The organism is Flavobacterium selenitireducens (assembly GCF_014748335.1).
GTDB lineage: Bacteria > Bacteroidota > Bacteroidia > Flavobacteriales > Flavobacteriaceae > Flavobacterium > Flavobacterium selenitireducens.
The window spans coordinates 1-57,671 of the sequence record NZ_JAAVIY010000005.1 but is presented as its reverse complement, the minus strand read 5'-3'; the positions used below and the strand labels follow the sequence as shown (position 1 = coordinate 57,671).

At 50.7% G+C, this 57,671-nt stretch carries 24 protein-coding genes (1 of these 24 running past the window's edge); 8 read left to right on the top strand and 16 right to left on the bottom strand.

Annotated elements, in window-relative coordinates:
* Positions 1-875 carry the 3' portion of a glyceraldehyde-3-phosphate dehydrogenase gene (locus tag HC229_RS09385; protein WP_191020228.1) on the top strand. The gene continues 574 nt to the left of window position 1, outside the view, so the window shows 875 of its 1,449 coding nt (coding positions 575-1,449); the start codon falls outside the window, past its left edge; the stop codon is at positions 873-875.
* A gap of 143 nt (positions 876-1,018) precedes the next feature.
* Positions 1,019-1,462 (top strand): DinB family protein, encoded by a 444-nt coding sequence (locus tag HC229_RS09380; RefSeq protein ID WP_191020227.1) that lies wholly within the window; start codon positions 1,019-1,021, stop codon positions 1,460-1,462.
* 23 nt (positions 1,463-1,485) lie between these two features.
* Here HC229_RS09380 and HC229_RS09375 read toward each other — a convergent pair whose 3' ends face one another.
* Positions 1,486-1,977, bottom strand: coding sequence for a hypothetical protein (locus HC229_RS09375; RefSeq protein WP_191020226.1), 492 nt, complete (start codon positions 1,975-1,977; stop codon positions 1,486-1,488).
* 9 nt (positions 1,978-1,986) lie between these two features.
* Positions 1,987-3,399, bottom strand: coding sequence for an APC family permease (locus HC229_RS09370; protein WP_191020225.1), 1,413 nt, complete (start codon positions 3,397-3,399; stop codon positions 1,987-1,989).
* 151 nt (positions 3,400-3,550) lie between these two features.
* Here HC229_RS09370 and HC229_RS09365 point away from each other — a divergent pair, with 151 nt between their 5' ends.
* The 3 genes from HC229_RS09365 to HC229_RS09355 are packed head-to-tail and all read left to right on the top strand — an operon-like array spanning position 3,551 to position 5,690.
* Positions 3,551-4,312 (top strand): DUF72 domain-containing protein, encoded by a 762-nt coding sequence (locus HC229_RS09365; protein WP_223845573.1) that lies wholly within the window; start codon positions 3,551-3,553, stop codon positions 4,310-4,312.
* Positions 4,313-4,317: 5 nt separating this feature from the next.
* Positions 4,318-5,037, top strand: coding sequence for a metallophosphoesterase family protein (locus tag HC229_RS09360; RefSeq protein WP_191020224.1), 720 nt, complete (start codon positions 4,318-4,320; stop codon positions 5,035-5,037).
* The gene (locus tag HC229_RS09355) at positions 5,034-5,690 is read left to right on the top strand and encodes a class I SAM-dependent methyltransferase (RefSeq protein WP_191020223.1); all 657 of its coding nucleotides are present in this window, start codon (positions 5,034-5,036) and stop codon (positions 5,688-5,690) included. Before HC229_RS09360 ends, HC229_RS09355 begins: the two co-directional genes overlap by 4 nt.
* Positions 5,691-5,883: 193 nt before the next feature.
* Here HC229_RS09355 and HC229_RS09350 read toward each other — a convergent pair whose 3' ends face one another.
* Together HC229_RS09350 and HC229_RS09345 are read right to left on the bottom strand one after the other, a co-directional pair.
* Positions 5,884-8,145, bottom strand: a complete 2,262-nt coding sequence (locus tag HC229_RS09350) for an aconitate hydratase (RefSeq protein ID WP_191020222.1) — start codon at positions 8,143-8,145, stop codon at positions 5,884-5,886.
* 247 nt (positions 8,146-8,392) lie between these two features.
* Positions 8,393-9,526, bottom strand: coding sequence for an acyltransferase family protein (locus tag HC229_RS09345; protein ID WP_191020221.1), 1,134 nt, complete (start codon positions 9,524-9,526; stop codon positions 8,393-8,395).
* Positions 9,527-9,546: 20 nt separating this feature from the next.
* Between HC229_RS09345 and HC229_RS09340 the strand changes: the two genes are divergently transcribed.
* Positions 9,547-10,689: a hypothetical protein gene (locus tag HC229_RS09340; RefSeq protein WP_191020220.1), complete on the top strand. Its 1,143-nt coding sequence runs from the start codon at positions 9,547-9,549 to the stop codon at positions 10,687-10,689.
* On the opposite strand, the gene HC229_RS09335 is transcribed toward HC229_RS09340, so the two are convergent.
* From HC229_RS09335 to HC229_RS09320, 4 genes are all read right to left on the bottom strand, one after another.
* The gene (locus HC229_RS09335; protein ID WP_191020219.1) at positions 10,670-11,623 is read right to left on the bottom strand and encodes an AAA family ATPase; all 954 of its coding nucleotides are present in this window, start codon (positions 11,621-11,623) and stop codon (positions 10,670-10,672) included. The two genes, HC229_RS09340 and HC229_RS09335, sit on opposite strands and share 20 nt — an antisense overlap.
* An 87-nt stretch (positions 11,624-11,710) precedes the next feature.
* Positions 11,711-13,105 carry a peptidylprolyl isomerase gene (locus tag HC229_RS09330; RefSeq protein ID WP_223845572.1) on the bottom strand — a complete coding sequence of 465 codons (1,395 nt, stop codon included), beginning with the start codon at positions 13,103-13,105 and terminating at the stop codon, positions 11,711-11,713.
* Positions 13,089-13,931 (bottom strand): hypothetical protein, encoded by an 843-nt coding sequence (locus HC229_RS09325; protein ID WP_191020217.1) that lies wholly within the window; start codon positions 13,929-13,931, stop codon positions 13,089-13,091. Before HC229_RS09325 ends, HC229_RS09330 begins: the two co-directional genes overlap by 17 nt.
* Positions 13,932-15,896, bottom strand: coding sequence for a peptidylprolyl isomerase (locus HC229_RS09320; RefSeq protein ID WP_191020216.1), 1,965 nt, complete (start codon positions 15,894-15,896; stop codon positions 13,932-13,934).
* A 343-nt stretch (positions 15,897-16,239) separates the two neighbouring features.
* Here HC229_RS09320 and HC229_RS09315 point away from each other — a divergent pair, with 343 nt between their 5' ends.
* Entirely contained in the window at positions 16,240-17,829 is a 1,590-nt protein-coding gene (locus HC229_RS09315) for a peptide chain release factor 3 (RefSeq protein ID WP_191020215.1), read from the top strand.
* A gap of 147 nt (positions 17,830-17,976) precedes the next feature.
* Positions 17,977-18,195 carry a hypothetical protein gene (locus HC229_RS09310; protein ID WP_191020214.1) on the top strand — a complete coding sequence of 73 codons (219 nt, stop codon included), beginning with the start codon at positions 17,977-17,979 and terminating at the stop codon, positions 18,193-18,195.
* Between the two features lie 71 nt (positions 18,196-18,266).
* On the opposite strand, the gene HC229_RS09305 is transcribed toward HC229_RS09310, so the two are convergent.
* The 8 genes from HC229_RS09305 to HC229_RS09270 all read right to left on the bottom strand — a co-directional run.
* A complete protein-coding gene (locus HC229_RS09305; protein WP_191020213.1) occupies positions 18,267-23,042 on the bottom strand; it encodes a T9SS type A sorting domain-containing protein in 4,776 nt (1,591 codons plus the stop codon).
* Between the two features lie 644 nt (positions 23,043-23,686).
* The gene (locus tag HC229_RS09300) at positions 23,687-33,589 is read right to left on the bottom strand and encodes a fibronectin type III domain-containing protein (RefSeq protein ID WP_191020212.1); all 9,903 of its coding nucleotides are present in this window, start codon (positions 33,587-33,589) and stop codon (positions 23,687-23,689) included.
* A 175-nt stretch (positions 33,590-33,764) separates the two neighbouring features.
* On the bottom strand, positions 33,765-39,104 hold the full coding sequence (locus HC229_RS09295; protein WP_191020211.1) for a GEVED domain-containing protein: 5,340 nt from the start codon (positions 39,102-39,104) through the stop codon (positions 33,765-33,767).
* A 466-nt stretch (positions 39,105-39,570) separates the two neighbouring features.
* Positions 39,571-39,978, bottom strand: coding sequence for a hypothetical protein (locus HC229_RS09290; protein ID WP_191020210.1), 408 nt, complete (start codon positions 39,976-39,978; stop codon positions 39,571-39,573).
* A gap of 238 nt (positions 39,979-40,216) precedes the next feature.
* Positions 40,217-43,948: a hypothetical protein gene (locus HC229_RS09285; RefSeq protein WP_191020209.1), complete on the bottom strand. Its 3,732-nt coding sequence runs from the start codon at positions 43,946-43,948 to the stop codon at positions 40,217-40,219.
* 171 nt (positions 43,949-44,119) lie between these two features.
* Positions 44,120-51,058: a hypothetical protein gene (locus tag HC229_RS09280; RefSeq protein WP_191020208.1), complete on the bottom strand. Its 6,939-nt coding sequence runs from the start codon at positions 51,056-51,058 to the stop codon at positions 44,120-44,122.
* 181 nt (positions 51,059-51,239) lie between these two features.
* Positions 51,240-55,544, bottom strand: a complete 4,305-nt coding sequence (locus HC229_RS09275) for a hypothetical protein (protein ID WP_191020207.1) — start codon at positions 55,542-55,544, stop codon at positions 51,240-51,242.
* 181 nt (positions 55,545-55,725) lie between these two features.
* Positions 55,726-57,671, bottom strand: a 1,946-nt coding sequence (locus HC229_RS09270; protein WP_191020206.1) for a T9SS type A sorting domain-containing protein, incomplete at its 5' end; no start/stop codon positions are given.

The following is a 57,671-nucleotide window of genomic DNA, read 5'->3' as shown; positions in this document are numbered from 1 at the left end:
GTTCGGTCATAGCCGATCCGGACCACAAGGCGCTCATCATCAACGGAACGACGGTACATATCATCACAGCAAATTCTCCCGAAGAGATCGATTATACCGAATATGGTTTTTCTGATGCGTTGGTCATCGACAATACTGGCGCATTCACGACACAGGAAGCACTTTCTCGCCATCTTACATCGAAAGGCGTCGACAAGGTTTTGCTGACCGCTCCCGGAAAAGGTGTCCCGAATATCGTTCACGGCGTGAACCATCTTGAATACGATCCTGCGGAAGTCGATATTTTTTCAGCTGCCTCTTGCACGACAAATGCCATCACGCCTATCCTGAAAGCCGTCGAGGATACGCTTGGCGTCGTAAAAGGACACCTGGAAACGATCCACGCCTATACGAACGACCAAAACCTCGTAGACAACATGCACAAAAAATACCGTCGTGGTCGTGCGGCCGCGCTAAACATGGTCATAACCGAGACCGGAGCCGGTAGCGCCGTGGCGAAAGCCCTGCCTTCCCTGACCGGAAAATTGACTTCAAATGCGATTCGGGTGCCGGTTCCGAACGGCTCGCTCGTGGTCTTGAACCTCGAAGTGGAGCGAGAAACTTCGGTAGACGAGATCAATTCCATCATGAAACAATATGCGCTCGAAGGCGAATTGGTCGAACAGATCAAATATTCGCTCAACAACGAGCTTGTTTCTTCGGACATCGTCGGAACTTCCGCTCCTTCCATTTACGACAGCAACGCCACGATTGTGTCCCCTGACGGAAAAAGCATCGTGCTCTACGTCTGGTATGACAACGAATACGGTTACAGCCATCAAGTAATACGACTGGCCAAATACGTTTCTAAAGTGAGACGCTACACGTATTATTAAGATTTTACGCTTACCTAACTGGAAAAATCCGTCACGAATAGGGCGGATTTTTTTTGTAATTTAGTTATCGTCTCTATACAAAAAGCCAGGTTCCGAACATCGATTATTTCGAAACACATGTAGTTATGAGTGAAAATCAAAGAATGATCAAACTGTTCCGCGACTTGTTCGACGGCGATCCATGGCTCGACTCGGCGTTGATGCCGACACTGCGCGGCATTTCCGCGGAAAAAGCGGCCGAAAAACCGAGTTCCGTCGTCAACTCGATTTGGGAAGTGGTGTATCACGTCAGGATGTGGCGCGATGTGGTTCTGAATCGCGTTAACGGCGAATTCGACCCTACGCCGGAACACAATTATTTTCTGGAAATATCCGACACATCAGCCGAAGCCTGGAAAAAACTGCTCTCGGAACTCGAACAAACACAAGTGGACTGGCTGAATTTTCTCGAAAAAGTGAGCCCTGAAAAATTGTCCGAAAAATACCTCGATTCCGGCTACACGGTTTACGATTTTATTTTCGGCATCATGCAACACGACGCTTACCACTTGGGGCAATTGGCGTTGCTCGTCAAATACCGATTGTAAGATTGGTGCTGCATCTCTTCCGGTCAGCGCGGATGACGTTTCCGTTTATCGAGGCTGTTTTTCAGGATGGGAACGATTTTTTGGATGGCAAAAGCGATCGCGACACCCGTCAGGAATCCGCTGACCAAACCGATCAGAAGACCCGTTCCTGCGGCGATGGCGTCCGTCCACCATTTCATTAAGCGGTTGAGCGTCCATAAAACGATCGCGCCAGCAAAACCTGAAGCCGATGTCGTAAAAATGACGGCAAATGCCTTGAAACCTTTCGTAACCGATTTTTGGTGGATGCCTACGAGCAACGAAGCCGAGAGTGCACCCATTGAGATCAGGCCGAAAATGACCAGCAGCCCAAGCACTGTAAGAACGATCCCGATGGCTACGCAAACTCCAATCGCGATGATTCCGATGACCAACAGGGAAAACAGAAACAGGTTGAATTCATCGTCAGGGACGTGTTCGGCAGGCATCGTGCCCGTCAAGCCGAAAATATCCAGGATCGGCATTATCGGCTCCATTTCCATCGTTTAAGCCGTTTTGGGTTTGGTCAGGTAATAGACCGGAATTCCGATAAGCATGATCAACACGCCCCAACCGCATGTATCGGTCCTGAACCATAATAACGAAAGCGAAATCGCGGTGGCCACGACGATGTACAAGGCAGGAAGTACCGGATAACCGAAGGCTTTGTACGGACGATCGACATCCGGCATCGACCGGCGCAATTTAAAAATCCCGTAAATGGTCAGGATGTAGAAAATCAAGACGATGATGACCACAAAGTCGAGTAAATCACCATATTTTCCGGTGAGGCAAAGCGCCGACGCCCAAATGCATTGCACCCAAAGCGCCCAGGCAGGAACGCTGTGTGCGTTGAGATGTGCCGCTTTCCTGAGGAACAATCCGTCCTTGGCCATTGTATAATAAACACGGGCTCCCGCCATGATGAGGCCATTATTGCAGGCAAAAGTAGAAATCATGATCATGACCGCGATGATGTATGTGCCGATGTCACCGAAGATATATTCCGAGGCCACGACCGCGACACGATCGGAAGGAGCTGTGGCGATTTGCTGCAACGGAACCACCGCGAGATACATCACGTTGGCCAGAAAATAAATCACACTGACGGTCAGGGTTCCCAGGAAAAGGCTTAACCCGACATTGCGCTGGGGATTTTTGATCTCAGCGGCGATGAAAGTGACGCCGTTCCAGGCATCGCTCGAAAAAAGCGAACCCACCATCGCGGCTGAAATCGCGCCCATCAGGGCCGTTCCGCTCACGGGTGACCAAATTCCACTATCGGCGTCAAGCGATTGGGTAAACCATCCGCCGGAAAAGTTCGCATCCCATGTTTCGGCTTTGGCGGCCAGCAACAATCCGAAGATGATGAGCCCGGCGAGTGAGAGAATCTTGATGATCGTCAGCACCGTTTGCAATATTTTGCCATTCTTGACGCCCCGGCTGTTGATGTAGCTCAAAAGCACAATGGTGATGATCGATACGATCTGTGCGGCGCTGAGCCGGAAGGATCCGGCCTCCAACAAAATGTTGTTCTCGCTGAACGGTTCGAAAATATAGGCGGCGAACTTGGAAAATGCGACACCTACCGCGGCGATCGTCCCGGTTTGTATTACGGCGAAAAAACTCCATCCGTATAAAAATGCCGTAAGCTTGCCATACGCTTCTTTTAAATAAACATATTGCCCGCCTGCTTTCGGAAACATGGCGCTAAGTTCGCCATAACTGACGGCGGCAACCACGGTTATCAGTCCCGTCAGCGCCCAAATCAGCAGCAGCCACGGAGCCGATCCCACCTGGCGCACCATATCTGAGCTTACGATAAAAATTCCGGACCCGATCATCGATCCTACCACGAGCATCGTCCCGTCCAGCAGTCCGAGTTCGCGTTTGAAATGTTCCTGTTCTTGTTCTTGCATTGGTTGGTTGGTTTATCGGCCGCGCGCACCGTTGATTTGGCCGGGCGAGTTCGGATAAAGATAGCAAACTAATCCAGAAAACATACACGGCAAAAATTTGGGACATCGGCATAAAAAACTACAACATCGCGCCAAAAACCTGCAAGCCAGAATGCGCCACCTTGATTACTTTTACGACATGGACAAGCTGCTAATCGGAACTTCGGCATTTTACAACGGCAAATGGAAAGGCATCTTCTACCCTGAAACCTTGGCCTCAAAAGAATGGTTCGCCTTCTATTGCGCGCACTTCAACACTTTTGAGATCAACGCCACATTTTACAAATTCCCGACGTTGAAAACGATGCAAGGCTGGAATTCCAAAAGTCCGGAAGGTTTCACATATGCGGTAAAAGCACCTAAATTGATCACACACATCAAGCGTTTCGAAAATTGCAGCGAGGAAATCCGACAATTTTATGAGGTTTGCCAGGCCGGGCTTCAGGAGAAACTGGGAGCGCTGCTGTTCCAATTGCCGCCTTCGTTTTCGTATTCCGAACAGCGACTGGAACTTATCCTTTCCAATCTCGATCCCGCCTTGCCTAACGTCGTCGAGTTCCGTCATAAGAGTTGGTGGCGGGACGACGTGAGCGACGCCCTGGAAAAAAACAATACCGCATTCTGCACACCAAGTTATCCCGGGTTGCCGGATGACGTAATCATTACCCGCGACATTGCCTACATCCGGCTTCACGGAACACCCAAATTGTTCTATTCGAGTTACGCAAAAGACGATTTGATGCGATTCCTGGCACAGGCGGCAACGGCGAAAACAGTGTTTATTTATTTCAACAATACTGCCAGCGCGGCGGGAATCGAAAATGCATTGCTGGTGAAATCCTTGTCGCCAAATGCGTTATCTTTAGGAAAATGATCCGTATGAAAAAAACGATTGCTTTTATTACCGACACCCATCTCTCTGAAAAACTTCCCGTGACAACCGATCAGGAAAAGCACTGGAATATCATACTTGAAGACGTCCGCTCGCGCCAACTGGACGCCATCGTCATAGGAGGTGACATTGGCGAGCCCGGCTCGTATCCTGAATTTTTCGAGTCGTTGAGACGTTTCGACGGAGACGTTTCGATTATTCCTGGAAATCACGATCTCACTTCGGCATTACTGCCTCACTTTGCCAACCCTGAACATCCTGATTCAGCGGAATTGTATTACAGTTCTTCTGACGGGAATTTCCTGTACCTGTTCCTCGATTCGTCGACCGACGCGATCAGCGAACCGCAACTGCACTGGCTCGGCGAGAAATTGGAAGGCAACCAGTCGAAAATCCTGTTGTTTATCCATCATCCGATTTACGAAGTCGACAGTTACGTCGACAGGAAATATCCGTTGCAGAACCGTGACGCCGTGCGTTCGCTGCTCGAGAATCAGCAACACGAGGTATTTATTTTTTGCGGACATTACCATTGCCAGGACGAAACGGGATCAGGGGCGATATCGCAATACACGACTCCGGCCGTTTCGTATCAGGTCAGGAAGGGAACCCAGGAACTTGACGCCCATTCGGACTATTTCGGATACCGGCTCATCACGCTTGAAAACGGAAATGTGAAAAACGAAACCATCGAATTCAGCTCATGAATCAGGACGAATTACGGCATCTTGCCACACAACTGAGCCATCCCGAGGGCGAATTCGGCATTTACCTGGCTGAAAACATGAACGAGACCAATATTGGGATGACGCGAAATTCGATTGCCAATCTCAACCTTTCCGCAAACGACTCGGTTATGGAATTGGGCCACGGCAATTGCGGACATCTGAACGAACTGCTTTCTATTGCCGAGGGAATTTGGTACGAAGGTTTTGAGATTTCCGAAACCATGCATTCGGAAGCGAAACGGCTTAACCCAGATCGGGCCGACAATGTGCATTTTTCGCTTTACGACGGCGTTGCAATCCCGGCTGTCGACGATCACTTCGACAAAGCTTTTAGTGCAAATACCCTGTATTTCTGGCCCGACGTCGTGAAAATGCTCAACGAAATAAACCGAGTCCTCAAGCCCGGAGGAATTTTTTGCCTGACGTTTGCAGAAAAGGATTCGATGGAACAATTGGCGTTTACCGGATTCGTGTTCCGGCTCTACATGCCTGATGACATTGAAAAGCTGTTGGGCCAAACCAACTTTACGCTCTCGCGCATCGACCGTCAATACGAGGATGTGATGAGCAAGATGGGCCATCACATCAAACGGCATTTCGTGACGATGGTGCTTTCCAAAACCAAAAAGTGATTTCCCTTCGGTATATGTTCCACACAACGATCCGGCGCTGGCTGTAACATTGTTCTCCCAGAAAAGAATTTTACGAATAGTGTTACATTTTTTACAATCTCAAAAAAATTGTAACAAGGTTTCCGAAGACAAATTGCGGCATAAAAAAAGCCTCCCATGGTGAGAGACTTTTGTATTGGAATTCAATTTTCGATCAGGCTTCGGCCGCGATCAAATTCAACGCTGAACCCGCGACGAACCAGCCGATCTGGCCTTCGTTGTACGTGTGGTTGGTCATGATGATGTCCTTTGAACCGTCCTTGTGGACGAATTCCAAAGTCAGTTGTTTGCCAGGAGCGAACTCGGTCAAATCAAGGAAGTTGATCGTATCGCCTTCCTGGATCAGATCGTAATCGGCTTCGTTGGCAAACGTGAGCGCGAGCATTCCCTGTTTTTTCAGGTTGGTCTCGTGGATACGCGCGAACGATTTCACCAAAACGGCTTTCACGCCAAGGAAACGGGGCTCCATTGCAGCGTGTTCACGAGATGAACCTTCGCCATAGTTATGGTCGCCTACGACAATCGACGGAATTCCGTGCGCCTTGTAATCGCGCTGAACGGCCGGAACGGCGTCGTATTGCCCGCTGATTTCATTCTTGACCGAATTGGCCTTCATGTTATAGGCGTTGATCGCCCCAATCAGCATGTTGTTGGAAATGTTGTCCAAATGTCCGCGGAAGCGCAACCATGGCCCGGCCATCGAAATATGGTCAGTAGTACATTTTCCAAACGCTTTGATCAGCAATCGGGCACCGGTAATGTTTTTTCCGTCCCAAGCCTCGAAAGGCGCGAGAAGCTGCAAACGCTCAGATGTCGGGCTAACCGCGACTTTCACGCCGGAACCGTCCTCGGCCGGAGCCTGATAACCGGCGTCTTCAACGGCAAAACCACTCGGTGGCAATTCATCTCCGGATGGCTCGTCCAAACGGACTTCCATCCCGTCTTCGTTGATCAAAGTGTCGGTCAATGGGTTAAAGCTCAAATCCCCTGCGATGGCCAAAGCCGTTACCAATTCCGGAGAACCTACGAACGCCAAAGTGTTCGGGTTACCGTCGGCACGCTTGGAGAAGTTACGGTTGAATGAGTGCACGATCGTGTTGCGCTCTTCCTTTTCTGCACCTTCGCGGTCCCACATCCCGATACACGGGCCACAGGCGTTGGCGAAAACAGTCGCACCAATCTTGTCGAAAGTGTCGATGAAACCGTCGCGCTCAATCGTATAACGCACTTGTTCGGAACCCGGCGTGATGGTAAATTGTGCTTTGGTCTTCAACTTTTTATCGGCGACTTGTTTGGCGAGTGAAGCGGAACGTGCGATGTCTTCGTAAGATGAATTCGTACACGATCCTATAAGCCCAACCTGGATTTGAAGGGGCCAATCGTTCTTGAGCGCCTCTTCTTTCATTTTGGAAATAGGCGTGGCAAGATCCGGTGTAAACGGCCCGTTCAGGTGAGGCTCGAGTTCGGAAAGGTTGATCTCGATTACCTGGTCGAAATACTGCTCCGGGTTTGCATAAACTTCAGCATCGGCCGTAAGGTAGTCGGCGATTTCGTTTGCGGCATCGGCTACATCGGCGCGACCGGTAGAACGCAGGTAGCGATCCATCGATTCGTCATATCCGAAAGTAGACGTCGTGGCGCCGATTTCAGCACCCATATTACAGATCGTTCCCTTTCCGGTACACGACATGGCTTTCGCACCTTCGCCGAAATATTCGACGATGGCGCCGGTTCCTCCCTTAACCGTAAGGATTCCGGCCACTTTAAGGATGACGTCTTTCGGAGCGGTCCATCCGGAAAGTTTTCCCGTCAAATGAACACCGATAAGTTTCGGGAACTTCAATTCCCAAGCCATCCCGGACATTACGTCGACAGCATCGGCGCCTCCTACTCCAATGGCGACCATTCCGAGACCACCGGCGTTGACCGTGTGGGAATCCGTCCCGATCATCATACCGCCAGGGAATGCGTAATTCTCAAGCACCACTTGGTGGATGATACCTGCTCCGGGCTTCCAGAACCCGATGCCATATTTGTTGGAAATGGAAGACAGAAAGTCAAACACTTCGTTCGACTGTTGCTTGGCGCGTGCCAAATCTGTCTTCGCATCAACTTTTGCCTGTATAAGGTGGTCGCAGTGAACCGTAGTTGGAACCGCAACCTTGTTTTTGCCGGCATGCATGAACTGCAAAAGTGCCATCTGGGCCGTAGCATCCTGGCACGCGACGCGATCCGGTGCGAAGTCTACGTAATCCTTTCCTCTGGTAAACGCCTTCGAAGGCATTCCTTCCCAAAGATGGTTGTATAAAATCTTTTCGGAAAGGGTAAGCGGGCGACCCACGATCTCTCTAGCCTTGTCGACGCGGCCGGGCATATTGGCATACACCTTTCTGATCATTTCAATATCAAAAGCCATATTGTTGGTTTGTTAATTTGTGTGCTGCAAATTTACGCAATTCGCCTCATAGCTGAAATATTTTTAATAAAATGAACAAATCGGGATATTATTATTTCCAATAATCACGAAACACTGAATTTAATTACACAAAAACGGAATCACTCTAAAAATTTTACCGATTTGTTAATTTAAAATGAATTTATTGCCGATTCGGAAAAACGGCCTGCTCGAGGGCATTGGCCAATACACTTGGAATGATTCTAAATTAACTCCTGAAATCGATTTCGCTGCGGATATCGCGCAAATCCATGATGGGTTTTTCGAACAATCGATAGAGCGCAAAACTAATCAGGACCGTAAGGGTAAAATATACAGCGGCTGTCGCTGTCCATCCCCAATCACTCAAGAAAAAGTGGTGCAAAAGCTGCATGACGACGCCATAGTGAACGAGATACATCGCATACGAAATCTTGCTGATTCCCGTGATCGCTCGCCCAACTCCGTAAGGCCGTTTGCGCCAAGAGGATAACAGCGGCAACATTCCGCCTATAGAAAAAGAAAGCAGCGGCAAAAAAAGGACATTCCAGAAAAAAGGGTGTTCGCCCACGCCAATTCCTAAAATCGAGGCGCCGAAAAGCAAAAACATGGCACTGAACACCGCGATGAATGCGGCGAGCCATTGTGTCTTTCGCCAAATACGGGATTTGTTGATGGCGATCCAGCTTGCGATAACGCCGGTCAGGATAGCGTCTATGCGGTAAATTACGACACCTTTGAGATAAAGGCTCCATTCAGTGAGGGTTGTATGGTTCGTATTGATGGCGTACACCATTTTCGTTCCGATAAAAACAACGTACAAAACCAGGACGGTCGCCAGAAAAACGCTGCTCCTGTTCAGGCGTTTGAAAAAAGCGACGGACGCAAGCAAAGCAAACGGCAATATTACGTAAGCGAATTCCTCAATCGAAAGGCTCCACGATTCCGGGAAAAACACCGGCATGCGATTACCGAAGTTCTGGAGAAAGAAAAAATACTCCCAGATGCCGTCGATCTCGTAGCCGACGATTCCCAAGGCTATGACGATATTGACGCAAAGAATCAGGAAATAATTCGGGAGCGTGCGATACCAGCGCCTTTTTAAAAATCGGCGTACCGAGACGAAGTTGAAATCCGGATCTTCAAACGAGCGGAACATGATCCTGCCGATGAGAAATCCGCTGAGCACGAAAAAAACCTCGACACCGACAAAGCCGAGCAGCGAAAACAGCATGTTGACGGTATCGAAACTCTTTGGAAGGATCCAGGTCAGGTGGCCCAACAACACCATGGAAATGGCAGTCGCCCGCATAAAGTCAAGCCCGAAAATCCTATCGCTCAATTGCGGATGTGTCCGACCCATAAATTCGTAAGTTTGCAATCATGGCAAAATCAAAGGTATACAAAATAATCGGCGGTGCATTTGTCCTTGCTTGCATGGCCGCCGCGATCGGCTATTCCACGTTGAGCAACCGCCACAAAGCCATAGTCAAAACGGAATTCCTGCATCGCACCGGGCTCGTCGACAATCAATGGAAAATCGGCGACGACCGGAAAACTTTCAAAATGCTTTCCCCGACATTGCTCATCGACGGGATCTACAAGTCGATGGAAGGCCCGAAAGCCTCAAATTACGTACAGCTTTCGCCCGATTCGTCATTGATCTGGATCACGGGTTTTGAAGTGAAAGCCGTAGACGCCAAAACGCGGGAACGTCTTTCGGACGATTTCATCTGCCACACCAACATCGATTTCAACGATGCGAAATATTTCGGTGGTTTCGGATTGTCGGACCGAATCGGCAAGCACTATCCAAGGATGACTTCGCTTTCGCACGGAATAGAGAATTTTCATTTGCCAAAAGGTTACGGCATCCCGATGAGGGGAAACGATTTGCTGATGGTTACCACCGAATCCCTGAACCACAACCTCAAGGACGAGCACCGCTGGATCAAACACGAAGTCGCGATCGACTACGGCCAGCACGACGGACAACTAAAACCGCTGATGAGCCGAACCATTTTTATCATGTTGCCGTTCGACCAGAAAAATCCATATAAGGAACCACTCGACCCGGCGGCCAACAGTTGCATTCCGGTCGAAACCAAAAACCATACGTATGACAATGGCCATGGGGAAAAACTTTCGGGACATTGGGTGATTCCCGTCGGGAAGAAATCGTACAGAAGCGAGGTGAATTCACAATTGCAGCTGAAAGACAGCCTGAGGCTACATGCGGCGGCCATTCACGTCCATCCGTTCGCGACCTCGATTGCGCTTGTCGACAAAACCGAACGGCAAACGATTTTCACCAGCAGGATGATCAATCACAAAAACAGGATCGGCCTTGAAAAAGTGGAGGATTTCGTTTCCGAAAAGGGAATTTGGCTTTACGGCGACCACGAGTACGAATTGGTGCTTACTGTCGACAATACTTCAGATATCGCCCAAGATATGATGGGCAGCGCATTCCTGTTCTTTTACGACCGCGAACTCGAACAAAAAATCAGAACAGGGAAGAAATGATTTTTTCTATGGCGATATTTTCGGCGTCGGCTTTGTAGTTTTTCACGACGCGATGGCGCAAAATTCCGGTGGCGACCGCCTTTACGTCTTCGATATCGGGAGAATATTTACCATTGAATGCGGCATGGGCCTTCGCAGCCAGGATCAGGTTTTGCGAGGCGCGCGGGCCTGCTCCCCAATCGATGTAATTTTTTACGAACTCCGTGGCGAGTTGATTGTCCGGACGGGTTTTGGATACTAACGTCACGGCGTATTCGATGACGTTGTCGGCAACCGGAACGCGACGGATCAAATGTTGGAAGTCAATGATTTCCGCATCCGAAAACAGCGAATTCACGGTAGGTTTTTCGTCAGATGTCGTCGCCTTTACGACCTGGACTTCTTCAGCGAAACTCGGATAATCGAGCTTTATCGAAAACATGAAACGATCGAGCTGGGCTTCCGGCAACGGATACGTCCCTTCCTGTTCGATTGGGTTTTGAGTCGCCAAAACGAAATACGGAAGCGACAATTTGTGGTTTTCGCCCGCGATCGTCACAGCGCGCTCCTGCATCGCCTCAAGCAAGGCCGCCTGCGTTTTTGGCGGCGTACGGTTGATTTCGTCTGCGAGGATGATATTCGAAAATATCGGGCCTTTTATGAATTTGAAGTTGCGGTTTTCGTCGAGGATTTCGCTTCCCAAAATATCGGACGGCATCAGATCGGGCGTAAACTGTATGCGCTTGAAATCCAATCCCAATGCCTGGGCGATCGTATTGACCATTAGCGTTTTTGCCAATCCCGGCACTCCCACCAAAAGCGCGTGGCCTCCGGAAAATATGGCGAGCAGGATTTGATCGACGACCTCTTCCTGACCCACGATGATTTTGGAGATTTCCCTTTTGAGCAGGTTGCGTTTTTCTACGAGATTTTGGATGGCGGCTACGTCAGACATTTGCGTGTTATTTGGTGTTTTCGATATAATCAGCTGCCAAAATACGAATTTGTAACGCAAATCCGACAGGCAACGTCAAGCCGACGATTACTTTTTCTTAAGCCAGTCGTTGGTAAACTCGCAGGCGCTGTATTCGCCGTTGATCTTGATATAGGTATCCTTGATTTTATCGTCGAACCACTTCCCTATCGCACGAAGCTGCTTTTCTTTCAACGCCAGTGCTTTGATCTTAGTGTAATCTTTGGCGTAGTCCGCGGTGTGTTCTTCGTAGCGGTTGGTTACCGTCAATAATTTGTACTTTTTCTTGCCGCTTGGCTCGGTTTCGAGAATAGGGTTGGAAACCTCATTGTTCTTGAGATTCGTCACGTCGCGACCGAAAGCCGGATCGAGTTTGTTCAGCTCAAATCGCGTATCCTGTGTTTTTGGATTGATGAGGATGCCGCCGTTTGCGCGGGTTTCCTTTTCATCGCTCATAGTACGGGCAGCGTCGGCGAACGAGATTTCACCGTCGTCTATTCGTTTCTTGATCAGGGCTGCTTTTTCCTTGGCTTCCCTCATATCGGATTCCGAGACTTTCGGCACCATCAGGATGTGGCGCAATTCCACTTCCTGTCCGCGGATTTTCTCTACCATGATGATGTGATAGCCGAATTCTGAAGCAAATGGCTCTGATATTTCCCCTTCGCCCAAACTGAAAGCCACGTCTTTGAATTCCTTTACGAATTGCGTCTTTCGATTGATCTTATAAAAACCGCCGGTCGAACTCGAGCCTTTGTCGTCGGTATACAAAACCGCTTTTCCAAAGAAACTCGCGCCATCCTGGACTTCTTTTTTGATTTCCTTTAATTTTCGGATCACTTTATCGGTTTCGGCCTGGCTGACTTTCGGTTCGACGACGATTTGGGAAACTTCCATTTCGGCTCCAAACGACGGCAACTCTTCTTTCGGTATTTTGTTGAAGAATGTACGCACCTCTTCTGGCGTGATCTTGACCTCATCGATAATCTTGTCGCGCTCCTGCTCCACGAGCATGTTGGTCTTCAGGACTTCGAACATCTCAGAGCGGAAATCCTCTTCGTTGTCTTTGTTGAAATACGACACTACTTTATCGATCGTGCCCAATTGCTCGACCATGTAGTCCAACTGCTTGTTCATCTTTTCGCGAACCTGGCTGTCCTGGATCACGATACTGTCCTGTATGGCCTGGTGAGCGTACAATTTATCTTCCATAAGCTTGCCCAGCAACTGGCAACGCGTGATGGCCGAAATATCGGCGCCCTGGCTCTTGATCTCGAGGTAGGCTTTGTCGATATCCGAATCGAGGATCAGGTAATCGCCAATCGTTGCGATGATCCCGTCGACTTTCTGGCGCTTCTGGAAAACCGGCTCGGTGTTTTGGGCGACGTCTGTCGTGTCTTGGGCTCCGGCGAACATCGGCATCAAAATCCCGACGACCAGGATCAACTTACTTATAAATTTCATATTTCTTGTCTTTAATGGCATCTTCAATTATATCTTTTTCGAACGATTTGATCAATTCGAGTTTTCTCTTGTTGAGAATGACCTCTTTCAAGGTCGGTTTAATGTATTCGTACGGGCTGACCTGGTTGCGGCCGAGGACGCTCCGGATCTTGACCAGGTACACGTCGAGCGAATCGCCTTTCTGGATCGACTTGCCTCCGGAAATATATTCGTCCCGGTTTTCGGGCGTGATGAACGGAAGCTTCGAAAAAACCTGTTCCATATCGACCCAAACGCTGTCGTTGAACGCAAAATCCTTGAACTGCAACGAATAAGTGTCCCAGAATTTCTGGTCCGACTTGCGGAAATCAAAGAATTTCTGTTTGATCGTGGCATATCTCGGATTGTCTTTCGGGACGTGTACGTACCTTAAACGCACCAAAGTGCCATTTGTTTTAAAATTCTCCTTGTTCGCGTTGTAATAGGCGGCAAGCTCGGATTCCGTTACCGTCGTATCTACCGACTGGCGCACTACCTCTTCCATATAGGCTTTCGTGTAGAGGTCGATCTTGTACTGTCGCACCAATTTGTCGAGATCGGCTTTCGAAGCATCCCCGAGGTTGACTTCGGAAGCACCCATCAGCAATTTCTGCGACGCCCATCGGTTGATGAAACCCTGGACGATGGCGACACTGTCTTCTTTGGAACTTCCCTTGGGAACCAAGTCGTTGAGATCGTCGCGATACAAATACGATTCCCCTACCCTGGCTACCGCTTTAGGCTTTCGCTCCGGGCCGGAACAGCCAATGACGGCCAACAACAACCCGATGACAAAAACCTTGTTCATTTAGGACTTGACTTCCTTTTTCACTTTTTCGAAAACGTCGCGGTTCACTTTCACGGTGAATTCCCCTTTGAGCTCTTTCACCCAATTTTCCTCGAGATATTGCTGGTAGTCGTTGATCACGCGCCCTTTTGCTTCGTCGAGGCTTTTCGCTCCGGCAGGCAGGACTTTATTGATCTTGGCAACGTAATAATAATCGCCTTCCTTGAAAACGTCCGAGATTCCTTCTTTGAATTTGAGGTTTTTTGGAAGCGCGTCGTTGCCTTCCTCAAACGTTCCGGCGCTCGCCATCACGTTGACTTTCTCCTTGGTGTTCAATTTTTCCTTGATCGAATCGGCTGTAGTCTTATCCTTCAGCATCTTCTGCGCCTTCTTGACCATATCCTGGTTTACCGACGACACCAAAACCACGTCGACCCGGTTCTTCCACTGGTATTTGGCTTTGTTGGCGTCGTAGAAATTCCGAAGCCCTAGCGTATCGGTTTTGGAACGCTCCCAAATTTCCTTTTCCATGAGGTCGAACAACAACAAGCCGTCGCGGTACTCGTCCATAACGGCAGCAAACTCAGGAAATTCCCCTTCGAGGTTATCGTTGTAGTAAGCCGTAAGCTGATCGTCAACGAATTTAGAATACAACCTCTCGACGAGCTTGCTCACCGGTTTGTCCGCGTAACCCGCCTTTTGTTGGGATAGGATAAAAGTCAGAAATTCAGCTCCGGTGACGTTTTTATCCTTGATCGTAAACAATTTGGCTGTATAATTCTTGAGGTCCGGCGTTTCCCATTCGCCTTTGTAGTAGGCGTCGGTGACCGCAGCAGCAACCTGCTTGTAGGTCTTTTCGTTTCGTTTTACCGGATATTTTTTGTGCAATTTCTCATTCAAGGCCGAGGTGATCAGGCGCGAACGGTCGTCTTTGCTGATTTTATTCTCGAGCTCTACTTTCATCTCGTCGTAGGTCTTGATAGGGAATTTGTCGACGAATTTGATGATGTGCCAACCGAACTGGCTTTGGACGGGTTCCGAAAGCGGGTTGTCTTTCGAGAGCGCGAATGCTGCCGACTCGAATTCGTCCGAACTCAATTGACCCGAACCGAAACGGTTGATCATCCCTCCTTTTGAAGACGACGATTTGTCATCTGAAAATTGCTTGGCCAATTCTTCGAACTTCTCGCCTTGCTTGATTTTATTATAGATTTCGAAAATCCTGTCCTTCGCTTTTTTGGCTTCGGCAGCATCGTCGGTCTTGGGCTTCAGTACCATGATGTGGGCCACCTGGATCTCGCCGCGGTTGTCGCGTACATCAATGGTTTTGATTATGTGGTAACCGAAACGCGAGCGCACCGGTTTGGAAATCTCTCCTTTTTTGGTCTGAAATGCACCACTTTCGAAAGCGTATACCATTCGGAAAGCGGAAAAATAACCAAGATCGCCTTTGTTGTCTTTCGCCGACGGATCCTGGGAATACTGTTCGGCCAATTTACCGAAGTCTTCGCCCGCCACTGCCTTTTTATAGACGTCCAACGCCTGGTTGTAAGCCTTTAGCGTGTCGGCCGGGGCTGCATTCTCGTCGACAAGAAATAAAATATGGGACGCGCGAACTTCCTTTAACGAGCGTTGGTAGGCTTCATCCACAAGTTCTTTAGTGACTTTCGAATCGGACAGGTAGCCTTTGGCCAATTGCCCGCGATATTGCTTGAGTTCGTTTTTGTAGCCTTGCCCTTCCTCAAGCCCTAACTTATTGGCTTTGTTTATTTTAAGCTTATAGCCGATGAAAAGTTCGAGATACTGGTCGAGGTCTTTTTGGGATTCGTCTTTGACCAGGTCGAGGTTTTTGTTGTAAACGCGAAGGAACTCGTCTGTGTAGTACGGTTTATCGTTGATGGTAAAAAGTACTTCCTTTTTTGATTTTTGGGCTACGGCAACGCTTCCGGCGAGCAGTAATCCGAACAACAAATGTTTGATTTTCATTGAATTATGATATCACTTACGGTTTTGGTTTTCTCATCGCTTCCCTGACGAAAAATACGACTGACAAAAGTAGCAATTCAAAGTTTGCTTGCAAGTATTGGTTTTAGTATTAACAAATTATTTTGAACAGAATCTTTGGTGTGCCTGAGGCTCTTAACCTCGGTATTCATTTAATTCATTTAATTATTAATTGGATAACCGCAAACTTCAAACTTTAAACCTTAAACTTTAAACCTTAAACTTTAAACCTTAAACTTCCAACCTTAAACGTCAACCCTCATCCCAACTTTAAACTTTAAACATTAAACTCAAAACCCTACCTTTGCCGTCCATTTCACACATCATGAGTTTTTTAAAAGAAATCGAAAGACGCCGCACGTTCGGCATCATCTCCCACCCAGATGCCGGTAAAACCACGCTTACCGAGAAATTGCTCCTTTTTGGAGGCGCGATCCAGGAGGCGGGAGCGGTAAAAAGCAACAAGATAAAAAAAGGGGCGACGAGCGACTTTATGGAAATCGAGCGCCAAAGAGGGATCTCGGTATCGACGTCGGTACTGGCATTCAATTATAAGGACAAAAAAATCAACATTCTCGATACGCCGGGCCACAAGGATTTTGCCGAAGACACCTATCGCACCCTTACGGCCGTAGATTCGGTCATCGTGGTGATCGACGTCGCAAAAGGTGTTGAGGAGCAAACCGAAAAACTCGTGGGTGTTTGCCGCATGCGCAACATTCCGATGATCGTGTTCATCAACAAGCTCGACCGCGAAGGTAAAGACGCTTTCGATTTGATGGATGAAGTCGAACAAAAACTCGGATTGCGCGTCACACCGTTGAGTTTCCCTATCGGAATGGGCTACGATTTCCAGGGAATTTACAATTTGTGGGAAAAGAACATCAACCTGTTCAGCGGTGACAGCCGGAAAAATATCGAAGAAACCATTGCGTTCGACGACGTCCAAAATCCGGAACTCAACAAAATCATAGGAGACAAACCCGCCGAAAGACTTAGGGAGGAATTGGAGTTGATTTCCGAAGTTTACCCGGCGTTCAATCGGCAGGAATATCTTGAAGGCGATCTTCAACCGGTTTTTTTCGGATCGGCGTTGAACAACTTCGGTGTGCGTGAATTGCTCGATTGCTTTATCGAAATTGCGCCGGCGCCAAGACCGAAAGAGTCAGACACGCGCCTGGTCAAGCCGGAGGAGGCAAAACTCTCGGGCTTCGTCTTCAAGATCCACGCGAATATGGATCCGAAACACCGCGACCGTTTGGCTTTCGTGAAGATCGTATCGGGAACTTTTGAACGGAACAAGCCGTATTTGCACGTCCGTCAGAACAAATCGCTCAAATTTTCGAGTCCGAATGCGTTTTTTGCAGAGAAAAAGGAGATTGTGGACATTTCGTATCCGGGCGATATCGTCGGATTGCACGATACCGGAAACTTCAAGATCGGCGATACGCTGACCGAAGGCGAAAACATGAGTTTCAAAGGCATTCCGAGTTTTTCCCCTGAGCATTTCCGCTACATCAACAATGCCGATCCGCTAAAGGCCAAGCAACTTGAAAAAGGAATCGACCAGCTGATGGACGAAGGTGTCGCCCAGCTTTTCACGCTCGAGCTCAACAACAGGAAAGTGATCGGAACCGTGGGCGCGCTCCAGTACGAAGTCATCCAATACCGATTGGAGCACGAATACGGAGCAAAATGTTCGTATGAACCTTTCCCGGTCCACAAAGCGTGCTGGGTAAAGCCGGACGATGCCAAGAACGAGGAATTCAAAGAGTTCAAACGCATCAAGCAAAAATTTTTGGCTACCGATAAATACGGTCAATTGGTGTTCCTGGCCGACTCGGATTTTACGATTCAGATGACGCAGCAAAAATATCCTTCCGTTAAATTATTCTTTACTTCGGAACTGGATTAGAAAAAAAACCTAATTTTAAGTATAGGTCACTTTTGGGTTATGTAAACCTGAAATCTGCTCAAAATGCGAATAAACGCTTAAAAAAGAGGGAGTCAAGTTTCTCTTTCTAAAAATCATTTTTATCTTTACACCCGCAAAACACAGCTTATGAAACTGAATTTATACAAATTATATTTCCTGACGTTTTTCCTCTTGATCGATTTTGTGGCGTTTGCCGACGATACTCCGGGGGATGACGACGGAGGCGGAGGACTTGAAGGGGACGATCCTGCTCCGGCCCCGATCAACGGAAAATTGCTGTGGCTCGCCGTGGTAGGAATCCTATTTGCGTTCTACGCTTACAAACGAACACGAAAAACCGCTTAATTTTTTTTGGTTTTTCTTTATAAAAAAAGCCCCTCCAATCCGGAGGGGCTTTTCATTTTCGGGTTTATCGATTATCTTTTGATGATCCTCAATGTCTTCACATTTGCGCCCTGGCTCACGACGATGTTATACACACCGGCAGAGAGATTGCTTCCAAACTGCTGGCTTTCCGTTTCGACAGCCTCGAAAGTTCGGGTGTCGACCAATTTGCCTAACATGTCATAGATTTTGACGTTGACTGCCTCTTCTGTCGGAAGATCGGCATCGAGGGCAAACGTCTCAATATATGGGTTCGGATAAGACACAACGCGGTATGCGATTTCCGGTGCCGTATCGTCTTCCTTGACAGCGCTTCTTGCCGCTCCCGGAGCCGTTACGAAACATGCTTCGCTAAAGTCCGACCATACGCCCGATGTCATCATCGCAACACGTATAGCCATTTGTCCGCCTGGCGTAACCGGCGAGATCTGGCTGAAGCTGAACCATTGTTTGTTGCGGTCTACCGAGTAAACTTGCAACGTGGTCATATCGGTAATTTCAAATCGGTATGACGTCACGCGATTTAAGCTGGCTGTCGAGATCAAGGTCGCTTTGGAAGCGATGACCGCGCCGCAGTTCACGATCGTAGGAACTTCAGGGGAACTTACCTCACATGGGCTTCCGAATCCTGAGAATACGCCGTTCGTTTTCACGGAAACTTCGATCATGTAGGTCGTACCGTAGGTGAATTCCGTCAACATGGTCAACGAGAACCAGTGATAGTTCCTATCGATTGTCTGAACCGCATTTGCAGATAGCGGATTGTCAAGATTGGTCACCTTGAAACGGTAACCCGTCGCACCCGGCAGACTGGTCGTGGCGATAAGCGTGCTGATTGATGGCAGCGTGATACCGCACTGTGACTCGGTTACCTGAGCCGCTCCGTTGGAATCCAACACGGCAGGAGAGGAAACCAGGCAGCTAGGGCCGTAGTAGCCAAGCCATACGCCGTTGCGTTGCAACTCTATCGAGACAGAATACGTTGTGGCATAGTCGTAAGACGCCAATTGCGTAAGCTGGAAATGAGGCGCCGTCCTGTTTATGGTCTGCTCAGACAATGTTTGGGTGTTGATGACCTTAAAGCGGTAACCCGTAATGGAAGTCGGGAAGCTCACGCATCCGATTACTGAACTCATGGTAGTAAGCGTAGCTCCGCACTGTGAAGCCAATACCTGGCTAACGAGTTGGTTGCCTTCGTCGAGGTTGCCGTCGCAGTTGTCATCGATACCGTTGTAAAGTACTTCTACATGACCCGGATTGACAGCTCCTGCATTATCGTTACAATCGCCGTTGACCAATGCATAATTGAGCGGTGGCGTATTGGCATCTACTGCGCAAACACTAACCAGCGATCCTACGCCGTAACCGTCTGCATCACCATCGAAATAAAACTGGAATTCCGCGTGGATGGCAGGATTGGCATCGTTACAATCTGATGAATCGAGCGAATATCCGGTTGGAGGCGTACTGGCATCCACGGCGCAAACGCTGGCGATTGTCGTGCTTCCGAAACCGTCTCCATCCGCATCTACAAAGAAGTCAAATTCTTCGTGGATGGCTGCGTTGGCATCGTTGCAATCTGTGTTGTTGAGCGAGTAGCCCGCAGGTGGCGTATTGGCGTCCACGGCACAAACCGTTACCAAAGAACCGGTTCCGAACCCGTCGAGATCAACATCGACATAGAATGCGAAAGTAGTGTGCTTGGTGTTGTCTGCATCGTTGCAATCTGTGTTGTCAGCTACAAATCCCGCAGGAGCGCCAAAGCAGGAAACCTGGGTAACGGCAAGGTTACCGAATCCGTCCCCATCCGCATCAGCGTAATACGTTACGTTGGCGTTGACCTGAACCGCTACGGTATTTCCTGAAGTCGGTGCGAAGTTACACACAGGCGTAGCATTGGTCCATTCGATGTTCGTTACGGTCAACGTCTGTCCGTTGTTAGCCAAAGCCACGTTTGTTGTAAAACTGGCGCTTCCCGAACCGTCCGCGATCACGGAACCGGCCGTTTGGTTGCCCCCTGCACCGATGTGGTAGGTAATATTGGAGACACTGTTAGGAACCAATCCGGTTAGCGTAAAGGTAGCCGCAGTGTCCTGACAAACCGCCGCCGATTGGGCTACGCCAGACAACGTTGCCTGGTTTACCGTCAAGGTGATTTGCGCGCTTTCCGATCCGCAGCCGAACGAACTTGCCGAGGTAGCGGTATAAGTTGTCGTCGCTGACGGTTTGGCGTATACGTTAGGCGTAATGGTTCCGGTGTAAGCTATTGTTGCGGCCGCATCAGTGTAAAGACCGGTGGTTGGCGACCACACCATTTTTGGTGCAATGCCTGAAACCACCACATCATCGATAGCCCACCATGCGGTGCCGAACCATCCCACGTTCGCAACATAGTTGAAGCGGATTTTGAGATTGCTCTGGTTGATGTAAGCGCTCAGGTCGACATTGTCTGTAACAAGCCCGTCCGAAGCACCTTGATTGGAATTATGATTTCTGATGTTAGTCCAGCTTGTGCCTCCATTAGTTGAAATTTGGACGTTGACTCCGCCCTCGCTTCCTTTTCTGTAACTGTGCTTGTAGGAGAGCGAAAGGCTTTCAAATCCTACTGAACTGAATGTAGCCGAGGTAAGTTGGGTGTTCGCACTTCCATTAGAAACGAGGGTAGCCAGATTCGACATTACAAATTTGCTGTTATCAGGCGAAGCAAAACTGTTCACGCCGGCAAAATGAGGGCTCGTGCGCACCGTAAAAGCAGTGCCGTTGCTAGCGGTTCCTGCTGTGGCGAAACTAAGTGTCCCGTTGAAGTTGTCGGAATAAAACGCATTTGGTTCCAAAACACCACCTGCCCCGTTCAGCGCTACTGTTGTGCCCGGACAAATCGATTGTGAAGATGGCGTGATAACTACCGGTGTCGGCAATGCGTGTAGCGTCAACGTCTTAGTGGACGTAGTGTTTCCGCATGGCGAATTTCCGAATGCCGTCAAGGTCAAGGTGACCGATCCTGCCGCGACGTCAGCCGGGCTTGGAGTATAAGTTGCGGAGTTCAGAGAAGTGGCATTCGCGAAGCTACCGGTTCCGTTAGAGCTCCATTCTACTCCCGAATTGTTCGATGCAGATGCTCCGGTTCCTATCGCGATGTCAACAGCATCCGCGCAGACAGCGACCGGAGTTCCGGCTACCGCGATCGGCAATCCGGTCACATTTACCGTGAATGTTGCCGTTGCAGGCGTACATCCTCCGTTGCTGACAGTCATCGTCAACGTAACCGTATTTCCGGCGTCCCCGGCAGCGGCCGTGTAAGTCGGTGTCAAAGTATTGGCGCCGGCCGTGATGGTCCCTGCCCCGTTTTCAGTCCAAAGTATCGTTCCGTTTGACGAAGACGCTCCTGAAACCTGAACGGTCTGGTTTTCACATATCGTTGCAGAGCCTCCGGCAGCAGCTGTCGGCGGATTGACGATCGTAAGTGTTTTGTTGGAGATGACGTTCGCACAAGAACCGTTTCCGGTCGCCGTTAACGTCAAAGTTACTGTCGGCCCGTCTGACGGATCGGCTGAATAAGTAGCTCCGGTCAGTGAGTTCGCATTCAAAATCGTCCCAAGACCGTTTGAAGTCCAGGTTATCCCGGCGTTATTGGCAGCGGTTGCTCCGGCGGTGATATTGGCCGGGGCACCTGTAGAACATGCGGACACAGCAGTTCCTGCATTCGCGGTTGGTTTGGCGACGATACTAAGGTTGCTTCCGTTGTTGTCGCCGGTGATGGCCGGATTGCTCGAATTTACCCTTATCCTGTAACCGGTTCCGGCTGCCTGCCCGTTTGGAATGGTAGCGTTTATGGCAGTCGCGGTCGTGGCGTTTGTCAATGTTGCAATTGTCGTAGCTGATGTAAAGCTACCACTTGCATTGGAGAGTTGCACGGTAAACGTATTGTTTGCTGCAAACGTTCCTTTGATAGCCAGCGGAACCGAAATAACCTCTCCTTGACAGAAAGGCGAGCCCGAAATCGCGTTGGCCCCTAAAGAAAGGTCCTGCTTCAAAAGCACCAGCACCGCATCGCCTCGTCCGTTGGGAGTAATGCCAACTGAAGCTATTCCGGTTCCGCCTGTCCCGGATTTAATCGCCCACGCAGCCCCAAGTGAATTTTGCGATGGAGCCGCAGCAAACGGAAGATCGTACAATTCGGTTAAAGCTCCCGGCGATGTAGTCGACCAATTTGCGTGGGTTGAAGCGGCTTGACCCGTAAAGGCAAAAAGAACAGCCGCGGAATTGAGATCCGATGCGGTTTTTGAGCCGGCCGACAACACTGCCGCAGACGTATTTGCTGACAAAGCGTCGCCTGTCGCATCGAACGGGTCATCGGCATCGACGCCTCTGAACACGGTGATGGCGCCTTGTGCACCGTCTCCGTTGGTTCCGGAAGAAAGTGTGACCGAGAAACTGGCTGCGCTCACGTCGGCCGCGTTGGCAAAACGATAAAGCAAAGTACCTCTCCACAGCGAAGTGCCGCTACTGCCGATTTGATTTCCGGCGATTTCCGTCCAGCCAGACGGCGTCGGATCGGCCAGGCCATTCGCGTCATTGTCGCTCTGTACAATACTGAGGAACATCATATCCCCTACCGCCAATCCTGCTGGCTTGGGTATGGCCAACGACGTCCCGGTCGTGGTGGCGTTGGAAGAGCCAACGTTGGTTATCTGGCCGGAAGCCGTCTGTCCTAAAAACAGGCCTCCCACCGTCATGATTAACAGCAGAGCCGATTTTCCGAACGAATCGGAACATCGCCTGCCGAAACTGAATAGTTTTGTTTTCATAAGCATCGAATTTTAAGTGAATGATATTGCAAGCCCGAGACCTTACATCTGGGAGATCTAATAATTAATCAACGGTGTGGCAGCTTGTTGGAAGAATTACGTCAAAGTAATCGAGCTAAAATCGAGATAGGAAAAATAATCGACAGGAAACCCGATTTAACGTTGTACTGCATAATCGATTGCGGATTTGTCAACCATGCGATACAAATTTTGCGATACCCTGAACGGCATCTGCGTTTCAGTGAAAATATTTAAATAAGAAAGGCCTTTCATTTCTGAGAAAGTCTTTTCGCATTACGGAATCTAAACTATTTACCTGTCGCGAGATCGACTTTAGCGGGTTCACAATTCAGGCTGCGTCGGTACGCCAGCGATCCAGGTAAAGCATAACGCTCACCTCGTTATTGCCTCGCGAATACGAGCAACATACCGCACTTCCAAAGGGATAATTTAATGATTCATCTTATGCTAAATTCGTAAAGGTCGCATTTCACTCCATCAGAAATAGTCGTTTGAGGTTTTCCGACGGACGACGCCAGGAGATGCGATAGGCATCGGAATCTCTACCCTATAAAATAATCCGTATAAAAAAACCCTTCTCGGTATGAGAAGGGTTTTAAAGTTAAATAACGAGAGTCTAACGACTAGCGCTTAATCACACGCAGCGTCTTGACGAAACTGCTTTGCGTAACCACGATGTTGTAAACGCCGGACGGATAACGCTCTCCGAATTGCTGCATCTCGATCTGGTCGATCGGGAATTGGCGGTCTTCAAGCAATTTTCCTACCATGTCGTATACTTTCACCTGAACGTCCTCTTCACTTGAGGTATCCATGTCAAGCGCAAAACTTTCTACGTAAGGGTTAGGGTAAACCACCGCGCGGAAGTTGACCGCCGCCTGGGCAGGTTCTTCGTTGACGATTGATCGCGCCGCTCCCGGAGCAGTAATTTCGCAAGCTTCACCATACGGTGACCAGTGACCCGAAGTCTGTACCGATACGCGAACGCCGTAAAGCGCTCCCGGTACGAAGTTAGGCACCTGGGCGAACGAGAAGAAGTTTTGGGATCTGTCGACGGTAATCTGTTCGAAAGACGTCATGTTGGTGATCTCAAAACGATAGGCCTGCACACGGTTCAAGCTTGTCGTAGCTATAAGCGTAGACGGGCTTGCAATGCTGGCGCCACAGTTGTTCAGCGTCGGCACGGCTGGCGAGAAGACGTTACATGGTGCGCCGTAACCTGACCAGTTGCCATTTGTCTTGACGGCAACTTCGATCTGGTACTCCGTTCCGTAGTTGAACCTTGTCAGCATGGTAAGAGCGAAGAAATTAATCGAACGCTCGATCGTTTGCACAGCATGAGGGTTCGAATCATCGGTCATGTTGGTCACGCGGAAGCGGTATCCTGTCACACCCGGAATGCTTGTCGTCGCGATCAATGTACTGATGCTGTTGAGCGTTGCGCCACATTGTGACGGGCTCACGGCAGCAGATCCTCCCGGATCGAGAATAGCAGGAGTAGAAACCAGGCAAGCCGGTCCGTAGTAATTCAACCAAATGCCGTTGCGACGCAGCATGACCGAAATAGAATAGGTCGTAGCGTAGTCATAACTGGCCAGCTGTGAAAGACTGAAGTTCGGAGCCGTACGGTCGATTGTCTGCTCAGCACCCGTAGCGGTGTTGACCACCTTGAAGCGGTAACCGTTGAACGGAGCGCCGTAGCTCACCGCTCCAATTACAGAACTGATCGACGTAAGGGTCGTTCCACATTGGGAAGCCAACACTTGGGAATACACACGGCTGGTCTCGTCGATGACACCGTCACAGTTGTCGTCCACACCATTGAACGGCACATCGGCCTGTCCTGGATGAATGGCGCCGGCACTGTCGTCGCAATCTCCGGCAACCGCAGCATATGGCGTTGGCGTCGTCGGCTGCGTACAAGCGATAACTGTCGGAAGCGTAGCAGTTCCGTAACCGTCTCCGTCGGCATCTACATACCAAACGGTTGCATTGGTGACGTTAACGTTATACGAGACTGACGTCGAGCAACCTGCAGAACTGGTCGTCGTGGCGGTATAAACCGTCGACTGAGCTGGTTTGGCATAGACTGATGTTACGGCACCTCCGCTGTAAGGCTGGGTTCCGGCAGCATCCGTAAACAATCCCGCTACAGGCGTAAACGCAACTGCAGGAGTTTGCTGATTGACCACGCGAACATTGTCAATCGCCCAGAAGAAGCCCCATTCAGACGCGTAGTTAAAGCGGATCTTCACATTTGGCTGATTTGCGTAAGCAGTCATGTCAAAGCTTGAATTTGCCATAGCCTGCGCATTGTTCGTAGTAGTTCCCACGCTCGTACCCAGCTGTGACACTAACGTTGTCCAGGTCGATCCGTTGTTGACAGAGACTTCAATCTTAACGGTGACGTCATCAGATATGTAATGGTAAACCTGCTCAAACGTAAGTTGAGGGCTTGACATGCTCAACGTACTGAACGATGGTGATGTCAGTATCGTGTTTGTGACGTCTCCAAAATCACCGAGATCAGAATTGGCAATCGCAAATTTACCACCGTTTTGGGTAGTGAAGTTGCTGAAATCCGCAATTCCTGACGTTTCTGTGTACGGCACAGACCTGAACGTCCAGTTGGTAGCAACCGGCGAGTCATTTGCACTCGTGATCGTCCAAGCCGGAGCATTGTTGTCAAAGTTCTCCGAAAGAGCTACCATGTTGATTGCTGTCGACGAAATCTGTACCGGTCCATCCGTAGAACACATGTTTACGCTTGCCGGAGAGAAGACCGGTGCCACTGGGAGTGAATTGACAGTAACCGCGAAAGTCGCCGTGTTCACGCACTGGCTTCCGCCTGACTGGCTGGCCGTTAGTGTATACGTCGTCGTCGTTGTCGGGTTAAATGTGAACCCTGTGGCAGCAGTTCCTGAAACTCCGGTTGAAGGTGTCCAGACATAGCTGTCAAAGTCAGACAATGCCGAAGTAACGTTGACACTCGTACTGGCTCCCGCACAAATACTGGCTGAGCTGGCACTTATCGCAAGTGCAGGTGCCGCATTTATAGTTGCGACAACTTCCGTCCTAGCTGATTCACAAGGTACCATGAAGGTATAGTCTTCCGTTTCCTGGCTCGTCGAGTTGCTACAAGCCAAAGGAGAACCGACTGAGAAATCTGCCTTGACCCTCATTCGCTTTGCTCCCGGGGAAGTGCCCGCAGGAACAGTAAACGAAGTGTTATAAGGAGAGCTCACATAACTTGCAGTACCGGCAACTTTTTCTCCTGCATCGTCAAAATCGCCGTCGTTGTTCCAGTCGATGAACACGCTCACGCCATAGGTCGAGCTTGGCCATGTGACCGAAAAGTTAACTGAGCCACCAGGCACTTGACTTGCAGACATAGCAGTGTAATTGCCATATCCGCTTGCCGACTGAACCGTTCCGGTGTTCGTGATGTTGCGCAACGCACCCGTCGTAGAAAAACCTGTAATGTAATACGACGTCGACGTTGAAGTCGAAGCACAAGCCGCGGCAAGTGGAGCCGCCTCGCTGGACGCCGAAACATAGTAACTGGTCGTAGCCGAAATCGCAGGTGTCGTAAAACTTTCGCCTGAACCAACGGGCGAACCGCCAGTAGCCGCTGTATACCAGCTCAATATCTGGCCCGCAGGAGCCGTGGCGCCAAGTGTTACTGTACCTGCTCCGCAACGCGTTGCCGGTGCTATGGTAGCCACAACCGGGTTGGTCACGTTTATGGCAACAGTGTTGGAATCCGAGAAAAGACCCGAATTGGTACACGTCACACGCACGAAATACGAAGCAGATGCCGTAAGTGTCGGCGTTGTGTAAGTAGTTCCCGTGGCATCCGGAATAAGCCCGGTTGCAACGTTATACCACTGGAACGACTGTCCTACGACAGGTGTCTGGTAACCCGACACACTCAAGGTCGACACTCCGGATATACATAGAGCCGTCGCAGAAGCTACAGCAGTTCCCGCAGTCGGAGTTCCATTACATTGTGGAATCTGCAAAACCGTGAGCGTGTAATCTTCCACTTCTCCTCTTGGAGTTGCACCTGTAAATCCGCACGAATTGGTTGGGTTTAATGAGTTGAAGTCAATCAAGACACGCATTCTGTACGATCCAGGAGCGGTAGCCACCGGAACGGTGAATGTGCCCGACTGGCTGTTGCCGTAACCGGTTGTATTGAAAACTCTTTCACCAGCCTCGAATGAGAGGTTGTTGTTATAGTCAATCCAAATCGCCATCCCAGATGATCCTCCTGCAGTCGTTGTTGAAAAAGACAACGGTTGCCCTTGGTAAACGGAAGCTGAGAGATCGATGTAATTGGCATAACCTCCTGCAGAAAAGGCAGAAGCGTTAGACAAATTGGTCACGCCGCCTGTCGTCGTAAACTGGGTAATCCTCGAGTTCGTGGACGCCGTGGCTGCCGGTATACAATAGTTCTGTATAGTAAGCAATGCGCCTGCAGTACTCAACGAACATCCGCCGGAGGTAATAACCGCGCGATAGTAACGGGCGATCGGAGCTGCGATTGCAGATGCGTTTACCGTAAGCGTACCTGTTGTTGCATTTTCATATGTCAATCCAGAAGGCGTGTTGTTCACAACGTTTGCGTATGTACCGTTTAAAGTCGCGGCATACTGCCATTGATATGTTGCCCCAGGAGATGAAGAGGCGACAGTAAGCGTTGTGCTGTTTCCGTAAAGAACGGTCGCAGCCGATGGAGCCGTCGTAACCTGAGGCGTGAAAATGCTCAACTGCGCATTTGTCGACTCAACCGGACCGCAAGGGCTCTGGCTTGAAATCACGACGCGGTAAAAATACGTCCCGGAAGCCGGAGTTGCCGCTGTAGTGGCAACCGTCATCGAAGCCGAAGTGGCATTCGTATACGTGGCGCCTGTCGGCGTATTGTTCACAACGTTCGCAAAAGTAACGCCGTCAGTTGAATATTGCCATTGATAACCCGCGACCGCCCCATTTGCCACCACAGAGAAAGTAGCACTTCCTGAAGAGTAGCAATTAGAAGTGCTGGCCGGCGCTGTCTGGACGGATACGCCTTCGACAACCGTAACGGAAGCCGCATTGGATGTAGCCCCATTCGCAGGTCCTTGAACCTTTGCGCGGTAAGCCCATCCGCTGTTTATTGCGGTAAATCCTGAAACCGATAACTGCGCAGTTCCCGTGCCCGAATAGACAAGACCGTTGGCGCTGCCATCCGCGATCGGAGCAAAACCAAGACCTTGATCTTCTTCCCATGAATACGAATCTACTTCACCAGACGGAACAACCGTAAACACGGTCGCCGCTATGCTCGAAGAACAAACAGTCTGGCTGGCAGGATCGCCCGTAATTCCTGTATTACCTACATTAAGTGTCGCAGGAGCGGACTCAACCGGCAAACATGGACTCGCAGCCGTAACCACAACCATATACAAGTAGCCGTTGAATGTGTCCGGAGTTGCAGAAATGGAAAGCGTTGCTGTTTGGGCGCCGCTGTAAGGACTTTCATTTTCGACATTCTGGAATGTGTTCCCTTCGTCTGTAGAAACCATCCACTGGTAACTTTGTACAGCACCGGTAGCGGTAACAGAGAAGCTCGAAGCATCTCCGGTTACGACGGTTTGTGTAGCTGGATTCGACACCAGTACTGGTTCGTTAACCACAATCGTTTTGGTCACGACAGTTGTACATCCCAAGTCGGTTACGCTGTAGCGGATCTCGACCTCTCCCGGTCCTACTGATGTTACGACACCGTCTTCCACCGTGGCGATGCTTTCGTCAGACGAAGACCATGTCCCTCCTGGAGAAGGATTCGACAATTGGACAGCATCTCCGACGCAAAGCGGCTCGTCCCCATTTTGGATAGGATTCACCACTGGTGATGGTGTTACGGCAAGACTTTCCGTACTCGTGGACGAAGCAGTGGCCGAAGCAACCACGATCGTACCTGAAGTGACTCCAGCCGGAGCGATAGCAGTAATCTGTGTAGGGCTGTTGATCACGAAAGATTGAGCAGCCACGCCGTTAAAGGTAACAGAAGTAGCATCTGTAAACGAGTAACCTGTGATCACGACTGTTCTGTCGGCTGCGATTCCCGCGGAACAGATTGTTGTCGGTGTGAAAGTGGTTACCGTAAGCGGCGTAGCAATGACCGAGATGTCGTCCACAACTAACAAGTCCCTGTTACGGGCAGAATACGCCTGGAATCCGAAGTAATATATACCCGTGGTCGGCACGCTGAAAATTACGCTGTTCGGCGTAGCGGTGTCGAGCGTAATGTTCGCATGGGTTGCTAAAATATTCGTCATGGCGGCAGCAGATTGAGCCGTTCCGTAAGCAACTCTCATCCTTTCCGGATAATCGGTGCCTGTTCCACTATACGTATACGAAATCGTGTAGGATTTCCCTGCTTCTAAATTTATGCCTCTGGAATGCCACCATGTATTCGCGGCAAAATCCTCATCGTAAACGTAGATAAGAGCTTGTGACGAAAATCCAAGGATGTCGATTTCGTCGACTATCCATTCGTTTCCACTTCCAGGATTCTGGACAACTGTACATTCAGGGAATGCAGGTGCCGGCAATGAATCGAAATTTTCAACGTAAGGCACTGATGCAGGATCACAAGCCGTTCGGAATGAATACGTCACCCAGTTGCTAAAATCCTCGTTAGCGACGCAAACCGAACGCACATGAAGATAATGTTGGGTATTGGATGTCAATCCTGAAACAGAACCGTTTGCAGTGGTCGTTGCCGTCCCGGAAGCCGGTGGCGTAGACGATGTAGTAACGGCATACTGGTAACCTACGGCAGGAGCCGTTGTCGGTGCAGTCCAGCTCACGTTAGCAGTGCTGTTGGTAATGGCCGAAGCATTCAATGCGGTCGGCTTGAAGCAGCTTGGCGGTGTCGTGAAAGCCGTTCCGGAAGTCCAGGTTGAAAAATCACTTGTTCCGCAAACCGAGCGAACGTACAGTCTGTAGGCCGTGTCTTGTACAAGCCCTCCTATGTTAGCCGTAACTACACCGGCAGCGGTAGTCCCTTGTGCAGCCAAACCGGTTGCTCCGGATCCCGCGGCCCCGGAAGAACGCACTTCGTATTCATACCCTTGAGGAGTTCCCGTTGCCGGAGCCGTCCATGCAGCGTTTACAGTAGTCGGCGTGGCGCCCGTGGCGGTGACCGCCGTTGGGACGTAGCAGCTTGGAGGTGTCGTGAACGCCGTTCCTGAACTCCATGCACTAAAGTCACCTGTTCCGCAAACCGCGCGTACGTAAATCCTGTAAGCCGTTTCTTTTGTAAGTCCTACAATATTGGCTGTAACGACGCCAGCTGCGGTAGTTCCTTGGACAGCGAGCCCTTCTGAACCGGATCCGGCAGCACCGGTTGAACGTATTTCGTATTCGTATCCTCCTGACGGATTGCTCGTAGACGCCGTCCAGGAAATCGTGGCCGTCGTCGGAGTGACCGCAGAGAACGAAATTCCGGTCGCGTTAACGCAAGGCACTTTTACCGTAAGGGTAAAGTTTCCTCTTGCGCCCGTGCTCAACGAGTAAACGCGCACAAAGTAGTTCGTGTTCGCTACCACCGTATGCGTTGCGGCAGTTCCGGGAGTGTTGTTACAGAATTGCTGTACCAAACTTCCGCAAGCGCCCGTGTAGATCGCATAAGAAACAGCGGCCGGAGATATTCCAACAGCCGAAACTTCCAAAGAAGTATTGGTCCCTGAATTGAAACTGTACCATGTATCGTAATACGTCCCGAATGACGAAGCGCAGCTCGGGTAACTCACCGCGCTCGCAAATGAACAACTGTTGTTCGACGCCAAGGGCGTTCCAACCGTTACCGGCGCCGCAGTGGCACAGTCGTCATTCGTCGTGGCAGGATTACACACCGGCGTGCACGTCATCGACATAACAATGTTACCTGTAGGCGTAGTGCCGCTGTAAGAGTAAAGCAACACATAGTATTCCGTTCCTACCGTGGTAGGCAAAAACACCTGGGAACGAAGGTTCGCCGGCGTCGCGTTTGAGATGTCGTCGTTTCCGCCCAAACAAGTCAACGTTCCGCAACTTCCGGAGTAAACCGCAAGGCGCGTATCGACGCTTGGATCGGTGTTGCCGGTTGAAATGGTCGTGTCGTCCCCGTTGCCGGTGAACTTAAACCAGATACCGGCCGAGTTTTGCGTAGTCACACCGGAAATACCGCAAACCGCCATAGCTTCGTTAGTCGAATTGACCAAAGAAACCGTAATGTTCGACCCGCAAGTCAACGAAATGGCTTCTGCACAAAGATCACCCGCAACAGTAGTTTTAAAGGCAACTTGTCTCCAAGCACTTGAACTACCTCCGCAAACTGATCGGATGTAGGCCACATAATTGGTATTCGCCGTCAAAGACGTAAGGTTTACCGAAGTTCCCGGAATAATTCCGTTTGGCCCCAAGCCTGTAGCACCGCTTCCCGGAAGTCCGCTTGTCCTTACTTCGTATTCATATCCCGAAGTTGCCAACGCATTGGCTGACCATGACAGGGTTGCTCCCGAAGAAATCACACCTGAAACTCCAAAGCCCGATACCGCCGTACATGAGGACGGAGCATCAACGCTAAGGTTGTCGAATGCCATCTGGAAATCTCCCGAAGTACGTGTGCCGATGAATCGGAAGGAAACGTTTTGTCCGACATAAGCCGACAACGGGAATGTCCGATTTACCCAACCTGATACCGCAGCATCGTTGATCGTGGCCAAAGTTGCCCAAGTACCTCCGAAATTGGTCGAAACCTGGACTTGTATAGTTCCCCAAGATCCCGTTGGAGGGGCATAAGGAGAAGAAGCGTTAGCCAGTGCGTAGTCGAATGACAATTCCTGTCCCGAAACGACGGGGCCATAAGATCCCGTAGAAAACTGGGCCGTCGTTGTAGAAGACGAAAGGTTTCTCCGGATGTAATTCGTGGCAATCGCCGGAATCGCAGTGGTAGTCCCTATCGTCCAAACCGGAGTCGGATTAGACCATCCTGCCGGTAACGTAGTGGTGGCGAAGCTTTCGCTCCAAGGCAAAGTGCCCAGGAATGCTGTCGTGAATGCCGAAGCGGACGTCCATGTACTAAAGTCGCCAGCTCCGCAGTTCGAACGTACATAAGCCGAATAAGCGGTATTTCCCGTAAGGCCTGCAACGCTTGCCGTCGTGGTCGCAGAAGTTCCGCTCTGCACAAGTCCGCTTGCACCGCTTCCGGCCGCACCCGAGGTACGAACTTCCCATTGGTAACCCGCACTTGGCGCAGTTGTAGGCGCAGTCCAGTTTAACGTGGCCGCGACATTGGATGTCACCGTAGCGGTCAAGGCAGTTGCAGGAAAACACGATGCCAAAGTGGTAAACGTACCTGTAGTCGTGTAACCATCCCCTGTTCCGGCAGCATTCGGTATATGCGAATACTGGGAAGCTGTCGTCGCGTTTTCAGCGCGAACCCTTACCTGGTAAGATGTGTTGGCAGACAATCCGGTCAAGGCAACTGATGTCGCCGCAACAGGGTTTCCGCTGTAATTCGTCCATGCGCAAGTACCCGGAACGCGATATTGCACGCTGTATTGAGTCGCGCCTGACGGAGCCGTCCATGAAACCGTGGCACCCGTAGCTGTGATTCCGGTAACGGAAGAAAATGTCCTGACCGGAGCGACCGTGCCCGGATTGAACGTGATCTTAAGCCCGTTCGGGATATTCACGCTTGTATTGGAACTGTTGAACAATACAGTACTGGAATTGGAATAACCGGTAACGGCATTTGACCAATTACATGTCGTTCCTGAAGGCGTATTCGCCAACATGAGGTTATTGACGTTCGTGGAGAACGTGTTGGAGTTACCGCGAAGTCCTACCTGGGCTGCGCCCGTATCGGCTGGAGCAGTACAAGGTCCGTAAACCAGATTTATCTCGCCGGTAGCAAACGTCAGCCTGATCTGAAAATTCAATCTTTCAGTCGATCGGCCATACCAGTAGGCGTGGTCCGTATACTGGACGATGAATTCCGTCGCAGTTCCCAAATAGCTTATCCGCGGAGTAGCCCCGGCAGCGGTGGAGTTGCCTCCATCATTGCCCAAAGCCGAAATCGCCCCCGAATAACTGGTCGAAGAACTCAGTGGCGTCGACGTCGAAGAGCCCGTTCCGAAAGTGATGGCACCGTTCGCACCGATAAAGCAACTTGTAAAGTTCGCCCCACCGAAAGTGAAGGTGCCGCCCATCGGAATCGCGGCAGAAAGTTCGCTGTCCCAACTGGTCCAAAGCGTCGTCCCGACAATCGGCGTGTAGGTATTACCCGTAGAAATGGTCCGCGAGTAATTCGCAATCCCTGTCTGGGCAAACATCTGGTTGCCTGTCAAACACGACAGCATAACCAACAAGCACATAAGCCATCTTTGCATGACTTTGGGGATTCGCCAGGGCGGTGGCCCGTTGACGTCCCCCACATTGTAACCGAGTCGGGCGTCGTTGCGGCGATTCGGAGAATGGTAGTTTACAATCATAAAATATAAATTGGTTAATAGAATAAAAATCGTTCGCGATGCGAGAGACACGAAGTTTCCGCTGAAGGGAACCTCGGTTTCCAGCGTTTTACATACATTTTAACAAGTGCTTAACATCTTGTTATCAGAGACAAAAAATCCGGCAAGTGGCATCGTACCGCTTGCCGGATGTTTATTAATAGATGATTTTCTTGCTTACCGTGATTTGGTCGACCGATGTCACCTGGACGATCAGTACTTGGTTGGCGATGCCGAGATTCGCGATTTCGGCCTGGGTACTTCCGATGTTTTTCCGCTCCGCGATCAATCGGCCGCGGGTATCGAAAATTTTGACGCTTTCCATCGCGACGTTTCCGGAGTTGATCCTGATTACCTCATCTTTCCCGAAAACTACAACCGAATTCTGGTTGAATATAGGATCTCCGACCTGCAATTGCTCGCCGGTAAACCTCAGCACGAATCGGCCAGGAAATTCCCCGGTAGCGGTGGCAAAACCGTAAGCCCCGCTTTTGAGGTCGTGGATAGTGCCCAAAACGAGATCTTCGAGATAGATGTGCTGATTTTCATCGGCAAACAGACCATCGAAAGCACTCAACGCAATCGAATAATTTCCGGCTACATTCGCCCGGTAACCCATCGCAACCTGATCGTTCTCGTCAAATGGCAACGCCCTTCCCTGAATCGTCAGTTTGTTTTCGTCTAAGATGGAATAAAAGCTGATGGAATTCAACGACTCGATCGTCTTACCGTCATATTCCCTGTCGAGGCCGGATGTAGCGTTGGTCGCATATCCGACAAGAGCCTGTTTGAAAGCGCCGTCGGAATTGCTCATATCGAGCCATATCCTGTGTTTTTCCAACACCGATGGCAGTGCCGCAGCGCTACCCGGTCGGTAAAAATTATCGTTGAAACCTGCCAGTCGCATGCTGTTGTTGAATACGGCGGTTCCGTTTGCGATCGCGGTCACGAAAAATGCATTTCCTGCCGCAATGTTTTTGGTCGGAGCCGAATTGTTACCGCTTCCGGAATTGGCCGCGGCCGTTGCGCCGAGCAAATTGTAAGAAGCATAGTCGTTATTGTTGTAGACCTGGTTGGTAATCGGCGTGTTGTGCGTCCAGAAATACAACGTTCCATTGATCAGGCCGGCGTTGGTCGGATGTGTGATGAACTCGTCCGCATCAAGAGCCGAAGGATATGGATTGCCCAACAAATTCAAATTGGTCGCCGGAGCCGACATCGCAACTGGATAAGTAATGACACCGTTATTGGCCGGGCCCATCGTCATGACCGCCGTAAAAGAGGTCGGAACATTTGGCCAACCCGCAGGTGCCCTCATGATATATCCCCTTCCCGGTGTCATTACCGTGACGTCCGGGATGGAAAGAAACTGGCCGGTCGGCACATTGTAATGATGGTATTTATCGAATCGGGTGTCAGGAGAAACGTCGTCGAGCGTGGTGCCGTTAAGCGGAGAAGACCAATACGTATAATCGTAATTGCGCATTGGTGTCGTTTCTCTTTTATACGTTATCGAACCCGTGTTTACGCCGGAATCGCTGATTTGAACCAAACTTGATTCGCTTTCAAAAATCAGCGCACCGCCTGAAACGTTCACGCCGTTTTCGACGATAAGCGAATGGCCCGGTTCGAAAGACACGTTACCCGAAGTCACGCCGACGCTGCAAGCACTCAAGTCTCCCGATGAAATGTAATTCCCGGCAAATACCGCTCTCTTTCCAAGATTGGGAGCGCCATTGTTCCAGGAAGTCCCGTCCCATGTCGTCGATTCTACGCTTAACGTAACGGTATTCGTATATGCTGTGCACGTTCCGTTTGACACTTGTACCCTTATGTAAGTCGTCGCGTTGATCGGACCCAAAACAGCCGAAGTCAACGTAGTCAAACCAGCCGAGCCCGCAATGTTTACCGGCGTGGTGAATGCTGCATCGTTGGCCGATTGCCATGTTCCGACGGTTCCGATTTGCCCTGTAAGGATAAGGTCCTCGACCGTTCCGGAACATACGTTCTGATTTGCACTTATCGTACCGGCCGTCAGTGGCGTCACGGTCACCGTTTGGAGCGTCGTGGTGCTGCACACAGGCGACGGCGTACTTGCACTCGCGGTATATGTCGTGGTTGTTGTCGGCCAGGCGTAAACAGACGCCGCGCCCGTTCCGGTATATGGAATCGTATGGGCCGCGTCATTATAGAGACCGGTCGTTGGCGACCAGGTAATCGCCGAGGTCGCATTTCCTGAAACCAGAAAGTTGTCGATGGCCCATCCCCAGCCCCAATTGGTCGAGTACCTGAATTTTATCCGCAGGTTGGTTTGTCCCAAATAAGCTCCCAAATCGCGCACGACATGGGCAAAAGTACCCGGCGTTCCCTGGTTCAGGCTGCTATAGGAAACCAATGTCGTATAGGTTGCTCCTCCGTTAGTTGAAATCTCAACGAATCCGTTGCCATTGATCCATCCGTCATAGAAATGCCAGAACGAAAGGGAAGCCGCGGTGATATTCTCCAAGCTGAAAACAGGGGAAATAAGCTCCGTGCGGGTTGTGCTGCCTACGCCTTGCGCATCCGAATCTGAAAAATAGAAAGGCGAAGCATCGTTGCTGTGCAGATTGATCCATCCCCATGTAGGGCCGGTCGGCGTGAAACCGTCAGGCCTTATGGTCCAGGAGCCGTTTGCCGCGGTTGCCGGCGGCGTTCCCGTATTGGTTGTCGTCCATCCAGGAGCCCCTGAATTGAAATTCTCAGAAAGGATAGGAAGGCCGGACACCACACCGCCGGACGCAGACAACTGCATAGCGGTTCCGCCTTCACACATCGTAGCTCCCGTCGGATTCGTCGTGATCGTTATAGGTGTCGGAAGCACATTGGCGACATAAGTGAATTGGGCGGTGTTCACGCTGAACGGAGCAACGGTTTGCGTCGCCGTAAGCGTATAGGTTACGGTCGATCCCGCGTTGAACGTATAACCACCGGCCGCAGTGCCCGTAACACCAGATGGCGTCCAGACAAACGTGTTGTAATCCGAAAGCCCTTGTGTTATCGTAATATTTGGACTGTTCGTCAACGCGCATTGCGTGGAGGTAGCCGCACTCAAAACCAGTGCTGGCGGAGGCGTCACGATCTTGATGCTGTAATCCTCCAGTTCCCCGCTTCCGTTGAATAGGCAGCCAAGGTCATTCGCGTTATCGGTCGGATTCGAATCAGCGTAATCGATGAACACCCTCATCCTGGTCACGCCCAGAGGTGCGGTAAGCGGAACCGCAATGGTACCGGTAACTGTTCCCTGATTACTTCCTGTGTAGGATGTTGTGTTATAGACGATTTCACCGGCATCTGCAAAATCACCATCGTTATTCCAATCGATCCAAATTCCCACGCCAACTCCCAAATAGATTCCAGGCGATGCGTTCCCGTCGTCAAGCCCTACTGAGAAGTTAAAAGACTGACCTTGAGATTGTATGATAGTTTGGGCCGTATAATCTGAATTACCCGGTGCAACCCAAGCTGAGGAATTGTTAATGTTTTGAACGGCGCCCGTTGTGCTCACATTGCTGATATAAGCCTGACTCGATTGCGTAGTGGTGGGCATGCAATAAGGAGGCAGCACAGCGGTCGTAAAGGTCGTTGACCCGGACCATATACTGAAATCGCCTGCGCTGCAATAACCTCTGACCCAAAAATAATATGCCGTATTTCCTGATAAACCTGCGAGGTTGACCAAAGTGGTTCCCGGGCCCGTAAAGCCTGTCGGAATAGTGTGATTCGTGGGTGGTGTTGCCGATGTGGAGACGTAATATGCATACCCGAGCGCCGGTGCTGGCGTCGGTGCCGTCCACATCAAGGTTGCTGATGTTGCCGCAACAGACGAAGCCGTCGCAACAGCGGGCTGCATGCAAATGCCTTCGACCAATTCCACGTCGTCTATGAAGATCTTACCCATGTTAGCCACCGAATACGCCTGGAATCCGACATAATATGTTCCAGAGGAAGCCACGGTAAAGTTTACGTGGTTCGCCGTGGCGGCATGTTTGATGTTCGGATGGTCGTCCAGCGTCGTGGTCATGAACGTGCTGTGAGGCGCCGTTCCTATCATGACCTTCATTTTGTTGGTAAGGAAGTTGAAGTCGGTTGACCCGGCGTACAGATAGTTCAATTGATATGTCTTGCCCGCCGTCAGCGTCACGCCTTGCGTAAACCACCAGGCGTTCGCAACCTGTGCGTTCCCGTTGTACTGAAGATGTTCGTCCGCGATGCCGTCTACCGCGGAGCCGACATCTGCCGTGTACCAGTTATTTCCGTTGACGCTTTGAACGCCATGACAAGGTTGGATCGCCGGGGCATTGTAATTATAGAGCGGACTGACTCCGCTTATTTCTTCAAAATAGTTGAAATATTCCTCGCTTACGGGAGCACAAAGTGTCGATACGTTTACCGGTCCTGTCCAGGCGCTCAAATCTCCCGCCACACAGTTGGCGCGCACCCAAACATAATAGTTGCTTCCGGCGGCCATGCTCGATATCGTTGCAGAATTCGTAGCCGATGTTCCGGTTGGTGTCGTTGCGGCGTTCGGGGCCGTTCCCGTAGTATTGTAATAGTATTGGAAGCCGCTTGAGGCACTTCCTGTCCAGGTGAGGGTTGCTCCCGATAAGGTAACCGATCCCGGAGTAACCGCGAGCGCGCCAGGAGCAGGACAACTCACGGGCGTCCACCTCAAAGTCGTGTTGGACGTACCTGGAATCGAACTATTAATGGCAGTCCTCCAGTTGTCGGAAGCCGCAATGGTATTTACTGTCGCGGCAGTCGATGTTGCCGGAAGCGTTGGCCACGTATTTCCTGCCCATACCCTTTTATTGTAATCCGCACTTGAGGTCCCTCTTAAACCGACTTGTCCTGTTGTATTTGAGTTAAATGTCCCTGTTGAGGTGTAGTGAAATTCAATCACGTTCGTCGTTTCGTACAACCAGATTTGCATACTCATGTATCCTCCTGTTTCAGCAGTGCTTTTCCGGAATGACGGATATTCGATTTTCAAAATGTAATTGCCCGCACCGCCCGACGTATCGAGAAATTTTGCTATCGATGTGGCTGCGCTGGTTGTCGTAACCTGTAAGTTTGCCGAGTAAGCCGCTATGACACCGTTATAAATATTATTACCCGCGATCGGATTATAGTTAATACCGGTCGTGGTTCCACCAAGTATGAGAAACCCGTTAGGTGACACCACGGTATTCGTATAGGTCGTGCCATTGAAAACGAAACTGAATCCGATGGGTGTCGAAACCGGAGTCTGATCGTTCCATGGGCTTGCAAACAATATTGTTTTTGTAGCTGGATTCAACGCTGAATAAGCGGGTGTCGCAGCCATTTCCGAAAAAGAATAGTTGACGCTGACCTGCGCATTCGAATTGGCGACAAACAACAAACTTAGGATAGAGAGCAATAAAAACCAGCGGAAAACAGCAAGGGAAGCCTCTCCGCGAACGGGTAATGTTTTTATCATAGATTGGGTGTTAGGGTGGGTGGTATTATTTTGTTTTAGGATAACCGTGCAAAACCGCCACTTCACGCTAACAATCCTCAAAGAATTAACGATAAAATAATGGCCAAGCGGGTAAATTTACACTAAACTTTGACATAGCAATTTTGACAACTCGTAAATTATGTAGTTTATCGATGAATGCGTCGATTTACTCGACGAAATACACAATTTTAACTGCTAAATAGCTGATAATACTACATTAATGCAATCCTCTGAACAACAGTTAGTGTGTTTCGGCAATGTAAAGTTGAAGTGTGGAAAAGCAGTCTGCGTAAAGCAAGGCCGCAGTGCTGAATAAGGTCTTCAGTCAATAGCTAAAAAGTCGCCACAGGAAAGCTTGTAACCGACAGGCATAAAAAAAACCTTCCTGCCACGGAAGGTTCTTCGTCCAACTAACTTAACCTAAAAATTATAAATAAAACCTTAATTATGCGATGTTGTTTTCGTACTGCATAGCCTTTTTGAGCAAAGTGCGGCTCAGGATCCTGTTAGGCGTCATCCCGCAGTTGATGAGTACTTTTTTTGCCGTCTCCGCCTTTGGTGACGTCCTTGCAGGTTGAGCGGCAGGATTGTTCATCTGCTTGCTGCCCATGAACCACTGCACGAGTTCGAACTGTCGGTTGGCGTCGACTGCTTCCGCTTTGTCGGCATGCCCATCTGTAACATTGCTGATTGCGACCGGAATTTCTGTTTCCTGTGCAGGCGATTGTTGTCCGAACATTCCGCTGCAGCAAAGCAACATCAGTACCAAGAGCATGAAAACCCGCATGGCCGCAGCGTCTGCATTGGTTTTCAGGATATCCTGTTTCGATGATGTCAGCTTTAAAGTTTTCATTTAGCGTGTGCGTGTTTGTTCTTGATTACGGGTCAAAAATACAGCAGGTATTTGCCCGTCGGAAATAATTCCGACAAACTGCCCAAAAACTCGTTTAAGCCTGCATTTCGTCGAAACCGTTGGATTTTAGCCATTCAAAAGTGTTTTTTGTCGGACGCCATAAACGATTTCTCAATAAAACGCATAAAAAAACCCTTTCACGAAGAAAGGGTTGCATTATTCAGGAAGCTGTAAAGAATCAGTTCATCACCTTCTTTACGACTTCTCCATTGCCTGCGGTTGCGATTTTAAAGATCAGCATCTGGCTGGCTCCCGTCACAGGGAAAGAAACCTCACCGGAATTGATGCCGTTGACAGTCTTGACCAACTTGCCGAGAACATCATAAACCTGGACGGACGTCATTTCGACATTGCCGCTGTTGATTATGAAGTGCCCTTGCTGTTTGTAAACCACGACAGCATTGGAATCCAAAACAGGAGTATCGGTGCCCAAAGCATTCTGGTAAAGAATATCGAAGCGATTATTGAAGGTTCCGGCCTCACTCACAAACGTGTAAGCTCCTGAATTCAGGTCGTGGACGGTGTTCGTAAGGTTGTCGCGGACAAAAACGTCCTGGCCTTCGAGGAACAAACCGTCGGCTTCGGCGATGGAAATCGAGAAACTGCCTGCAGTAGTCGCTTTGAAGCCCATTGGGACGACATCTGTATTTTCAAACGGAACCGGACGTCCCTGGATCGCGAAACGCTCATCGGAAATCAACGAGTAGAACGAAATTTCGCCATCGTTGAAAAACCTTCCGTCGATTTGTGCATCATTTCCAAGAGTCGAACCTTCGATGTATCCGACAAGGGTTTGACAAAACGCACCTGCCGCAGTCGACGCATTCAGCCAAATTCTGTGGCGCTCGGCCATGACCTGCCTGAAGAATTGATTGCCGTTATTACCCGAACGCTGGCCGTTGTTGAAAACCGCCTGGGTTCCCGCAGCCGAAGCCTCGACGATAAAGCCTTGGCCTGTCCGGATAACGTCGTTCGGATTGTTTACCTGAGCCTCTCCGTTGGTTACGAAACCACCGCCGGCTGTCCAGGTGCAATAGCTCGGGCTTACAGGGTTGTTGGTCTTGCGCCAGAAGTAAAGCGTTCCCGTGATGTTGGCCGCATTGTCGTTAGCGAAAGCCGTCATGCTGATCGGGGACGGATAAGGATTGCCCAGAGCGTTGTATCGGAAACCTTCGCCTCCGTTGTTCATCGGCACATTGACGTTACCGTTGCGAAGCACACCGTTGAATTCACCGTTCCACACTGTTGGCGTCGTCGGATGGTTATTCGGCATACGGATCAGGTAAGACGTACCTTCCGCGAAAGCGGTCGCGTTCGGATTGGCCACCGCCGCATATTGATTGTTCGTACTATTATAGGTATAAAAACGGTTGGTCAGCGTTTGAGAGGAGAACGTCAATAGGTTTTGAGAATTCACCGGAGATGACCAAAGCGTATAGTCCTGGCGCATCAAAGCCGAACTGTTGCGCTTTACCTTAACCACGCCTGTGTTGTCGACATCGTTGATCTGGATCAGGTTGGCGTTGTTGGCAATCGTAAAGCTACCGGCCGAAGCGATGACGTCTGTAACCGTGAGGTCGTTGCTCAAAAGCGAAAGCAACGTTCCCGGCTGAAGCGTTAGGGTTTTTGCGAATGCATCCGATGTGATTACCGGTTGATTGGCAGCTGGCGCGATGGTCACATTCGTATACGATTGCGGTACTTCGCCGCATGACCAGTTCGTCGGCTCGTTCCAGGCGGCGCTCGTGGCTCCTGTCCAGGTCGAGTTGTTGTTGATCGCGATCGTGATCACGTTGCAATATTGGGACGGACATCCGCCTCCGTTGCCAACCGCAACCCGGTAAGAAGTCGTCGCGGTGAGGTTCGAATAATTGAAAGTCGCACCGTTGTTCACTATCGGAACACCCGCTGTGGCAAAATTGTCGTGTGAATATTCCCAGCCCAAAGAAGCTCCCGTGTAGCCGGAAAGTGTCAATGTCCCGGAATTCGTATTGGAACAATGGGTCGCGTCTCCGGCAAGGGTTCCGACTACGCTTGGTGCCGTGAATGAAACGGTAGCGCTTGCGGAATTCGCACTCGCGCAACTGCCGCTCTGCACGACGGCGCGATAAGACGTCGTAACCGAAAGGTTGCTGTAATTCAATGTCGTTGTCGCATTGGCGATCGGGATTCCCGCGGTAGCGAAATTATCCGTAGACGATTCCCATCTTACGATCGTACCGGTATGGCCGGCAAGCGTCAGGGTTCCACTGTTGGAAGCCCCGCAAACGGTTGTTCCTCCTGAAACGCTTCCTCCTATCGAAACAGGATTCACGATTACCATCGCAGTAGATGCCGAAACGCTGCAATTGTTCGAATTCGTCACCGTGACCGTGTACGTCGTATTTTGTGTCGGCGTGACCGTTGGATTCTGGAGATTAGAGGTAAAACCGGCCGGAGTCGAGGTCCAGGCGTAAGCAGCCGGAGCGTTCGCGATGACGCCCGTTACCAAAACGTTGTCGATGGCCCAGAACCATCCGTCTATTGCGGAATACCTGAATCTTAAGTAAACGCTAGCCTGGTTCAGGAATGCTGCAGGCAATGCCAACGTGGCGTTTGCAAAGGCGGTGCTTGTGCCTTGGGTATTCGTATAGGTTTCAAGGTCGGTCCAGCTTGTGCCGTTCGATGACACCTGTACTTTAACGTTCGAGTTTTGGTATGACCTGAAATAATGGTAAAAAGAAATGCTTCCTGACGACAGCCCCAACGTGCTGAACGCTGGAGACGTCAGTGTGGTAAGCGTATTACTTGAAGAGGAATTCTGCTGGTCGCTGTTAGACAGGTAAAATTGTGAATTGTCGTTACTGTAGGTTTGGGTCGCGTCCGGAATCAGGTATCCATTGGGACGAAGTGTCCATGCCGCATTGGCGACAGTGCCTCCCGTACTGTTGTTTACCTTTACCCAAGCGTTGGTCGCGGCATTGAAATTTTCGTTTATCAACGTCGTGTTTGCCGAAGTATTCGAAACTGACGAAGCCGTCAGGTTGACCGAACTTCCGGCGCAAACCGATGTCGCGCTAGCATTGGCCGTTACCGATGTCGGAATCGCGACAACCGCAACCACGGCAGCATTTGAAGTATTGCCTGTACATGCGTTGTTCGCCACTACGGTATACGAACCTGCGTCGGCCGCGGTGATATTGTTTTTCGTAAACGTTGCGGAAGTCGCCCCGTTGATGTTCACGTTGTCTTTTTTCCACTGATAACCTGTTGCTCCGTTCGCAGCCGCGGTCATGGTAAGCGTCGTCCCGGCGCAGAAAGATCCACCGGACGGTTGTGTAGTGAAGCTTGGGCCAGAACAAGACGTTCCGGAGACCACGAGACTCTTGACGCGGAAATTCTGCGAATCGAACCATCCGTCAGGTGCATTCCAGGCATAAACCCGAATCGTTAGCGTCGTTCCGGGACTTACAACAACCGAAAGATTGTTTTGGGTAAAAGCAGCTTCCGTGCTGTTGAAGGTATAATTGACGCCGATCTGGGTGCGGCTGGTAAACCCGTTTGTCGAATAGTAGACCGCTCCGCCCCAAGTCGAACCGGAGGAACCACTTCTGCGGAATGTGATACCAGTAAAGGTGAACGCGTTTAAGCCGCTTGGCGTTATCTGAAATTGGTAATAGTCATTGTCGTTCATCGCACTACTGGTCGTCCAGCTAGCGGAGTTGACACCGTTCGTCGATGATGATAATCCTGTCACACCGCTGGCCGTGACCGCCGATGCGGTAATAGTGGCGTTGTTGGTTACGGCATTGAGGTTTGAAGTTCCTGCCCAGGTTGCGGTCGTGGCCTGGGCCAAGGCGGCGGAAGTCCCGCCAACAAGCAGAACAGCAAGAATGACAAGGCAATTGGTTAATCGTAAAGTTGCACGCATAGTAGATCGTCTAAGTTTTCGCGCGCAAAAATATATCAGACTAAAACTGGAACAACCATAATTCCGTTAATCAGCAATTATTTCCGACCAACCTCGTTTTTTGGCTGACACCCTCAAAAAAAAAGGCTCTTCCGATTAGGAAAGAGCCCTTTACAGCTGATTTTTGGAGTTTTAGAAACTGGTCTTCTTGATGGTTTGGATTCCTTCCGTCGTTTCTATTTTCAAAAGCAACATCTGGTTGGCAAGGCCCGGACGCAACGTCGCTTCTGAAGCGTTAATAGCTTCTCGGCTCTGGATCAGCCTGCCTGAAACATCATATACCTGTATCGACTTCATGACGACCGACCCGGCGTTTACGATCAGGTTGTCGCCATTCTTATAGACGATGATCGCCTCCGAAACATCGTGATCAGGAGTTCCCAACGCACTTTCGAAAAGGAGTTCGAACCTCGAATTGAACGTTCCCGCTTCCGACGCAAACGTGTAAGCGCCAGATCCAAGCAGGTGTACGATGCCCGTTAGGTTGTCTCTCAGATATACATCCTGTCCGTTCTCGAACAAACCATCGACATGATCGATCGCAATCGAGAAACTTCCGGTTGTGGTTGCTTTGAAACCTAAAGGCACGATGTCCGAAGAGGCAAAAGGAATCGGTCGACCCTGGATCACAAATCGTTCATCGGCCACAAGCGAATAAAGCGAGATTTCCCCGTCGTTGAAAAACTTACCGTCGATTCCCGCATCGTTGCCCAATGTCGAGCCACCGATGTAGCCTACCAAAGTCTGGCTGAAAGCGCCGTTGCTGCCGGTCGCATTGAGCCAAATCCTGTGGCGCTCCGAGATTGGATTCTGTCGGAAGAATTGATTGGCATTGTCACCCGAACGCTGAGCGTTGTTGAATACCACCTCGGTTCCCGATGCCGAAGCCTCTACGAAGAATCCCTGGCCCGTCCTCAAAATTCCGTTGGGATCAAATGCCTGGGCTTCCCCGTTGGTCACGAATCCGCCGCCGGCAGTCCAAGATGCATAACTCGGGCTTACCGGATTGTTGGTCTTCCTCCAGAAATAAAGCGTTCCGGTGATGTTGTCGGCATTATCGGTGACGAACGCTTCCATATCGACAGGTGAAGGATATGGGTTTCCGATCGCATTGAAGCGTTGGCCTTCCCCACCGTTTACCAAACCTACGGTAATGTCGCCATTGTTCGGAACTCCGTTGAATTGTCCCGTCCAGATCGTAGGTGTAGTCGGATGGTTATTCGGCAATCTTACCAAGTAGCCTTTCCCTGTGCTGAAATTCGTGCTTGCCGGCGGAACCGATACGTAAATATTGGTGTTGGAATTATACGTGTAGAATCGTCCGGCCAGCGTCATCGGGGAAAATGCAAGCAAGTTTTGGCCTGCAACGGGCGCCGACCAAAGTGTGTAATCCTGGCGCATGAGGGCGTTCGTATTGCGTTTTACCACGATGTTGCCGCTGTTGTCGACATCGTTGACCTGGATAAGGTTCGCGTTGTTCTCCAGCGTAAAACTTCCGCTGGCAACCGTCAAAGCACCCGTAAGCGTCACGTCAAACCCTGACGGGATGCTGACTGCCGCTCCGTTGTTGACCGTAAGCGTGCACGCGGTAAGATCGGCAATGGCCGTGTAGTCACCGGAAATAATTGCCGTCGTTGCGCTGTCCGGAACACCATCGCTCCAGGCGGTTCCGTTCCAGGTAGAAGTCCTGACCGAGATGATCGCCGGTTGCGAGAATACCTCAGCACAGTTTCCGTTCTGCACGACAGCCCTGAAATAGGTCGTTGCCGTCAACGGACCGATTTGAGCCGAAGTCAAAACCGTTGCCGTATTCCCGATATTGGTCGCTGTCGCGAAATTGACATCTGTAGAACTTTGCCAATACACGACATTGCCCACATTTCCAGACAATGTCAGGTTGCTTGCAAGACCACCGGAGCAAATCGACTGGTTCGGCGAGACGCTTCCACCTTGCGTAATTTCGACTACCGTAACCTCGGCCGTGTCGGTCGCAAGAATACCGTTGGCATCCCTTACCGTCACGGTATAATTGAAGGTTCCGATTGCCGTTGTGGGAGGCGTTGCCGTCGAGGCAGTTCCCAAACCGTTCGACCACGAGTAGCTATAGGGCGGATTTCCTCCGACGGCAGTAGCGGTCAGCGTAACCGAGGCATTCTGGCAAAACGATCCGTATCCTGAAATGTCGACCTCGACTGCCGCTCCCGTAAGTCCGGTAAACGCTGACGTCCTTCCGGCTGTAAGCGTCACGCCGGTCGCACTGAGCGTATTGCTCGACAAAGGCCCGAATTTGATCCACGGGTTGGTTACCTGGTTGAAGTTTCCGTTAAGCTGTGCGGAACTGATGCCGGCTTCCGAACCGACGATGTCTTCGGGCTTATAATTAGCGGTAACGGTAGCAACGGCTCCGGTTATCCCAGATTGGTTGACGCTCCAGTAACGGCTCAGATAATTGTTCATGCTCGAATTGCTCGGATGTTTCGCATCTGTTACCGAAACGCCTACGTAAGCCCCGGAAAACGTTCCTTCGGTTACCGAAACCGTTATTGGCGAATAGTCCAGCGTACCGGTGCGCTCCCCTATCGGAAACGTAAAGCTTCCCGGAGCGGTAAAGTTGCGTCGGAGTTGTCCGGCTCCGTCCGTGATGATCATACTCGAGGCAGAAAAACTTCCGGCGACGGGATTTGCGCCCAGCGTCAGGTTGTTCGCGCCCAAACGGACATTTCCGGAGCTCAGCGTCAAGGTGCCGTCCACGGTTGCCGAATTGAGCAACCCTAGGTAGCCTGTCGCTTTGTTGATTGTGAGATTGTTGAACGCAGCCTGCGAAGTTCCGCTGAGAAACTGGTTCTCCGTTCCGATAAAAGACACGGTCGATCCCGAAAAACTGACGGGTTGGTTCAACGTCAAATTGCCCGTCACGTTCAACGCCGGTGGCACGATGGCGCCCGTACCGCTTATGATCAGGTTATTGTAAGCTGGCAACGACCCGTTTGGCGACGGTATCGTTTGGTTCGTTCCAATAAATTCGACGGTATTTTCCGTGGCCGCCGTCAACAGGTTGCCATTGCGGATAAATTCTCCCGAAATGCGCATAATGTTGTTGGTGATCGGACGCAAACCTGCACCCGCATTGATCGTGACGTTATTGAAATTCGTGGTTCCCGCTATCGAGGCGTCAAGATTCGTGAAAATGACGCGGCTCGTTCCTGTTCCGGGATTGAACGTACCGTTATTGATCCAGGCGCCCGCACCATTGTTTATCGTAAACTGAGAATTTGCAGGTGCGTTGAGGATACCTCCGGCCTCGATCGTAAGCGACCCAAGCAATACGGCAGGATTGAGCAACGGATCATTTGGTGTCGTTGCCGCATTCGGTATGATGACCTGGGTGACGTCGGATGGTGTTGCGTTCGGCGTCCAGTTCGCGGCAGTCGTCCACGAATCGCTCACCGACCCGTTCCAGGTCAGCACGTTCGCTTCGGATTCATCCAACGTCAGCAAAACCTGGTCGAAAGTAGAGGTAAAATACAACCCGACGTTGACATTCGAAAGCTCGACGAAATTTTCGGAAGTGCTGAAGTTCGATCGCCCTTGCTCAAGAACAGTGTTCGTAGAAACAATGCGCGCCCAATCGACAAGGCGTGATTCGTTATTGCCGTTGAGCTCGGAATCGAGATAGCGCGCCCTGATCAACGCCTTCGTTCCTGAACCGCCTGTCTGGATGAAATCGTAGACGCGATTGATTGCGCCGGGCCTCCAAGCCGGAGCCGTTCCAATTGTAATCTTGAGGCTCATCGAGGTCGGAAGCGTTCCTACCGGTGGAAACAAAATGGCCATATTTTCATGACCCATGGTGTAAAGCACGTTCGTCGTGATACTGTTTCTGGTAACGACGCCGGTTACATCCCCGATTCCGGTGTTGGTTCCGCTTGGCCCCATTGTCAAGGCAAACGATCCGGTGTGGAGGCTGCCTAAAGTGGCCGATGGGTTTGCTGTCGGCAGGTTCAAAATAGTGTTGACGGTGACGGCTCCACCTAAAACCGATCCGCCTGGCGAAGACGACCTCAGCCTGTTGTAAGTTCCCGGCGCGATGGTCTGGACTCCGGAAGCCGCATTGTAGTGCACATAGCCCAATCCGTTCCAGGTTTTACCCGAAGGCAAGCCTGTATTGGTAATATTGGAGCTCAGGATCGTCCCGTTATTCGTAATGGAAGTTAACGCTCCGGACAACTGAACGGTGTTTACGTTCAGCGTCTGTCCTGTTGCAACGAAAAGCTGTCCGTTTACCACGAGTGCGTTGCCGACATTCATCGTATTGGTCGCCGTAGTGGCTACCGTAAAATCGTTAAAAACGTTCGTCACGCCAGGCGTGGTTTGGTCGAAACTCAAAGTAGCGCTTGTCGATCCGCCAAGGATAAGGTTACTTGTCCCGCCACCTTTGAGGCCGCCTATGGCAGTGTTCGTGATGGGTCCGTTCAGGGCGAGTGTCCGGCCGTTGACGTCCAATTTGCCGGCGTTGAAGACGATGCCGCCAGCGACGGTCAAATCGTTTGAAAGCGTCGCGTTGCCCTGAAGCACAAAGCTTTCGGCAGTTCCGGCGAACGGTGCGAAGTTCGAAGTCGGGTTCGCAACTGCAACGATATCGTCCAAGGCGAATTCATCGAACTCACCCGACCCGATAACGGCAGATCCCGTCCACCTGAGATAATAGTAATTATTGCTCGGGACGTTGAGGCCCGTAATGGTAATTACGCGATAATACGCCTTCCATTCCGGGGCCGCATCGGCTGCAGCCGGAGACAACACATTGAGATTGGAGGCACTCGTATAGGTAACATTGTCGCCTGAATAACTGAAGTTGAAGCTCGACGAAGCAGCCTGGTCATTGTACACATACACTTTGTACGCGAGGTTCAGCGATGTGATAGGCGCGCCCGTCTGGTTTTGAAGCCGAAGCGTTATTGTACCCGGAGCAAAATCGGTCCCAGAAGGCTGTATCCCGAGCGCTCGGTCGCCCTGAGGCGTATCAAATGCGTAGAGACCGCTTTCGGCGACGCCTCCGTTGGAAACACCTCCGTCAAAATCGCTGTCTTCCGGCGATGTTCCGCCAAAAGCGATATTGCCGTCGCTGAACCCGGTAATCGCCCACGCATTAGAGTTGAGCGATCCTGCGCTAGCCGTCGGCTCCAAACCGTCGCCCTCGAACGAATTGAGGTTCACACCGTCGACGGTCGTGTCGAAATTGATCGTATTGACAGCATTGGCGGCATAGATCTGCCATCCGACGGGAGCGTTGAGCGTCGTACGGTTGCCGGTGGCAGGAGTCGTTGTAAGATAGTTTTCAGTTGTTCCCGATCCGTTGAATTCGAAAACCGAAACATGGTACGATGTCGCGGGAGAAAGAGACGTGACGGTCACCGAAGAACCGGAACCGGAATACACCACGAAGTTGCCCGTGCCAATTTCAGACCCGCCTGCAAAAGCGGCCTGGGCAGCATAAGTTTGCCCATCGACCGGAACGGCGTTGACAGCAGCTCCTGACCGCACCAGGACGAGACGGTTGCTGCCGTTTCCGTTGGCCCAGTTGATGGTGAACGAAGAGGACGTAACGTTCGTGAAAGTTACTCCTGTCGCAGCGGCGGTAGGTTGGGCCGCCTGGACCGTTCCTGATACGGCGATTTGCTTAGTCGTTCCTCCAGTAGTCGTATGATCGATTGTTCCCGAATAAATTCCCGCCGGTGCCGAAGCCCTGAGCCGCGCATACACCGTTACGGGCTGGCCCACGAGTGCGTTGCCGGTTCGTGTCAGGTTAAGTGTCGGAAAATAAGTTGTTCCATTTGTCGAAATCTCAAAGTTCGCAGGTGCGCTTATGCCGACATCGGCCGTGAGATTGCTTCCGCTGACGGTGTACGTCTGGGCTGTTGAAGGCGTTCCGGTCACCGTCGTCACCGGATTCAACGAACTCGACGAAAGCGTTATCGCAGGAACACCGGCGAGATCTATCGTAAACGGCAATGAATTTGAAACTCCCGCCCCGTTCGCAACGCTTATCGAGGCCGAACCCGAACTTGCGATGTCCTGAGCGGTAATAGCCGCCGTTAGTTGGGTGGAAGACACGAAAGTAGTCGGTCGGTTTGAACCGTTCCATCTCACGACGCTGGTCCCGTTGACAAAATTGGCGCCGTTGACGGTAAGCGTAAAAGCACCGGTTCCCGCAACCCGGGACGAAGGTGAAAGCGAGGTAATCACCGGAACCGCGACGGTAACACGGAAATTGTCGAATATGGCAGTTTGCGATGTTCCGATCCCTCCATTCCAAAACGCTGCGGTAATTGGCAAAGCCGAGGTCGTATACGTATTGCTTACTGCCGTACCTTGTGGCGTCAGTGTCCCCGTGGAAGGGTCGACCGATGGTGTGGTGCCGTCATTTCGGACGAACAATTGCCACGTATTCGTACTTGGCGTATAAGTGACGCGAAGGCTCAGGTACTGGTTTCCGAAATCGGTCAAACCGGTCGTAGTGGATTGCACCAAGGTCGTATAAGTTCTTAATCCTGAAGTATATCTGACGAGGCGAACGGGATCGACCGTACCGGAATTTCCGAGAATCACCGCATAGCCCGTACCTGAAACATTCGTTGTTCCAGATGTCCCCGCCAAAATAAAGGCCGAAGCGTAGGTTGTGGTATTGAATCCTCCGGGATTGGACCGTATTTGCCGCATGTTGAACGACCAAGAAACCGTTCCGGGATTGCTGGCCAGGACATTAGTGAACGGGGCGGCGAAATTTCCATTATTGGTAGAAGCCATTCCCCAACCGTAGTTGTTGAACGTTCCGCCGGCATCGTTCGTGAGTGTGAGATTTCCAGCGTTGATTCTGGCGCCAAAGTCGCTCCCACTGCGGCTGAAGCTCCAAATCGGGCTCGTGCCGATAGGTCCCGTCGCTGTGGTAAAAGCCGTTCCTGCTGAGGTCGAAAAATCTTCGGTAAAAACGGTGTTTTGTGAATAAGCCTTCGGGATCAAAAGCAAAAATGCCATGAAGCCCCACCGTAAAATAGGTAGTCGTTGTTTCATAGTAGTAGGTTTAAATGCTGCGAGAATTTGGGAATATTCGCATATTGTAAAGATACTTACTCTGATTTACCTTTAATCGGTAGACGATAGTTAAACTTTTGTTTATCACTCGACTAACTGCACACCAACAAAAAACCCTCTTACCGAAGCAAGAGGGTTTTATATGAAGTCGACTGGTTTCTCAGTTGACGACTTTCTTGGTCACTTCAGCCTGGGTCGAAGCCTTTATCTTGAAGATCAACACCTGATTGGCCTCGGTAGCCGGAACAAAAGTTTCGCTGGCATTGATGTCCGAGTGTTCGTAGACGCGCTTGCCCAGGACGTCGAACACTTGAATGGCACTCATTTCAATGTTTCCGGAATTCACGACAAACCCATTGCCCCGCTTGTAAACAATCACCGAGTTCGGGTTGAACGACGGGTTGTCGACGCTCAACGCATTTTGGTAAACGACCTCGAAGCGCGTATTGAAAGTAGCGGCTTCACTCACAAAAGTATAAGCCCCGTCGTTAAGATCGTGGATCGTTCCGGTCAGGTTATCCCTGAGGAACACGTCCTGTCCTTCGAGGAACAAACCGTCCATATGGTCGATTGCAATTGCGTAACTACCGGCAACCGTTGCTTTGAAACCCATCGGGACAACATCCGTATCTTCAAATGGAAGCGGACGGCCCTGGATTCCGAAGCGCTCGCCTTCGATCAAAGAGTAAAGCGCGATTTCTCCGTCGTTAAAATATTTTCCGTCGATATGGGCATCGTTACCAAGCGTTGATCCTTCGATATATCCGACAAGTGCCTGGCTAAACGCACCAGTTGCGTTCGTCGCATTGAGCCAAACGCGATGACGCTCCATCTCTTGATTTTGGCGGAAAAATTGGTTGGCGTTATCGCCTGAGCGCTGTGCGTTGTTGAATACCAGTTCCGTTCCTGTTGCCGATGCTTCGACGATGAAGCCTTGGCCGGTGCGCAGGATCCCGTTAGGGTTGACGTTTTGTGCCTCTCCGTTAGATAGGAAACCGCCGCCGGCTGTCCACGTGGAATAACTTGGGCTCGCAGCGTTATTGGTCTTGCGCCAGAAGTAAAGCGTTCCCGTAATGTTGGCCTGGTTGTCGCTCGCAAACGTGAACATATTGACCGCGGACGGATAGGGATTACCCACTGCGTTGAAGCGGAAACCTTCGCCACCGTTGTTCAGCGCCACGGAAATATTTCCATTGCGCGGTGTTCCGTTAAATTCTCCGGCCCAGATCGTCGGTGTCGTAGGATGGTTGTTCGGCAATCGGATAAGATAACCCTGGCCTTCGGCAAATTCCGTTGTGTTAGGTTCCGCAACCGACACGTAAGCGTTCGTAGCGCTGTTATAAGTGTAAAATCGATTGGTCAGCGTCTGGGACGAGAATGCCAGCAAATCCTGACCCGAAACCGGGGACGACCAAAGCGTATAATCCTGGCGGATCAAAGCCGAGCTGTTTCTCCTCACTTTCGCGATACCAGAGTTGTCCACGTCATTGATTTGGATCAAGTTTGCGTTGTTGGCCACGGTGAGATTTCCGCCTGTCGAGTTGACGACGTCGGTTACGGTAAGATCGTGTCCGCTAAGGATCGTAAGCAATGCCCCGTTGGAGATTGTCAGCGAGTTCGCGAACGCAGTCGACGTGATTTCAACACCTCCGGGAGTCGGAATATTGATCACGACATCGCTTGAAGCTGTCGGAACTGTGTTACACGACCAGTTGGCCGCATTTTGCCAGTTTTTATCGACGGTTCCCACCCAAGTATTCGTGTTGGAGAGCGAGATAACGGCACTTCCGTTCATCACGATCACATTGTCGCAACCCGCTTGCGAGTTGGTCGCCCGAACGGTATACGTCCCTGCTACAGATTGGCTTTCGAAGCTAATCGCGTCTCCTGTTCCTGCAACTGCACTCCCTACGTTATTCCCATCTCTGAGCAATTGATAACTGAAGCCTTGCTGAGAGTCGGACAGCCCGATAGCTAGCCCGTTTGAACCGCAAGTGGCGCCGCCTCCGGTTACGTTAAATACTTGCGGATCGGCGCAAAGGATATTTCCTTTGAACGTAAAGTCGTTCACGCTAAAAGTGCCGGTCGCACTTGTTGCATTATAGCCGTACAGCCTAAACGTAATTTCAGATTGCACATTCTGGAAAGCCGATAATGAAAATGTCCCTCCGGTATTTGTCGGAGTTGCTATGTTTTGACTGAAATTATCCACACTCGACCTTAGAGCGAAAAGCTGTGGTCCCGTGGTTGATCTCTGGGATGTGTATTGCAATTCAGAGAAATTAATTTTGTGACCTGGCGTCGGCGTCAGCCTAAATTCGAAATAATCGCTTTGGTCAAGCGTCGCCGGGATCGAAAATGATGTAGCACTGTAACGGTTATCCGCATCTGCGCCACTTAGGCCTGGTCCGCGGACAATTCCGCTGACAGTCAGATTCGCGTCGACCGTTTGCCCATTCGTATAAGGACTTGTCTGCCCAGGATTGGATCCAGTGATCGGGTTAGCAAAAATGCTGACCGGCGTAAGGGAAATCACGATGTTGCCACTGGTCGCCTGCGCAAGTGTCCCAGCGTCCGCGTGAAGCGTATAGGTTCCGGCAGATCCGAAAGTCACCGTCGAAAACGTAGCGACTCCATTTACTGCGGCCACACTCAGTGTTCCGCTAAGAACGCCCGGGCCCGACGCTTTTGTCAAGGTTACGGTTCCTGTAAAATTGGTATCGATTGAATTATCAGGTCTTCTGGCTTCGACTGTAAACGTTTGCACAGCCAAAGTTGCGTTGCCCGTAGTGGGAACACCTACGAACGCTAACTGGTTCGCGGCCGCGAGCGTCGAAAAAGTTTCGAGCGTCCCGTAAGTGTAAGTCGTTCCGTCGAAAGCATAGGCCTTGAACGAATAAGATGTATTCGGAGCCAGGCTCGACAACGGTAAGTTAAACGCCCCGGTAACCAAGCCGATGACGCTTTGCGTGGTCACGCTGGCACCGTTGTGTTCGGGATTACTGTTGGCCGACGTCAGGGAATAAACAAACCCTTTTTGGGTCGTAGCCGGGCAAACACCAAGTGTCGCCAAATTCCCTCTAAGCGTGGCCACCGTATTGCTGATGCCGTTGGCGGAAACGGTTGAAACCGAAACTGCGACAGGTGTAATTCCTGTCCCGGTCAAGCCTATCGTGGGCGAATTAGCTCCAGCGGTCAAACTGTTTACCGTGATCGTCGCGGTTTTCGATCCCGCAGTAGCAGGCGTGAAAGTCACGTTGAAGGTTACCGTTCCGTTTGAGCCCGCAACAGACGTAGCCGAAAGCCCGCTTACGACGAAATCCGGATTATCAGAAACCACCGAAAGGTTATTGGCAGCCGAAAGCCCCGAGTTCGTAATGGTATATTGTAAGGAAGTCGCCGCAGTTCCGGGGCAAACCGAGCCATGAGCAGTGGTGCCGGTGATCGCGAGGTTTGGCGTCGCAGGGGCATTGACCGTAAAAGTTTGCGTATTCGAGGCTGCAGCGGCGCCTGTCGTGGTGACACCCACAGCGTAACTTCCAACGGCCGAAATGTCGGCAGCGCTGATTGAGGCGGTAAGTTCGGTTGCACTGACGAATGTCGTAGTCCTCGCGGCCCCGTTCCAGGTTACCGAAGAAGATCCGGAAACGAAATTCGTTCCGTTGACCGTTAGTGTGAATCCAGCATCACCGGCCGTGGCAGAAGACGGTGTGATGGAGGTCGTGGTTGGCGTGGCTTGAAGGTTCTGGAAGGAAAGGCTTACATCGTCGATACCGAATGTGCAGCGGCTTCCACTTCCCGTAGAGCCTTGACTGATGATCCGGATCCAGACGTTGCCGGTGAGATTGTCCAATGCGCTGCCAAAATTGACCGTGATCGGCTGAACGCCCCAGGCACCTCCGTTTAGGGATTGGTCCGTGAACGTCGTCAATTGTGTATAAGAAGCAGGGTTTGTACCGGTGCCATATTGAACGGCCCAGGTTGTCGTCCTTGATTGTATGTTTTGCAATTGGGCTGAGAAAGTCAACGACAAGTTGGTCTTCCCCAGTGTGTTGGCCAGCTGAAGGTTGAACGATGATCCGGTATCACCAAAATCATTGGTCGCCCTGATGGACAGCGAACGATCCGAAGAAGCCTTTTGCGTATCTTGGTTGCTGGTTGATGTCAACGGCGCCTTTGCAGAAGCTGCAAATCGAAAGTTTCCGCTTGATGACGCCCAGGATAATGCCGCAGCGGTAGACGTTGCTGCCAAGGGTGTCACATTCGATCCAAGAGCGGCCGAGCCGGCGCCTGTCCTGGTTGTCCATCCTGTCGGAAGTGTTCCGGCATCGAAGTTTTGTGTGTAAGGAGACGTCCCTAACGTTACCTGGGCAAATGCTCCGGGGGAAAGCACAAACGCAAACAGTGTCAATAGAAACGATGAAATGCTCCAATCCACACTTCTGAAGTGTAATAGTTTTCTCATCTAGGTTAATTTAATTTGGATAATTACGGCCTTCCGAAGGTTGGAACTTCAAAAAAGGCATCCAGTAAAAATACTTAAATTATTACAGATAGACTGTACTGTAAACATTAAAATATCTTTAAGACTTCATAAAAAAAACCTCCCGTTTCCGAGAGGTTTGATTTTAAAAAGCAACACAATTTTATCGTTTGACAACCCTTAATGTCTTGATATTGGCGCCTTGGGTCACGATCACATTGTAAACTCCGGACGGATAACGCTCACCGAACTGCTGCATTTCGATCTGATCCTGTCCAAACTCGCGCTCGTCTATAAGCTTCCCGATCATATCGTATACTTTCACTTTGACGTTCTCGTCTCCCACGACATCCATGTCGAGCGCAAAACTTTCCGAATACGGGTTCGGATATACGACCGCCCTGAAAGCAAGATCTGCCGACGTGTCGTCCGACTTAACGGAAGATCGCGCCGCTCCCGGAGCTGTCACAAGGCAAGCTTCACCGTAAGGACTCCAGCTTCCTGACGTCATCAACGATACGCGAACCGCATATTGTCCGCCCGGAATGTAGTCGGGAACATAAGAGAACGAGAAGAAATGTAGCGTTCTGCTGACAACCTGGGTAGAAAAATCCGAAAGATTGGTCACCTCGAAACGATACGTCGTCACGCGGTTCAAGCTTACTGTGGCTATTGGCGAGGTAGCGCTCGGAGCGATGTAGTCACAATTTACGAGCGTCGGAATATCTGGCGTCGAAACCAAACAAGGCGCGCCGAATCCTGTAAAGTCACCATTAGTTCGGACGGCGACTTCCACAACGTAAGTCGTACCGTAGTTGAACGAGGCCAACTGCGTCAATGAGAACCAATGCTGGGTCCTGTCGATGCTTTGCACTTCATTCGTAAGCGTGTTGGTAATTTTGAATCGGTAGCCTTTTACACCCGGGATACTTGTCGTGGCGATGAGCGAACTCAACGATGGCAACGTACCGCCGCATTGCGATGGCGTAACCGAAGCCGAACCGCCTTCATCGAGGATCGCCGGAGTGGAAACGTTGCAAACCGGACCGAAGCTTCCTACCCAGATTCCGTCGATCTGGACTTCGACCTCGATGGCGTATGTCGTGGCATAATCGTAAGAAGCAAGACCTGTCAACTGGAAGTGAGGTGCAGTCTTGACGATTGTCTGAACATTATTATTGGTAAGGTTGGTAATGCGGAAGCGATATGAAGTCGCACGCGCTTTGCTGACCGCGCCGATAAGCGTGCTGATCGAAGCCATTGTCGTACCGCATTGTGACGGCAATACCTGGCTGAATACCTGAGGCCCGCCTTCGTCAGTAACGCCGTTGCAATTGTCGTCAATACCGTTTCCGAGGATTTCTTCCTGAGCCGGATTGACCGAGTCGGAAGTATCGTCGCAATCCAGGCCATTGTCGACATTCGTATAGCCGAACGGAATTGAGGCGCCGTAGCAAATCGTCTCCTGGGTCCCGTTGTTGTAGCCGTCGCCGTCAAAGTCGACATAGAATTGAGCCGTGCGGTAAACCGAAGCGTTGGCATCGTTACAGTCCAATCCGTTATCCGCTTGTACGAAGCCTTCGGGAACTGTCTCGCCGTAGCAAACCGATTGTGTAGCTCCATTGTTGTAGCCGTCGCCATCGTTGTCCACGTAAAACGTTCCAGTCCGGTAAATCGATGCATTATTGTCGTCACAATCTGTATTGTTGGACACATATCCGACAGGTTGCGAGCAAGCCGTCACCGAAACGATCGGGTTTCCGAAACCGTCCCCATCTGCATCAGCATAGAAAGTGTCGCCCGTCGTAGTAAGCGAATCGTTGTCGTCGCAGTCGTCGCTGTTGGAAACGCCGCAACCTGCTTGTACGTCAGAGCCGAATCCGTCTCCGTCAAGATCCTCGTAGAAGATCACGTTGTCGTTGCAGTCGAGGTTGTTCGCCACGCCGCACGCAGATTGAGTAGCACTGTTGCCGAATCCATCTCCGTCGTTGTCTGCATAAAGGATTTGATTGTCGTCGCAGTCGTCGTTGTTGGAAACGCCGCAGCCTGCTTGTACGTCAGAGCCGAATCCGTCTCCGTCAAGATCCTGGTAGAAGATCACGTTGTCGT

Coding starts and splice junctions, on each gene's coding strand:
- HC229_RS09380 (WP_191020227.1), top strand. CDS start 1,019: ATGATCAAACTGTTCCGCGACTTGTTCGACGGCGATCCATGGCTCGAC.
- HC229_RS09375 (WP_191020226.1), bottom strand. CDS start 1,977: ATGGAGCCGATAATGCCGATCCTGGATATTTTCGGCTTGACGGGCACG.
- HC229_RS09370 (WP_191020225.1), bottom strand. CDS start 3,399: ATGCAAGAACAAGAACAGGAACATTTCAAACGCGAACTCGGACTGCTG.
- HC229_RS09365 (WP_223845573.1), top strand. CDS start 3,551: ATGCGCCACCTTGATTACTTTTACGACATGGACAAGCTGCTAATCGGA.
- HC229_RS09360 (WP_191020224.1), top strand. CDS start 4,318: ATGAAAAAAACGATTGCTTTTATTACCGACACCCATCTCTCTGAAAAA.
- HC229_RS09355 (WP_191020223.1), top strand. CDS start 5,034: ATGAATCAGGACGAATTACGGCATCTTGCCACACAACTGAGCCATCCC.
- HC229_RS09350 (WP_191020222.1), bottom strand. CDS start 8,145: ATGGCTTTTGATATTGAAATGATCAGAAAGGTGTATGCCAATATGCCC.
- HC229_RS09345 (WP_191020221.1), bottom strand. CDS start 9,526: ATGGGTCGGACACATCCGCAATTGAGCGATAGGATTTTCGGGCTTGAC.
- HC229_RS09340 (WP_191020220.1), top strand. CDS start 9,547: ATGGCAAAATCAAAGGTATACAAAATAATCGGCGGTGCATTTGTCCTT.
- HC229_RS09335 (WP_191020219.1), bottom strand. CDS start 11,623: ATGTCTGACGTAGCCGCCATCCAAAATCTCGTAGAAAAACGCAACCTG.
- HC229_RS09330 (WP_223845572.1), bottom strand. CDS start 13,105: ATGAAATTTATAAGTAAGTTGATCCTGGTCGTCGGGATTTTGATGCCG.
- HC229_RS09325 (WP_191020217.1), bottom strand. CDS start 13,931: ATGAACAAGGTTTTTGTCATCGGGTTGTTGTTGGCCGTCATTGGCTGT.
- HC229_RS09320 (WP_191020216.1), bottom strand. CDS start 15,896: ATGAAAATCAAACATTTGTTGTTCGGATTACTGCTCGCCGGAAGCGTT.
- HC229_RS09315 (WP_191020215.1), top strand. CDS start 16,240: ATGAGTTTTTTAAAAGAAATCGAAAGACGCCGCACGTTCGGCATCATC.
- HC229_RS09310 (WP_191020214.1), top strand. CDS start 17,977: ATGAAACTGAATTTATACAAATTATATTTCCTGACGTTTTTCCTCTTG.
- HC229_RS09305 (WP_191020213.1), bottom strand. CDS start 23,042: ATGAAAACAAAACTATTCAGTTTCGGCAGGCGATGTTCCGATTCGTTC.
- HC229_RS09300 (WP_191020212.1), bottom strand. CDS start 33,589: ATGATTGTAAACTACCATTCTCCGAATCGCCGCAACGACGCCCGACTC.
- HC229_RS09295 (WP_191020211.1), bottom strand. CDS start 39,104: ATGATAAAAACATTACCCGTTCGCGGAGAGGCTTCCCTTGCTGTTTTC.
- HC229_RS09290 (WP_191020210.1), bottom strand. CDS start 39,978: ATGAAAACTTTAAAGCTGACATCATCGAAACAGGATATCCTGAAAACC.
- HC229_RS09285 (WP_191020209.1), bottom strand. CDS start 43,948: ATGCGTGCAACTTTACGATTAACCAATTGCCTTGTCATTCTTGCTGTT.
- HC229_RS09280 (WP_191020208.1), bottom strand. CDS start 51,058: ATGAAACAACGACTACCTATTTTACGGTGGGGCTTCATGGCATTTTTG.
- HC229_RS09275 (WP_191020207.1), bottom strand. CDS start 55,544: ATGAGAAAACTATTACACTTCAGAAGTGTGGATTGGAGCATTTCATCG.